62 protein-coding genes, 4 tRNA genes and 1 pseudogene (1 of these 67 only partly in view) are annotated in these 56,613 nt (G+C 34.7%); 18 read left to right on the top strand and 49 right to left on the bottom strand.

The window, feature by feature from the left end:
- The 9 genes in view from fliY to aroQ are tightly spaced (at most 12 nt apart) and all read right to left on the bottom strand, a layout consistent with a single transcriptional unit that may run on beyond the window.
- On the bottom strand, positions 1-421 hold the 5' portion of the coding sequence (fliY, locus tag EDC58_RS00335) for a flagellar motor switch protein FliY (RefSeq protein WP_123351505.1). The gene continues 395 nt to the left of window position 1, outside the view; 421 of the gene's 816 nt are visible here — the first part of the coding sequence; the start codon lies at positions 419-421; its stop codon lies beyond the left edge, outside the window.
- The gene (gene fliM / locus EDC58_RS00330; protein WP_123351504.1) at positions 414-1,484 is read right to left on the bottom strand and encodes a flagellar motor switch protein FliM; all 1,071 of its coding nucleotides are present in this window, start codon (positions 1,482-1,484) and stop codon (positions 414-416) included. Before fliM ends, fliY begins: the two co-directional genes overlap by 8 nt.
- Complete coding sequence (locus EDC58_RS00325) at positions 1,477-2,163, bottom strand: RNA polymerase sigma factor FliA (protein WP_123351503.1); 687 nt, start codon at positions 2,161-2,163, stop codon at positions 1,477-1,479. Before EDC58_RS00325 ends, fliM begins: the two co-directional genes overlap by 8 nt.
- Positions 2,160-2,498: a hypothetical protein gene (locus EDC58_RS00320; protein WP_123351502.1), complete on the bottom strand. Its 339-nt coding sequence runs from the start codon at positions 2,496-2,498 to the stop codon at positions 2,160-2,162. Before EDC58_RS00320 ends, EDC58_RS00325 begins: the two co-directional genes overlap by 4 nt.
- A 12-nt stretch (positions 2,499-2,510) precedes the next feature.
- Positions 2,511-3,374 (bottom strand): P-loop NTPase, encoded by an 864-nt coding sequence (locus EDC58_RS00315; protein ID WP_123351501.1) that lies wholly within the window; start codon positions 3,372-3,374, stop codon positions 2,511-2,513.
- On the bottom strand, positions 3,371-4,618 hold the full coding sequence (flhF, locus tag EDC58_RS00310; protein ID WP_123351500.1) for a flagellar biosynthesis GTPase FlhF: 1,248 nt from the start codon (positions 4,616-4,618) through the stop codon (positions 3,371-3,373). The genes EDC58_RS00315 and flhF overlap by 4 nt, the downstream gene beginning before the upstream one ends.
- 1 nt (position 4,619) lies before the next feature.
- Positions 4,620-5,075 (bottom strand): 2-amino-4-hydroxy-6-hydroxymethyldihydropteridine diphosphokinase, encoded by a 456-nt coding sequence (gene folK / locus EDC58_RS00305; RefSeq protein ID WP_123351499.1) that lies wholly within the window; start codon positions 5,073-5,075, stop codon positions 4,620-4,622.
- Positions 5,072-6,085: a M24 family metallopeptidase gene (locus EDC58_RS00300; RefSeq protein ID WP_180937073.1), complete on the bottom strand. Its 1,014-nt coding sequence runs from the start codon at positions 6,083-6,085 to the stop codon at positions 5,072-5,074. The genes folK and EDC58_RS00300 overlap by 4 nt, the downstream gene beginning before the upstream one ends.
- Positions 6,085-6,564, bottom strand: a complete 480-nt coding sequence (aroQ, locus tag EDC58_RS00295; protein ID WP_123351497.1) for a type II 3-dehydroquinate dehydratase — start codon at positions 6,562-6,564, stop codon at positions 6,085-6,087. Before aroQ ends, EDC58_RS00300 begins: the two co-directional genes overlap by 1 nt.
- Before the next feature lie 65 nt (positions 6,565-6,629).
- On the opposite strand from aroQ, the gene mqnF reads away from it, so the two are divergent.
- Complete coding sequence (mqnF, locus tag EDC58_RS00290; protein ID WP_123351496.1) at positions 6,630-7,850, top strand: aminofutalosine deaminase family hydrolase; 1,221 nt, start codon at positions 6,630-6,632, stop codon at positions 7,848-7,850.
- Here the strand turns inward: mqnF and EDC58_RS00285 are convergent.
- From EDC58_RS00285 to rpsF, 9 genes and pseudogenes are all read right to left on the bottom strand, one after another.
- Positions 7,843-8,472 carry an OmpA family protein gene (locus EDC58_RS00285; RefSeq protein ID WP_123351495.1) on the bottom strand — a complete coding sequence of 210 codons (630 nt, stop codon included), beginning with the start codon at positions 8,470-8,472 and terminating at the stop codon, positions 7,843-7,845. The genes mqnF and EDC58_RS00285 overlap by 8 nt on opposite strands.
- 9 nt (positions 8,473-8,481) lie before the next feature.
- Positions 8,482-10,695 (bottom strand): FtsK/SpoIIIE family DNA translocase, encoded by a 2,214-nt coding sequence (locus EDC58_RS00280; RefSeq protein ID WP_235823142.1) that lies wholly within the window; start codon positions 10,693-10,695, stop codon positions 8,482-8,484.
- Positions 10,696-10,718: 23 nt separating this feature from the next.
- The gene (flgL, locus tag EDC58_RS00275) at positions 10,719-13,364 is read right to left on the bottom strand and encodes a flagellar hook-associated protein FlgL (RefSeq protein ID WP_123351494.1); all 2,646 of its coding nucleotides are present in this window, start codon (positions 13,362-13,364) and stop codon (positions 10,719-10,721) included.
- Positions 13,365-13,400: 36 nt separating this feature from the next.
- Positions 13,401-13,814: pseudogene (locus tag EDC58_RS10395) on the bottom strand (methyl-accepting chemotaxis protein); the annotation flags it as partial.
- Between the two features lie 456 nt (positions 13,815-14,270).
- On the bottom strand, positions 14,271-15,665 hold the full coding sequence (xseA, locus tag EDC58_RS00265; protein ID WP_123351493.1) for an exodeoxyribonuclease VII large subunit: 1,395 nt from the start codon (positions 15,663-15,665) through the stop codon (positions 14,271-14,273).
- On the bottom strand, positions 15,662-16,633 hold the full coding sequence (locus tag EDC58_RS00260; RefSeq protein WP_123351492.1) for an alanine racemase: 972 nt from the start codon (positions 16,631-16,633) through the stop codon (positions 15,662-15,664). The genes xseA and EDC58_RS00260 overlap by 4 nt, the downstream gene beginning before the upstream one ends.
- Positions 16,634-16,639: 6 nt before the next feature.
- Positions 16,640-16,921: a 30S ribosomal protein S18 gene (gene rpsR, locus EDC58_RS00255; RefSeq protein WP_123351491.1), complete on the bottom strand. Its 282-nt coding sequence runs from the start codon at positions 16,919-16,921 to the stop codon at positions 16,640-16,642.
- An 11-nt stretch (positions 16,922-16,932) separates the two neighbouring features.
- A complete protein-coding gene (gene ssb, locus EDC58_RS00250) occupies positions 16,933-17,418 on the bottom strand; it encodes a single-stranded DNA-binding protein (RefSeq protein ID WP_123351490.1) in 486 nt (161 codons plus the stop codon).
- Positions 17,408-17,746 carry a 30S ribosomal protein S6 gene (gene rpsF / locus EDC58_RS00245; protein ID WP_123351489.1) on the bottom strand — a complete coding sequence of 113 codons (339 nt, stop codon included), beginning with the start codon at positions 17,744-17,746 and terminating at the stop codon, positions 17,408-17,410. The genes ssb and rpsF overlap by 11 nt, the downstream gene beginning before the upstream one ends.
- Positions 17,747-17,949: 203 nt before the next feature.
- Here rpsF and gap point away from each other — a divergent pair, with 203 nt between their 5' ends.
- Positions 17,950-18,963: a type I glyceraldehyde-3-phosphate dehydrogenase gene (gene gap, locus EDC58_RS00240; protein WP_123351488.1), complete on the top strand. Its 1,014-nt coding sequence runs from the start codon at positions 17,950-17,952 to the stop codon at positions 18,961-18,963.
- A gap of 15 nt (positions 18,964-18,978) precedes the next feature.
- Here gap and EDC58_RS00235 read toward each other — a convergent pair whose 3' ends face one another.
- The 3 genes from EDC58_RS00235 to EDC58_RS00225 all read right to left on the bottom strand — a co-directional run bounded on the left by EDC58_RS00235 (position 18,979) and on the right by EDC58_RS00225 (position 22,644).
- Positions 18,979-19,722 (bottom strand): transposase, encoded by a 744-nt coding sequence (locus EDC58_RS00235; protein ID WP_123351487.1) that lies wholly within the window; start codon positions 19,720-19,722, stop codon positions 18,979-18,981.
- A gap of 328 nt (positions 19,723-20,050) precedes the next feature.
- Positions 20,051-22,210 carry a PD-(D/E)XK nuclease family protein gene (locus tag EDC58_RS00230; RefSeq protein ID WP_123351486.1) on the bottom strand — a complete coding sequence of 720 codons (2,160 nt, stop codon included), beginning with the start codon at positions 22,208-22,210 and terminating at the stop codon, positions 20,051-20,053.
- Positions 22,207-22,644, bottom strand: a complete 438-nt coding sequence (locus EDC58_RS00225; RefSeq protein ID WP_123351485.1) for an outer membrane lipoprotein — start codon at positions 22,642-22,644, stop codon at positions 22,207-22,209. The genes EDC58_RS00230 and EDC58_RS00225 overlap by 4 nt, the downstream gene beginning before the upstream one ends.
- Before the next feature lie 60 nt (positions 22,645-22,704).
- Between EDC58_RS00225 and EDC58_RS00220 the strand changes: the two genes are divergently transcribed.
- Positions 22,705-23,019, top strand: a complete 315-nt coding sequence (locus tag EDC58_RS00220; protein ID WP_123351484.1) for a hypothetical protein — start codon at positions 22,705-22,707, stop codon at positions 23,017-23,019.
- Between the two features lie 108 nt (positions 23,020-23,127).
- Here EDC58_RS00220 and EDC58_RS00215 read toward each other — a convergent pair.
- The 4 genes from EDC58_RS00215 to EDC58_RS00200 all read right to left on the bottom strand — a co-directional run bounded on the left by EDC58_RS00215 (position 23,128) and on the right by EDC58_RS00200 (position 23,444).
- A tRNA-Asp gene (locus tag EDC58_RS00215) sits at positions 23,128-23,204 on the bottom strand.
- 3 nt (positions 23,205-23,207) lie between these two features.
- A tRNA-Val gene (locus tag EDC58_RS00210) sits at positions 23,208-23,283 on the bottom strand.
- Between the two features lie 6 nt (positions 23,284-23,289).
- A tRNA-Glu gene (locus EDC58_RS00205) sits at positions 23,290-23,365 on the bottom strand.
- Positions 23,366-23,368: 3 nt separating this feature from the next.
- Positions 23,369-23,444, bottom strand: a tRNA-Lys gene (locus tag EDC58_RS00200).
- 154 nt (positions 23,445-23,598) lie between these two features.
- Here EDC58_RS00200 and EDC58_RS00195 point away from each other — a divergent pair.
- From EDC58_RS00195 to EDC58_RS00165, 7 genes are read left to right on the top strand one after another with little or no spacing between them, the layout of a single operon-like run.
- Complete coding sequence (locus EDC58_RS00195; RefSeq protein ID WP_123351483.1) at positions 23,599-24,525, top strand: AAA family ATPase; 927 nt, start codon at positions 23,599-23,601, stop codon at positions 24,523-24,525.
- Positions 24,522-25,325, top strand: coding sequence for a DUF58 domain-containing protein (locus tag EDC58_RS00190; RefSeq protein ID WP_123351482.1), 804 nt, complete (start codon positions 24,522-24,524; stop codon positions 25,323-25,325). Before EDC58_RS00195 ends, EDC58_RS00190 begins: the two co-directional genes overlap by 4 nt.
- Positions 25,322-25,699 (top strand): hypothetical protein, encoded by a 378-nt coding sequence (locus EDC58_RS00185; protein WP_123351481.1) that lies wholly within the window; start codon positions 25,322-25,324, stop codon positions 25,697-25,699. The genes EDC58_RS00190 and EDC58_RS00185 overlap by 4 nt, the downstream gene beginning before the upstream one ends.
- A complete protein-coding gene (locus tag EDC58_RS00180; protein WP_123351480.1) occupies positions 25,689-26,558 on the top strand; it encodes a vWA domain-containing protein in 870 nt (289 codons plus the stop codon). Before EDC58_RS00185 ends, EDC58_RS00180 begins: the two co-directional genes overlap by 11 nt.
- Positions 26,546-27,349: a vWA domain-containing protein gene (locus EDC58_RS00175; RefSeq protein WP_123351479.1), complete on the top strand. Its 804-nt coding sequence runs from the start codon at positions 26,546-26,548 to the stop codon at positions 27,347-27,349. The genes EDC58_RS00180 and EDC58_RS00175 overlap by 13 nt, the downstream gene beginning before the upstream one ends.
- On the top strand, positions 27,346-28,185 hold the full coding sequence (locus EDC58_RS00170; RefSeq protein ID WP_123351478.1) for a tetratricopeptide repeat protein: 840 nt from the start codon (positions 27,346-27,348) through the stop codon (positions 28,183-28,185). The genes EDC58_RS00175 and EDC58_RS00170 overlap by 4 nt, the downstream gene beginning before the upstream one ends.
- Positions 28,182-29,597, top strand: coding sequence for a BatD family protein (locus EDC58_RS00165; RefSeq protein ID WP_123351477.1), 1,416 nt, complete (start codon positions 28,182-28,184; stop codon positions 29,595-29,597). Before EDC58_RS00170 ends, EDC58_RS00165 begins: the two co-directional genes overlap by 4 nt.
- Positions 29,598-29,625: 28 nt before the next feature.
- Here the strand turns inward: EDC58_RS00165 and EDC58_RS00160 are convergent, their stop codons facing one another.
- From EDC58_RS00160 to EDC58_RS00100, 13 genes are all read right to left on the bottom strand, one after another.
- Entirely contained in the window at positions 29,626-29,964 is a 339-nt protein-coding gene (locus EDC58_RS00160; protein WP_235823141.1) for a hypothetical protein, read from the bottom strand.
- A 2-nt stretch (positions 29,965-29,966) separates the two neighbouring features.
- Positions 29,967-30,896 (bottom strand): NAD(P)-dependent oxidoreductase, encoded by a 930-nt coding sequence (locus EDC58_RS00155; protein WP_123351476.1) that lies wholly within the window; start codon positions 30,894-30,896, stop codon positions 29,967-29,969.
- 56 nt (positions 30,897-30,952) lie between these two features.
- Positions 30,953-31,459 carry a 4Fe-4S binding protein gene (locus EDC58_RS00150; RefSeq protein ID WP_123351475.1) on the bottom strand — a complete coding sequence of 169 codons (507 nt, stop codon included), beginning with the start codon at positions 31,457-31,459 and terminating at the stop codon, positions 30,953-30,955.
- Between the two features lie 73 nt (positions 31,460-31,532).
- On the bottom strand, positions 31,533-32,615 hold the full coding sequence (locus EDC58_RS00145) for a hydrogenase large subunit (RefSeq protein ID WP_123351474.1): 1,083 nt from the start codon (positions 32,613-32,615) through the stop codon (positions 31,533-31,535).
- 2 nt (positions 32,616-32,617) lie between these two features.
- Positions 32,618-32,998: an NADH-quinone oxidoreductase subunit C gene (locus EDC58_RS00140; RefSeq protein ID WP_123351473.1), complete on the bottom strand. Its 381-nt coding sequence runs from the start codon at positions 32,996-32,998 to the stop codon at positions 32,618-32,620.
- Complete coding sequence (locus EDC58_RS00135; RefSeq protein WP_123351472.1) at positions 32,988-33,479, bottom strand: NADH-quinone oxidoreductase subunit B family protein; 492 nt, start codon at positions 33,477-33,479, stop codon at positions 32,988-32,990. Before EDC58_RS00135 ends, EDC58_RS00140 begins: the two co-directional genes overlap by 11 nt.
- Positions 33,480-33,488: 9 nt before the next feature.
- Positions 33,489-34,319 (bottom strand): complex I subunit 1 family protein, encoded by an 831-nt coding sequence (locus tag EDC58_RS00130; RefSeq protein WP_123351471.1) that lies wholly within the window; start codon positions 34,317-34,319, stop codon positions 33,489-33,491.
- Entirely contained in the window at positions 34,316-36,166 is a 1,851-nt protein-coding gene (locus EDC58_RS00125; protein WP_123351470.1) for a proton-conducting transporter transmembrane domain-containing protein, read from the bottom strand. Before EDC58_RS00125 ends, EDC58_RS00130 begins: the two co-directional genes overlap by 4 nt.
- A 112-nt stretch (positions 36,167-36,278) precedes the next feature.
- Positions 36,279-37,130: a 1-aminocyclopropane-1-carboxylate deaminase/D-cysteine desulfhydrase gene (locus EDC58_RS00120; protein ID WP_123351469.1), complete on the bottom strand. Its 852-nt coding sequence runs from the start codon at positions 37,128-37,130 to the stop codon at positions 36,279-36,281.
- Positions 37,130-38,197, bottom strand: a complete 1,068-nt coding sequence (fbaA, locus tag EDC58_RS00115; RefSeq protein WP_123351468.1) for a class II fructose-bisphosphate aldolase — start codon at positions 38,195-38,197, stop codon at positions 37,130-37,132. Before fbaA ends, EDC58_RS00120 begins: the two co-directional genes overlap by 1 nt.
- 11 nt (positions 38,198-38,208) lie before the next feature.
- Complete coding sequence (locus tag EDC58_RS10370) at positions 38,209-39,087, bottom strand: peptidylprolyl isomerase (RefSeq protein WP_123351467.1); 879 nt, start codon at positions 39,085-39,087, stop codon at positions 38,209-38,211.
- A gap of 53 nt (positions 39,088-39,140) precedes the next feature.
- The gene (locus EDC58_RS00105) at positions 39,141-39,857 is read right to left on the bottom strand and encodes a YebC/PmpR family DNA-binding transcriptional regulator (protein WP_123351466.1); all 717 of its coding nucleotides are present in this window, start codon (positions 39,855-39,857) and stop codon (positions 39,141-39,143) included.
- A 54-nt stretch (positions 39,858-39,911) separates the two neighbouring features.
- Entirely contained in the window at positions 39,912-41,096 is a 1,185-nt protein-coding gene (locus EDC58_RS00100; protein ID WP_123351465.1) for a hypothetical protein, read from the bottom strand.
- A 41-nt stretch (positions 41,097-41,137) separates the two neighbouring features.
- On the opposite strand from EDC58_RS00100, the gene nth reads away from it, so the two are divergent.
- Positions 41,138-41,782: an endonuclease III gene (nth, locus tag EDC58_RS00095; protein WP_123351464.1), complete on the top strand. Its 645-nt coding sequence runs from the start codon at positions 41,138-41,140 to the stop codon at positions 41,780-41,782.
- Here nth and EDC58_RS00090 read toward each other — a convergent pair whose 3' ends face one another.
- From EDC58_RS00090 to rpoD, 10 genes are read right to left on the bottom strand one after another with little or no spacing between them, the layout of a single operon-like run.
- Positions 41,783-42,460, bottom strand: a complete 678-nt coding sequence (locus EDC58_RS00090) for an SAM-dependent methyltransferase (RefSeq protein WP_123351463.1) — start codon at positions 42,458-42,460, stop codon at positions 41,783-41,785. It abuts the gene before it with no gap.
- Positions 42,450-43,061, bottom strand: coding sequence for an ATP phosphoribosyltransferase (gene hisG / locus EDC58_RS00085; RefSeq protein WP_123351462.1), 612 nt, complete (start codon positions 43,059-43,061; stop codon positions 42,450-42,452). The genes EDC58_RS00090 and hisG overlap by 11 nt, the downstream gene beginning before the upstream one ends.
- Complete coding sequence (locus EDC58_RS00080) at positions 43,058-43,666, bottom strand: type III pantothenate kinase (RefSeq protein WP_235823164.1); 609 nt, start codon at positions 43,664-43,666, stop codon at positions 43,058-43,060. The genes hisG and EDC58_RS00080 overlap by 4 nt, the downstream gene beginning before the upstream one ends.
- Positions 43,666-43,965, bottom strand: a complete 300-nt coding sequence (locus EDC58_RS00075; protein WP_123351460.1) for a hypothetical protein — start codon at positions 43,963-43,965, stop codon at positions 43,666-43,668. The genes EDC58_RS00080 and EDC58_RS00075 overlap by 1 nt, the downstream gene beginning before the upstream one ends.
- A complete protein-coding gene (locus EDC58_RS00070; RefSeq protein WP_123351459.1) occupies positions 43,962-44,792 on the bottom strand; it encodes a tyrosine-type recombinase/integrase in 831 nt (276 codons plus the stop codon). Before EDC58_RS00070 ends, EDC58_RS00075 begins: the two co-directional genes overlap by 4 nt.
- On the bottom strand, positions 44,785-45,786 hold the full coding sequence (locus EDC58_RS00065) for a hypothetical protein (RefSeq protein WP_123351458.1): 1,002 nt from the start codon (positions 45,784-45,786) through the stop codon (positions 44,785-44,787). The genes EDC58_RS00070 and EDC58_RS00065 overlap by 8 nt, the downstream gene beginning before the upstream one ends.
- Complete coding sequence (locus EDC58_RS00060; RefSeq protein WP_123351457.1) at positions 45,783-46,331, bottom strand: tetratricopeptide repeat protein; 549 nt, start codon at positions 46,329-46,331, stop codon at positions 45,783-45,785. The genes EDC58_RS00065 and EDC58_RS00060 overlap by 4 nt, the downstream gene beginning before the upstream one ends.
- Positions 46,328-47,227 carry a tetraacyldisaccharide 4'-kinase gene (locus tag EDC58_RS00055; protein ID WP_123352142.1) on the bottom strand — a complete coding sequence of 300 codons (900 nt, stop codon included), beginning with the start codon at positions 47,225-47,227 and terminating at the stop codon, positions 46,328-46,330. Before EDC58_RS00055 ends, EDC58_RS00060 begins: the two co-directional genes overlap by 4 nt.
- Positions 47,228-47,246: 19 nt before the next feature.
- Entirely contained in the window at positions 47,247-48,038 is a 792-nt protein-coding gene (locus tag EDC58_RS00050) for an NAD+ synthase (RefSeq protein WP_123351456.1), read from the bottom strand.
- Positions 48,039-48,040: 2 nt separating this feature from the next.
- Positions 48,041-49,855, bottom strand: coding sequence for an RNA polymerase sigma factor RpoD (gene rpoD / locus EDC58_RS00045; RefSeq protein WP_123351455.1), 1,815 nt, complete (start codon positions 49,853-49,855; stop codon positions 48,041-48,043).
- A gap of 131 nt (positions 49,856-49,986) precedes the next feature.
- On the opposite strand from rpoD, the gene EDC58_RS00040 reads away from it, so the two are divergent.
- Positions 49,987-50,775, top strand: a complete 789-nt coding sequence (locus tag EDC58_RS00040) for a flagellar hook-basal body protein (RefSeq protein WP_123351454.1) — start codon at positions 49,987-49,989, stop codon at positions 50,773-50,775.
- A 109-nt stretch (positions 50,776-50,884) separates the two neighbouring features.
- On the top strand, positions 50,885-51,673 hold the full coding sequence (gene flgG, locus EDC58_RS00035) for a flagellar basal-body rod protein FlgG (protein ID WP_123351453.1): 789 nt from the start codon (positions 50,885-50,887) through the stop codon (positions 51,671-51,673).
- Between the two features lie 261 nt (positions 51,674-51,934).
- On the opposite strand, the gene EDC58_RS00030 is transcribed toward flgG, so the two are convergent.
- Positions 51,935-52,879 carry an EI24 domain-containing protein gene (locus EDC58_RS00030; protein WP_123351452.1) on the bottom strand — a complete coding sequence of 315 codons (945 nt, stop codon included), beginning with the start codon at positions 52,877-52,879 and terminating at the stop codon, positions 51,935-51,937.
- Positions 52,880-52,960: 81 nt separating this feature from the next.
- On the opposite strand from EDC58_RS00030, the gene leuD reads away from it, so the two are divergent.
- Genes leuD through EDC58_RS00005 form a run of 5 tightly spaced genes read left to right on the top strand, consistent with a single transcriptional unit; the run spans position 52,961 to position 56,047 of the window.
- Positions 52,961-53,470: a 3-isopropylmalate dehydratase small subunit gene (gene leuD / locus EDC58_RS00025; protein ID WP_123351451.1), complete on the top strand. Its 510-nt coding sequence runs from the start codon at positions 52,961-52,963 to the stop codon at positions 53,468-53,470.
- Positions 53,457-54,521, top strand: coding sequence for a 3-isopropylmalate dehydrogenase (gene leuB / locus EDC58_RS00020; RefSeq protein ID WP_123351450.1), 1,065 nt, complete (start codon positions 53,457-53,459; stop codon positions 54,519-54,521). The genes leuD and leuB overlap by 14 nt, the downstream gene beginning before the upstream one ends.
- Positions 54,508-54,747, top strand: coding sequence for a tetratricopeptide repeat protein (locus tag EDC58_RS00015; RefSeq protein WP_123351449.1), 240 nt, complete (start codon positions 54,508-54,510; stop codon positions 54,745-54,747). The genes leuB and EDC58_RS00015 overlap by 14 nt, the downstream gene beginning before the upstream one ends.
- Complete coding sequence (locus EDC58_RS00010; protein WP_123351448.1) at positions 54,747-54,992, top strand: CiaD-like domain-containing protein; 246 nt, start codon at positions 54,747-54,749, stop codon at positions 54,990-54,992. Before EDC58_RS00015 ends, EDC58_RS00010 begins: the two co-directional genes overlap by 1 nt.
- Positions 54,993-55,000: 8 nt before the next feature.
- Positions 55,001-56,047, top strand: a complete 1,047-nt coding sequence (locus tag EDC58_RS00005; protein ID WP_123351447.1) for a tRNA nucleotidyltransferase/poly(A) polymerase-related protein — start codon at positions 55,001-55,003, stop codon at positions 56,045-56,047.
- Positions 56,048-56,613: the final 566 nt, after the last annotated feature.

Genomic DNA, 56,613 nt, shown 5'->3' with positions numbered 1-56,613 from the left:
ATTCTATATTTATCACATATCCGAAATCCTCAAAATCCTCTTCGACGCTTACGAAAGTAACTTCGCCCACTTCAAATTTCAAATCCGGCATATCGCTTTGGGCTTCAAGAGCTGTAGAAAGAGCTCCCAAAATATTAGAAACAATCTCTTTTACCGCATCAAGGTCGTCTTCGTTAACTTCGCTTTTGGCTTCTCCCTCGCCTCCCAACATCAAATCGGTAACAGCCGTCGCAAATTCGGGAGGAATAATAAAAACTATCTCACCTTTAGGTTTTACTTTTGCCGATACTTTTACGTATGAAGGAGAAGTCGTCCCGGTATTTTTGGAGTGATTAATAAGATTTATTTCCGGCGTTATCCCTATTAATCCCTCAATTGTGGATTTTATTTCGTTAAGAAGTATTTCAATAAACTCATTCACTCTCTTCTCCTGTTATTTGTTCAAGTCTTTGTTTTCTTTTTTGTTCAAGTTTTTCAAGGATTTGTTTAATTTCGTCGTGTTCAGTTTTTAGGATTTCTTTGATTTTTATCGACCTTCTATACCTTTTCACACCGAATTCGGCTATGAATTTTTCTCTTCCGTCAACCTTAACTACCACAGTATCATCCGCCGGGCGGTTTAGTTTTATGATATCGCCCTCTTGAAGTTCCAAAATCTCTTTCATAGTAAGTTCGGCATATCCGAGCACAGCTTCAAGCTCGATTTTTGCTCCTCTTAGAAGCGCTCTTAATTCTTTGTTTCTACTTTTTCTGCTACTCGTTTCGCTAAGCATCAAATCGCGACTCGCAAGTTTCGGTAACAAACTCTCAATCGTAATCACCGGATAGCATATATTCATCATACCGCTTGTTTGACCGATGATAATCTCCATTACTATCATTATGACAATCTCGTTTTGAGCAACGATTTGTACGACGTTCGGACTTGATTCTTTAGCTTCTATAACAGGATACAAATCCATAATCGGAGACCAAATATCTCTCATATTTTGAGTAATAACTCTTAATATCTGATCCAAAAGGTTTATTTCTATATCCGTAAATTCCCTATTGGCATCAAAAGGCATTCCCGGGCCACCGAGGAGTCTATCTATCATAGGAAAAACGATACTCGGATTTAGCTCTATTACACCTTTTCCGTCAAGAGGTTTTAAAGAAAAAACGTTAAAAGACGTAGGGCTTGGCAAAGACATAAGAAATTCGCCGTATGTCATTTGGTCTACGGAGTGAAGCTGAATCTCTACGATACTTCTCATCAAAGAAGAGATGTGACTTGCCAAATTTCTCGCCATTTTATCATGAATGGCACGAATTGAACGTAACTGTTCTTTGCTGACTCTGTTGGGTCTTTTGAAATCGTATAGCGTTACCTGTTTTTGTTCTAAAATATCGGGAACTTTCTCAAGTTCCTCAGGAGCTATATCTTCCTCTTCGACAACCTCAAGTAGCGCGTCGATTTCTTCTTGTGATAAAATATCAGCCATCTGCTAATCTTTCCCTTAGTTTTTTAATAACTTTTTTATGTATTTGCGAAACCCTACTCTCAGTTACACCTAAAATCTCGCTTATTTCTTTTAGACTAAGCTCTTCGAAATAGTAAAGTTGAATTATCATCTGTTCTTTTTCGCCGAACTCTTCCAAAACTTCCATTATTTTATCGATTAATTCCTCTTCTTCGACTTTTTTCGAAACGTCGTCGAAGTAGTTCATTTGGTCCTCAATAGGCATTACCGTATAAATATCGCTTGCGGTTCTGGCTTTTCTTACTTTTTCAACATCAACATCGAGAATTTCCGCTATCTCTTCATCGCTCGGTTCGGTATTGAATTTGGAAGTATATTTTTCTATTACTTTTTCAATCTCTTTAATAAGTTTTCTATCACCTCTACTGACAGTATCCAAACTTCTTAAAAAATCAAGCATTGCGCCGTAAATTCTCGTTTGCGCGTATCCCCAAAAATTATCGTTAATTGCCGGGTCGTATCTTTTTGCAAGCTTAACGAGCTCTTCGAATCCGATAGAAACCAAATCGTTAAAATCCACACTGCTTGGCAATCTCTCTTTTAGTCTTGCGGCCATAGATTTTACAGCCGGCATATAATCGACAGCCAAATGGTCTCTATAAGCTTTTATGTTGTCGTTATACGGATTGTGCGAACTCATGATTTATTCTTTCTGATGATTTCCAGCTCTTCTTCTTCGACTTTTTTAATAAATTCGTAGTTATTTAATATGCTGTCTTCTTTTTTCTCAAGCTCTTTAATCTGCACGTCAAGTACCGAATCTATCTCTTTTTTATTTAAATATTCTATCTGTTTAATATCTATATATTTTACATAAAAAGCCACGCTTGCAAGAGCCACTAAATAAAAAATCAAAGTGATTAGAAAAGTATATAATAAAAGCTCTTCAACCCCGAAATCCTTTAAAACCGAGAAAATCAGCCCTATAAAAAATCCGCTGACCGTCGCGAAATATATGAAATTCTCTCCTCTCATTGCCCACCCTTTTTAAAATCCTGAAAAAATCTTCTTAAAGAAGCTACTAAGTCCTTTTTCCTTTTCAAGCACTTTTCGTTCCGAAATTTTTGCTATTTTTCTCGCAATCGAAAAGACCTGCTCGCTAACCGACGAATTAGGATACTCTTTTGTAAATAAAAGCCTTTTGGTCGATGAAATATAGATGCTTTTATCGTTTTTTATGTACCCGAGCATCAATAATCTAAAATCGCTTCTTAAATTTACTTTTGCCACATTTATTATTTTACCAAAAATATTGTTCGCTTCTTTTGGAGAATGTACTTCATTTAATATCATATAAGCGATATCTCTCTTTTCGCTTATTACTTTCACCATTGCATAAGCGTCTGTTATTGCTGCTGGTTCCGGTACCGTTACAATTATAACATCATCGGCCGCATCAAGAAAAGTTTGTACTCTTTTATCGATTCCTGCACTCGTATCAATCAAAAAGAAATCGAAATCTTCAAAATAATCGAGTTGAGATAAAAAGTTACTCAAACTCATCTCATCCGCAAAATTGATTATCTCTTCTCCGCTCTCACCAGGAATTAAATAAAAGTTTTTATCGACTTCTATTACGATATCTTTTAAAGTACACTCGTTTTTTAGGACGTTTAAAATGTTTCTTTTAGGATTGACTCTTAACATTACGTCCAAATTCGCAAGTCCGATATCGGCATCAAAAAGTGCCACTTTAAATCCAAGAGCGCTTAGTGCGTATCCTAAATTGGCGGTAATCGTAGTTTTTCCAACCCCGCCTTTTCCGCTTGTAATAGCAATTACTCTTGTTTTTAAATCTTTTGGTTTTTCGTTTTGAACCAAATTTTTCAGTTTATCGGCTTGCGTTTTCAACTAAGCTCCTTATTCAAAATACCTTTTAATAAATAGTCAGCATCGGCTACCATTAAATCATCAGGTACTTCTTGACCTATAGAAAAATAACTGATAGGTTTTTTTGTATCAAGAAGCAAAGAAAAGATATTTCCGTAAGTTTTGGTTTCGTCAAGTTTAGTAAAAATAAACGTATCTATCGGAAGAATCGAAAAATTATTGTAAATATCGCACAAATCTTCATATTTAGTCGTAGCAGAGAGTACCAAAGAGACGTTTATTTCCGCAAAAGTATTTACTTTCAAAAACGAATTGAGTCTTTCTATTTTTTCTTTGTCGTGCTGAGAGCTACCTACGGTGTCGATTAAGATATAATCGTTATGTCTTAGAGTATTTAAGGCTTCTTCGAAATCGTTAGGGTCAACTACGGTTTCAATCGGAAGTCTCATCATTTTAGCATACGTCATCAACTGCTCGACGGCACCGATTCTATAGGTATCAAGAGTAATAATTCCTACTTTATGTCTTTGAGAGAGTTTATAAGCATATCTTGCGGCAAGTTTTGCTATTGTAGTCGTTTTTCCAACACCCGTAGGTCCGACAAACATCATTATTTTTTTGTGAGGCGGCTTTATTTCTCTTTCGATTCTTATAGGAATCATTTTTTTCAAAAGAGTATGAAAATAGCGTCTTATAGTATCTCTGTTTTTTCTCATTTTTACAGGCATATACTTGATAGTGAGTTTCATTATCTCGTCAAGATGTTTGGCACTCATTCCACTTGCACGTGAAAGTGCATATATTTCGCTAAATTCCGGCGGTAAATCAAGGTCGTCTTTGTGAGAAATATCCCAAACCGCGGCTTGTAGAAACTTTAGAGTATCCGAAAGTTTACTAAGCTCGTCTTTTAATGCTTTTATCTCTTCATCGTTATAAGGTTGTAAGTTTTTGGTATTTTGAGGCTCTTTTTGAGATTGAAAAATATTAGCGCTTTTTTCTATGTTTTGTTTTGTGGAGATGGTATTTATCTCTTTTGCGGCTTTTGAGAGCCTAAGCATTACGTCATCAACGTCGCTTTTTTTATTATTGACACTTTTTTCGTGTTTTTCCTCAATAGCGACCACTATCTCGTAAAGCCCGGGACTTGTGAGAGTCTTTTTTTTAATCTCTTTACTTGATACGATAACAACGTCATCTCCGAGTTCGGCTTTTATCTTATTCAAAGCCTCAGTATATGTCGGCGCCGTGTATGTTTTTAGTTTCAACTCAATCCTTTAATGCTAATGGTACGAGAACCGAATCTCTTTTTTTATAATGCGGATGCGGTATAATGAGTTTTTTTGTATTAATTTTAACATTATTATACAATATTATATCCAAATCCAAAGTTCTCGGGGCGTTTTTGAAGCTTCTCTTTCTTCCGTATTTCTTTTCTATCCATAAAAGATACCTCAAAAGCTCAAAAGGAGAAAATGAAGTCTTTACGACCAAAATCGAATTATAAAAATCGGGCTGGTCTAAATACCCAAAAGGCGGATTTTGATAAATGATTGAGGTTTGAATTATATCGATTTTAGGATGAGAATCGATAGTTTTATATACTTTTTTAAATCTCCTGATACAATTTCCGAGATTACAGCCTATACCTATCAAAGCGACGTTTTTTTTGGTGCTTTTTTTATAAGGAGCGGGGAAAAAGGTGGTTTTTATGATTCTTCTCATATCTCCTCGCTAAGAATGATTGGTTTTTCATCTTTTATCATTACCATATCTTCAATTCTCACTCCAAAAGCCCCCGGAATATAAATTCCCGGCTCTATTGTAAACACCATTCCGTTTTTTATTGTCGTTTCGTTTCTCGAATTGATATAAGGCCACTCGTGAATATCAAGCCCTACACCGTGACCTAAAGAATGAACGAAATATTTTCCGTATCCTTCTTTTTCTATAACTTCTCTTGCGATTTTATCGAGCTCTTTTGCTTTTATTCCGACTTTTACGGCTTTTAGGGCTTTTTCTTGCGCTTTTCTCACGATATCGTATACTTTTTGAATTTCCTTATTCGAAAATTTTTGATTTTTAGACATACTGATATTATCGCCCACAAAAATAGTACGAGTCCTATCCGAGCAGTATCTTTTATATTTTATTCCGGCGTCCAAAAGCAGCAAATCGCCTTTTTTAAGACGCTTTTCACTAACTTCGGCGTGAGGTTTTGCGGCGTTTTCGTTGATAGCCACAATAGGTTCGAAACTAAGAGCTCTTCTACCTCTTAAAGTCAGTTTTTCTTTAAATCTATAAGAAAGCTCATATTCGTCAAATCCTTCTTCAATTTCGTTTTTAAACTCTTCAAAAGCAAGAGCCCCAAGTCTAACCGCTTCTTTTATTATCTCAAGCTCGTCATCTCTTTTTATCATTCTTTTTTTATGAGACATATTAGGTTCGTTTTGTAAATTAACGACTTTTTGCAAAGAAGTGTAATCTTTATAATTCCATTTTGTCGGGTCGATTTTTAATTTTTTGATTTTATGCTTTAAAATAAGCTCTTTTGCTTTTTTTAACAAATCTTTAGCTTCTATTACTTCGGCGTTTGCTTTTTCTTTTGCGTCAAGCGTATATCTTCCGTCCGTAATTACATAGCGAGCGTGTGAGAGCGATAAAAATATAGCGTTATCGCTCGACCACCCGCATTCGTAATAAATTTCGTTTTCTCCGTTAAGGATATAATCCATTATTGTCCTTGTTTTTGCTCTTTTGCCATTTTAATTTCATTTAAAACTTGCATAATGGCAACAAGTCCCAAATGATAACTAAATGGCCCAAATCCCGTAATAGTTCCGATTACGACAGGCGAAATCATCGATTTATGTCTGAATTCTTCTCTTGCCGCAGTATTTGTCATATGCACTTCAACAACAGGCATTCCGTTACTTCTAAGTGCTGCAATAGCGTCTCTAACTGCGATAGAGTAGTGAGTTAAAGCCGCAGGATTAATAATAAGTCCGTCGGTTCCGTCTGTGAGACACTCTTGAATAGCGTCTACGATATCACCTTCGTGATTGGATTGATAAAATTCGATATCAAATCCGTTTTGTTTTGCAGCCATTTCCATATTTTTATTAATATCTTCAAGCTTCATCGGTCCGTAAAGTTGTACCTCTCTTACACCTAACATATTCAAATTCGGTCCGTGAATTACTTTGATTTTCATAAATTCTCCTTTTTTTGTGTTATTTTACTAAAATTTTGCTAAAATCATTTAAAAAAGGAAATGGTTTGGTTAAGTTAAAGGCCGATTATGTCGTTTGTATGGATAAAAATTACACTATTTTGGAAAATGCCGAAGTTATTTTTGATAAAGAGATAAAAAAAATAGGAAAAAATTTACCGAAAGTCGATAAAGAGATATATTTAGGCAAAAACTCCGTTGTAATGCCGGCACTTATCAATACTCATACTCATCTTGAATTCAGCTCCAACAAAACTTTACTTGAATACGGAGATTTTATAGGTTGGCTAAATTCCGTAATAGAGCACAGAGAAACGTTATTCGTCGAATGTAAGGGAGAGTGTTTTAAAAAAGCTATCGAAGAGATGAAAAAAAGCGGTGTTTGCGCTTTTGGAGAAATAAGCTCCACGGGAGATGACCTTAAATATATAAAACATTCACCCCTAAAAGTAGTCTATTTTAACGAGATAATCGGAACGACTCCGGGGGCTGTGGATATGCTCTATCAAGATTTTCAAGCAAGACTTCACGAATCTTTCGAAATAGAAAAAAGAAACGAAAAATTTAAAGTAGGAATCTCAATTCACTCTCCTTATTCCGTTCATCCTATTTTAATGGAAAAAGTAATATCTATCGCAAGAGAAAAAAATTTGCCTATTCAAGCGCATTTTATGGAAAGCAAAGCTGAAAGAAGCTGGCTTGATAAAGGTGAAGGAGAATTTAAGCTATTCTTTGAAAAACATTTCAAAAACGCAAAACCTTTAATCAAACCTCTCGAATTTTTAGAAAAATTCAAAAACACACACACGACCTTTATTCACTGCGTTTACGCAAACGACGAAGAGTTACAAAAAATCAGCGAATTAAACGCCTCAATAGCGCATTGTCCCGTATCAAACAGACTTCTTAACGTAGGTATTTTGAATCTTGAGAGAGTAAAAAATTTTTCAATAGACTACTCCGTAGCAACGGACGGGATGAGTTCGAATTATTCTTTAAATTTATTCAAAGAAATAAGAGCCGCACTTTTAATGCATACCGACTTACATCCGAAAATTCTTGCAAAAGATTTATTAAAATCGGTAACTATCAATGCCGCAAAATCTTTAAATTTAAACAACGGAAGTTTGGAAGAAGGAAAAGATGCCGATATCATTGCATTCAAGCTTCCTAACAAAGTTAAAAATTTAGAGCTTTTACCTCTACAAATAATCCTTCACACAAATGAAGTCGAAAAAATGTACATAAACGGAGAGGAGATTATTTAAGTCCGCTGATAGCTACAATCTCCACTCTTCTGTTTAACGCTCTGTTTGTTGCTGTAGTATTCGGTACAAGCGGATATTTTTCTCCATAACCTTTTACTACGATTCTATTTGCATCAATTCCATATTTTAATACCAATAAATTTCTAACGGCAAGTGCTCTTTTATATGAGAGTTTTTGATTGTATTCAGCACTTCCTATATTATCGGTATATCCGGCAACTTCGATTTTCAGTTTAGGATTAGCTTTTAAAATTTCAGCCACTTTTTTAATTTCAGGATAATAGATTTTTTTCACATACGCTTTATTAAAATCAAAATTTATATAAAGTCTCGCAAGTACAGGACATCCATTGTGATCTACAGTTAAGTTTTTAGGCGTATTAGGACATTTGTCTTTAATGTCTGGCACTCCGTCTCCGTCAGAATCTTTTGGTACTATATATTTAACTTCCGGTTTGCATTGTTCTTCTGTTACTTGTTTTTGAGTCGTATTATTATAATCTTTCCAACCTACAATCGTCTGATTACCAGCAAGTTCCACTACGTTATTCGCCATAGGTTTTTCAGCACATCCCACCAAAAAAAGTAATGCTCCGCTTGCTAAAAAAAGCATTTTTTTCATTTTTTTCTCCTAAATTAAGATTTCTCTTTGCCCTTTTGCATTAGGCGGCGATAAAATTCCCATTCTCTCCATCTGCTCAATAATATTGGCTGCTCTATTATACCCAATTTGAAGACGTCTTTGAAGGTAACTTATACTCGTTCTTCTCTCTTTTAGAATAATTTTTTTCGCTTCTTCAAATAATTCGTCCAAATCTTCGACTTCTTCAAGCTCTTGCGCTTCGCTTTCGATTGTATTGATTATGGTATTGTCATAATCTGCTTGACGTTGTGATTTCAAATACTCGACAACTTTTTCAATCTCTTCTTCGGTTGTAAACGGAGCGTGCAGTCTAAGAAGCCCGGCAATTCCAGGAGGCGTAAATAGCATATCACCTCGCCCCAAAAGACTCTCGGCTCCGTATTGGTCTAAAATTACCTTACTATCCACTTTTTGCCCCACCTTAAAAGAAATCCTGCTTGGCAAATTCGCTTTAATAAGCCCTGTTACAACATCAACACTCGGTCTTTGAGTAGCGACTATCAAGTGAATGCCGCTGGCTCTTGCCATTTGCGCAAGTCTGGCGATTGCATACTCGACGTCTTTTCCGCTTGTCATCATCAAATCGGCAAGCTCGTCGATTATAATCACGATATAAGGCAACTTTTCGTTTTTATCGACTTTTTTATTATAGCCTTCTATATTTTTAACTCTTTTTTTGGCCATAAGTTTATAACGTCTCTCCATCTCTTTTACCATAGCGTTAAGTGCTACGATAGCCTTTTTAGACTCTGTAATTACGGGAGTTAAGAGATGAGGAATATCTTCGTAAATCGAAAACTCAAGCATTTTAGGGTCTATCATTACGAATTTAAGCTCATCCGGAGAATTTTTATAAAGTAATGAAAGAATCATTGCATTAATTCCCACACTTTTACCGCTTCCCGTAGTCCCGGCAATCAAAAGATGAGGAAGTTTTGCCAAATCCGTAACAAAAGGAGCTCCGACTATATCTTTTCCAAGAGCCAAAGTCAAAGGAGATTTCGATTTTTTGAAAATATCGCTTTCAAGTATTTCTCTTAAATAAATAGTCTCCATTTTATCATTCGGAATTTCTATACCTACTACGTCTTTTCCGGGAATCGGGGCTTGTATTCTTATAGATTTAGCTTTCAAAGCCATTGCAAGGTCGTCTTGTAAAGATAAAATTTTGCTAACCTTAATATGCGGTAAAGGCTTAAATTCAAAAGTAGTAACGACCGGCCCTACGTAATATCTGACTACATCGCCTTCCACCTTAAACTGCTTTAATTTTTCAAGCAAAATTTTTATTTTTTTATCTATTTCGGCTTCGTTTATTTCTCTTTTTTTCTTAGGCGGTTTTTGCAATATATCAAGAGGAGGAAACTTCCAATCTCTCGGTTTTTCACGCTCTCCTATTTCTATTTCTGATAATAATTTTTTAGTATCTTCAAGCTCTTGGACTTGAGTTACTTTGTGTTCGTTTTTATCTTCTATTTTTTGTGCTATATCTTCAAAATTATCTTTTGTCTCTTTTTTCTTTTTTGTCTCAGCTTTTTTAGCGGCAGGTTTTAAATCTTCTTCATCCAATGACTCTTTTAAAGTTTCCAAAACATCTTCGTCATTGTCACTTTTCGTAACTTTTTCATCAATATTTTCTACAAAATCCTCTTTTTGCTCGAAAACTTGAATATTTTCTTCTTCAAAATCGTCTTCTTCAAATTCTAAACTCTCTTTTGATTCTATGTTTGCATTCTCATTTATAGAAACATCATTTTCTTCTTTTTTAGCTCTTTTTTTATGTATGTATTCGAAAATTTTCTCTTCAAAAATCAAAAATCCGCCCCATGCCAAAATTACGAAACCTAAAAGAGCGACTCCCAAAATTCCGATATATTTTTTAAGCGCTACGGCTATTACGTTTCCGATAACACCTTTTTGAAAAATAAGAGCCTGAAATATTAAAAAGCCCAAAAATAAGAAGATAATACCGAGTGCTCTAAGTGAGTTTTGAGTGTTGAATTTGTTAAAAAACCACAAATAAAGTATCCACGCAAAAAATAAAATATCAAGATATGCCAAAAATCCGAATAATAATAAATTACTATCACCCAGAAATTTTCCGAATTTACCGACTACGGAAGCCGAAGGTAAAAATGTAGAAATAGCAAAATAGATTAAAAGGGCACCCAAAAAGACAAAAAACGCTTTTCTTAAAATCACTTATCCTTTTTTTTATTGAAATTTTATCTTAAATAGTTAAGAAGCGTCAAATTATTTACCTTTGCAATACTCGCAAGTAGCCCTTGATACGACGTATTTAGAGAATTCAGTCTCATTGTAGCTTCACCGATATCGGTATCTATATTTTCGGATTGCAATGTTTGTACGTTTATTTTTAACATATCGACTCTTTGTATCGTCATATCGAATTCGTTGCTGACAGCTCCGATTTTTGCATGAGAGCGTCTAACTCTATCCATTACGTGATCAATCGCTTCAATAGCCCCTTGAATTCCGAAGTTTCTTGCGTCTTTTGAAGAAGCATCGGCAAAATTATTTCCGTTTTCGACCGCTTCTATCGCTTGATTCAATGTCGCAAAAAAGTCGGTTTGAGGTTCGTCTATTGTAATTGCATTGTTTGCTTGAAAATATAAATCGTTTGAATTTTTATCGTCTATTGCAAGTTCTATATTCGTATTTGCGTTTTGTTTGTCTTTTACGTAAAATCTACCTTTTTCATCCACACCGCTCTCAACGCTGTTTTTTGCGTTTGCAAGAGCACTCTCATATGCCTGAGGTGTATTATCGGCAGGGATATTACCGCTTACAAGCATAGAAACCACATCTCCCAACTGTCTGTAAGTCAAACCTTTTTGAACGTTTTCTTTTGTGCAAAGTTCGCATGTAGTAGGATCCATTTCGGTAGTTGTTTTAATAAACGTATTTGCCGGCGTTTTGTTTCCGTTTGCGTCATATATATCAAACACCTCATTGAGGTCTCTAACTCCGTCGTTGTTCTCATCTATCCAAAAAGTAGATAAATGTCCGTCAGCATCGGGAGTATTTCTTAAAGTAATGATTGCTTTTTGAAACTTTCCGTCTTGTTTTTTAAACGTCACTTCGAACTCTTTACCGTCTATATCATCAATTCCGATACTATCCGCAAGAGTGGTATCATTAGTTACGTAAGTTTGAGCATTAGGATTTTTTTCTACAATTTTTTGTCCGTCTTTAAAATACGTAATATAATCTTTTTGAATATTCGAAACGTTTCCTTTTATTTCGTTGCCGTTTTTATCCATATACAACTTATCAAAATTAGCTACGTCATCTCTTCTTAATGCCTTAACCATATCGTCATGAGTATGAAAAACTCCGTCATTATCGCTGTCACTATATGTTTGCATTGTAATTGATAGTTTCGAATCGTCACTCGGGGAAGAAAGAGAATTATCCGTAACTACTATTTTGCCGTTTTCAAGAGATACGTTAACATCCCCGAAACTATTTTTAATAGTATCCAACACATCTTGCATAGTGGTAGTATCGGTGATTTTGATATTTACATCCACTGCATTCCCACTTGTGTCGGTACCTGTAAATCTAACAAAATCGACACTCTCTTTTATCGTATCGCTACCCTCTTTTATAGCTTCGCTTCCAAAAACGTCTTTTGCCAAATCCTGAGGAATCGCATCTCTATTTCCGTTTATAAACTTCAATCCGAAATTAAATACTCTATTGTCAAAACCGCTATTATTCGCGGTAGCTTGAGATAAATCTCTTATTCCTTTGAAGTTACTTTTTTGAAATTCGACGATATAATCCCCGTTTTTTACCAAATCCGAAATATCGGCCTCATCGCTATCGCTTGCCACCATATAAAAATCACTCATCATTTTTCCGCTATTTACGTCTTTGATTTGAATTTCACCCATATCGTTAAGAGTTACGTCAACTACTTTGTTGGTTGCGGTATTTCCGTATGCTGCGCCGATTTTATCAAGCAAATCTTTTACGCTTTGAGAGTTCGATAAAGAAAATTTCGTATTGATACTCTCGCCGTTTGGTTTTCTACCTTTGATATAAAAATAACTGATTCCGTCTTCATATTTCCCATCACCAACATATTTATCCTCAACTCCCGTAAGCATTCTTATTTGAGAATCGATAGTTATCGTTTCGTTTATAGGAGGATTGTCACTATCAGGATGAGTGCCGTTTAATTGTTGATGTTTGTCGATATACAGATTCCCATCGGCACCTCTTACGACAAATTGAGGATTTGCTTTCATTTTGTCATATTGTATAACATTTAGAGTCATATGTTTTTTATAGTCGTTATCTCTACCTAAGAAAAGCTCGCTTCCGGGAATATTATATTCTCTTTCTACTCCTGCACCCAAAAACGCTTTTACGCTCTTATCGTTTCCTTGATAAGAATAATCGTCTTCTATCGGTTTTTTATCAAAAGCGCTTCCGCTAAAAAGATATTTTCCGTCAAGGGATGTATTTGCTAAGTTTTTTAGATGTTCGAGTTCGCTTTTTAGCTCACTTACGATAGCTTCTCTACTCGTCGTATTGTTGGTATCGTTTGCTGCGGTTAAAAGCTTGCTTTTAAAACTACTCAGGGTTGATACGATATCATTTAGAGTCGTATCACTCTCTTGTGCGAATGTTTTTGCGAATTTTGCGGATGAAGATATTTGAGTAAAGGAATTTATCTCTTCGTCAAGTTTCAAAAATTTAGTATATACGGTAGGGTCGTCATACATATTTTCTATTTTTTTGCCCGTTGCGATTTGAGTTTGGACTTTTGTAAGTTCGCTTAAAGTTCTTTGTTGGTCGGTTACGAAGTTGTTATAAAAAGTAAATTGTGTAACTCTCATATCAACCCTTTTTTAAAAAAGAAGCAAAAAGTATTCCTATCTTTTTACCTCTTTTGCTAAAAGTTGCAATTTTCTATTTAGATCTTCAACTTTTTTCAATACTTCTTTAAATTCTTCTACGGAATTGATATCTACTTCATAAAGTTCTTCGAAAATCGATTTGAATTCGCTCATAAGTTCATACATTTTACTTGTAATATTTACAAGAGTTTCACTCTCGCTCGTAATATTTCCGCTGCTTTGTTTTAGAGTATTGATAGTAATTTCAACTTCTTTCGTAGCATCTTGAGTTCTCTCGGCAAGTTTTCTAACTTCATCGGCAACTACCGCAAATCCTCTTCCGTGCTCTCCTGCTCTTGCGGCTTCGATTGCGGCGTTAAGAGCTAAGAGGTTAGTTTGTTCGGAGATATCTTTAATTAATTGAATAACATTGTTAATTTCTTCGATTGAAGAGCCCAATTGATTGAAACTCTCTTTTGTAGTATCGGTAAAACCGACTATTTTATCGATTTCAAGGTTTAGTAAATTAAACGTATCTCTTAAATCTTTGATTAAAGTCTGAACACTCTCTTTCATTTTTTCAAGAGCTTTTAATTCTTCAACTCTCTCTTCACTCTCTTCCGCCAGTTCTTTAACTTCATTTACTTCACACTGAATTGCGTTCGGTTGTGAGGTATTTACATTCGGTTTCATTCCGGCTTGTCTTTCAAGAGCGTCAAGTTGCATTTTCAAATTAAGATTTTCACTTGAGAGCCTTTCGTTTTCTCTTTCAAGCTCCCTTTTTTTATCCTCCAAATACTCTATTTTTGTTTGGAGTTTTTCAATTTCTTTGATGTACTTACCGCAAAACATACTCTGTCCTTTTTGTTTTTTGTTAAAACAAAATCGGCAGAAAAAAAAATTTTTTTATTTTTTGTCTAAAACTTTCGCGGTGATTATCGTCGAAGTATTTTGTAGATTAAATTCGTCGTTAATTTGTAGATTTTCAAGAGGAATTCTTTTATTGTTTTTTACTATTTCCGCAAAACCAATTTTTTCTTTATTTTTAGGATTTGCGAGTTTATAGGCTTCTTTTAGGGAGTTTAGGCTTTTTTGTTTTACAAAAATAATATTCAACGCTCTTGAATTAAAATCCTCTTTTAGAGGCAGGGAGTTTTCTTTAACTCTTATGATTTCAACCATTAAATTACCAAAACTTTTTTTCAATAGTTTTATCTCTTCTTCGGTTTTTAATAGTCTGTTTTTCGGAGAAGAGCTTATAAAAGAAGATTTTAAAGATTCCAAAGTTAAATTTTTATCATCAAGCACAGATTTAAACGAATACCTAAACCTCTCTTTTAAAACGTTAATTTCATTTAATTTCATATCAAGTTTTTTATTTAAAGAATTGGCTTCGAAAATCTCTATCAAATGGTGAAGCAGTTTCTCTTTTTTTTGGATAATATGAGAGGTTTTATAAGAAAACGAATTTATCATCTCATCTATCATCATCAATATTTCGTTTTTATCAGGCAAGGCAATTTCCATAGCGTTACTCGGAGTAGCGGCTCTTTTATCCGCAACAAAATCACTAATCAAATAATCAATCTCATGCCCAACAGCAGAAATTATCGGAGTTTTCGCCTGATACACGGCATCAGCCACCACTCTTTCGTTAAAAGCCCACAAATCCTCTTTGCTACCTCCCCCTCTTCCTATAATTATCAAATCAAAACCTCTGCCGTCCTCAAAAACATACTCATCAGCTCTTTTTATGTTTCTTGCTATATCCTCAGCAGCACCCTCGCCTTGAACGAGCGTATTAAAAAGATAAAATTCACTCAAAAGCCATCTCTTTTTGGCAATTCTTAGCATATCCTGAAGCGCTGCCGCCGTAGAAGAAGTAACTATCGCTATTCTTTTAGGAAACTTCGGCAGGGGCTTTTTTTTGCTTTCGTCAAAATATCCTAAGTTTTTGAGTTCTTCTTTTAACTGCTCGAATGCAAGCTGTAAAGCTCCGATTCCGCTGGGTTCGATACTTTGGGCTATGATTTTATATTCCCCTCTTGGTACATAAAGATTCACAGCTCCGTAAACCAATACTTTTTCACCCTCTTTTAGTCTGAATTTCATTTTAGCAAGATTGCTTCTCCACATTGCGCAATTTATGGAAGATTTGTCATCTTTTAGGGTAAAATAGAGATGACCCGAGGAGTGATATACCACCTTACTAACTTCACCCTCAACCAACACTATCTCAAAGTGAGATTCCAAAATCGATTTTATTTGATTGTTTAGCTGAGTTACGCTTATAGGTTTCATTTGACTACTCTTTTGATTCTCGGAGACATTTTTACAAGGATTTCGTATGTTATGGTATCGAAGTTTTTAACGAATTCTTTTATATCATCAAAAACAACAACCTCTTTATGCTCTCCGATAACACTCATATAATCCATAGAAATTTTACCGATAGCTTGAGTGTTTTTTAATTTACATCCGTTTTTAAACCAAGGTATCCCGTCCGCATATCCGACATCTACGGTAGTGATTTTTATCTTTTCATCACTTATAAAAGTTTTATTGTATCCCACACCCTCTTTGGCATCAAGCTCTCTAACGCTTACGGCTTTTGCTACCAAACTCATAACGGGCTCAAACCCCTCTATTCCTCCGTAAATTGCAATTCCGGGTCTAACATAATCCAAAGTATCGGGGAGTTTGAAAATAGCGGTGGAATTGGCGATATGAAAATAAGGCTCATTTAAAGAATTTTGTTTGCAAAATTTCAAAACCCTTTTTTTAATCTCCAAAAACTTGTCATACTGAATAAAAGTATCGCAACCTACCTCTTCACTACAACAAAAATGAGAAAAAACACCTATTAAATTAAACTCTTTTTCTTTAATTAATTCAAGAGCTTCATCAAGTTCGCTTATTAATATCCCGTTTCTATGCATTCCGGTATCTATTTTAAGATGAATATTAGGATGTCTGTTTTTTTTGAGCTGAGTAAGAGAATTAATAGCGTATGAGAAGTTTTTAAAACTTCTACCCGTCGTAGGATTGAAAATCAAAATCTCTTCAAACAAATCCTTAACGAGCTCGGCTTCTTGATTGTTTCTTACACATACTTTTTTTATTCCGTACTCTTTTAAAAGTTTTGAAATGGTAAAAATTCCGTGTCCGTATGCATTATCTTTGATAACGGCTAAAATATTGGGATTTTTTGAAGAAATTTTGTCGAGGTTTTTAAAGAGGTTTTGTTTGTTTATGTATAAAGTAGCCACAAGGGATTACCCTTTAAGTGGCTTGATAAGATCGAATGGATTTTCGATAACTCTTTTTCTATCCACTACGTAAGGAATAAGTGCGACTTGTCTTGCTCTTTTGATTGCTTTTTGTACCATATCTTGGTGTTTTTTACATGTACCTGTAAGTCTTCTTGGCATAATTTTATATCTCTCAGATAGTGAATATTTGATTAAATCTAAATCTTTATATCCGATGTAATCAACTTTCATTTCGCAGTATTTACATCTTTTTTTACCGTATTTTTTCTTTGGATCAGCTGCCATAATATCTCCTTTTAGAATGGAAATTCGTCTTCATCAATATCAATTGACGGAATTTCGTTATTGTTTTGTTGTGTTTGTTGTGGTTGCATCTGAGGCTGTTGCTGAGGCTGATTATTATATCCCTGATTTGAATATCCGCCGCTTTGATAACCGCTATTTTCAGCACTCGCTTTACTATCCATAAACTGCACTCTCTCAGCTACGATCGAATGTTTACTTCTTTTTTGTCCGTTACTATCAACCCACGTATCAAGTACAAGTCTTCCTTCGATTAATACCCTTCTGCCTTTTGCAAGGTACTGGTTGGCAATTTCGGCACTTCTACCGAATACTGTAATATCGATAAACATCACTTCTTGTTTGTTTTCACCAGTAACGCTGTCTTTATAAGTTCTATTTGTTGCAAGGCCGAATTTGGCAATAGCAGTCCCACTAGGGGTATATCTAAGCTCTACGTCCCTTGTGAGATTGCCGATGAGGATGACTTTATTGAACATTCTTAGCCATCTCTTCCCAGCGTTTGATATCTTTTTTAGTTTCGTATTTAACAGTCATGAATCTTAATAAATCTTCGTTATATCTCATTTGTCTTTCAAGTTCAAGAACCGCTTCCGCAGGCGCTTTATAATAAACTATATAATAATGTCCTCTTTCGAATTTTTGAATAGGATATGCAAGTTCTCTAACACCGATATTGTCAACTGCTACTACTTCTCCACCTCTTTCAGTGATAACTTTTTTAACGTTTTCTACGATTGCCGCTTTTTCTTCGTCAGTAAGTGTCGGCTTCGTAATAAACATCGTTTCGTAATGTCTTAAGCTCATTAAATCTCCTTTTGGCTTTATAGCCCCCGCTTCAGGAGCAAGGAGGCGTTTTTTTAATTTTTGAGGCGTAATTATACTATATTTTATAAAATTTTACAAATCTATTTTTTTAATACATTTTATATTCGTCTCAAAGCCTTATTTAAGGTTTTAAATACAAAAAGTATGATAAAATTCCATAAATAGAATAAAAAGGAGAGATAATGGCAAAAGTTGCAATTAACGGACTCGGTAGAATCGGAAAAATGGTTCTATGGCATTATGTTGAAACAAAACCTAAAAACGTAGAAATCGTTGTAGCAAACGGCGGAAGCGGAACTCCTGAAGATTTAGCTTATATGCTTAAATTCGATTCGGTTCACGGAAGATTTCCTGCGAGTGTGGAATATACTGACGACTCTTTGATAATCGACGGAAAAGAGATTAAAATCGTAAGCGAAAGAGACCCTGCAAAACTTCCTTGGAAAGAGATGGGAATAGATATCGTTATCGAAGCTACGGGTAAATTTACAAAAAGAGAAGACGCGGCAAAACATCTTGAAGCGGGAGCTAAAAAAGTAATTATCACCGCACCTGGTAAAAACGTAGATAAAACATTTGTTTTGGGAGTAAACGACAACGAATACGACCCTGAAAATCATCATGTAGTATCAAATGCAAGTTGTACTACAAACTCATTGGCACCGGTTATGAAAATTTTAGAAGACGAATTCGGTGTGGAAAGCGCTCTTGTAACTACAGTTCACGCTTACACTTCAAGCCAAGTGACTATCGATAAGAAAAAACCTGGAAAACACAGAAGAGGTAGAGCTGCTGCCGTAAATATCATTCCTACTACAACGGGAGCTGCAAAAGCCACAATTGAAGTAATCCCTAACCTAAAAGGAAAAATGCACGCAATGGCTCTTAGAGTGCCGGTACCTGATGTTGCCGTAACTGATATTTCGGTAACTCTTAAAAAAGAAACAACTGCTGAAGAATTAAACAAAACATTTGAAAAATACGCTAACGGAGCAATGAAAGGTATTTTAGGAATTACATATGAAGAAGTAGTATCTACGGATATGATAAGCAATCCGCATTCAAGTACTATCGACGCACTTTCTACATCTGTAGTTGACGGAAACAAAGCTAAAATCTTAACTTGGTACGACAACGAATTCGGTTATGCAAGAAGAGTACTTGAACTGACAGATATGATAGCTTCCAAACTATAAGCAAAAAGCTAAATTTTAGCTTTTTGCCAATTTACTTACATAAGCGTTGGAAACTCCTAAAAATCTTGCAATTTCGGAATATTTGTATCCGTTTGCTTTTGCAGCTTTGATAGCTTCTTTTTTATCCTTATATTCATTGAAGAAATCTTGTAGTTTTTTTCTAATAACTCTAATGTTTCCGTCTTCGTCTTTAATAATTTTTGGCTCTTTGTAAATTTCGTCAAGTTCGTGTTTTTCAAGAGGTTTTTTTAGCCACTCGATATACTCTTCAAGAGGTTTGCTTAAAATTTTGCTATCGTCGATAATCTCGAAAAACTTATTCTTTTTGAGTCTTAAAGCCAATGATTGATATTCATACTTAGTAATATCATCCACCAAATCAAGAGCCAATGCGTTTCTTTCGATGTATTTTACAACTTTCCAGAAGTGATCTTCATCAAAAAGCATATAGCTCTCGAATCTTCCTTTCCACAAATGTCCTATTCTTCCCGTTTTATAGTTATACCAAGCAGCATACGCACTATTTAGAAATCTCATAGCTTCCGAAATATTCGGCAGGTGAGTTTCTATTAAAATATGATAATGAGTAGGAAGTATAGTAAATGCATGGAAAGTTACTTTATAATCATATTTTGTTTTAAGCATAAGTTCCATAAATTTAAAATAATCTTCTTTCTCACTAAATACTACGCTTTCGTTAACCCCCCTGTTAACGATGTGATAAAACCCCGGATCGTTCACTCTCGGTTTTCTTGCCATATCTTCTCCTTTGACACTATATTGTATGTAAAATTTTACACAAATTTTACACAAATTTCAAAGAGTTTATCAAAATTCTTGAAATTTTTATTTATTGAAATAGCAACTCTTAATGTAATAGTTACAAATATAGATGAAAAATATATTAATTGATAATATTTTTCTATTGTAACTCGGTTTTTTTATAAAATTTCCAAAATTTTTAGAAAAAAATGTTAAGTTTTTTTATTATACACCGATTTAGTATATGAAATCAACCGAAAATGATTTCAACCGAAAACCGACATACCCAATCCCAAATCCCAATCCCCCTCCCTTTTCCCTATTTTTATAAATTACAGCTAAACTGAAATTCGCAATATTTGCAATTTTTTTCATCTTCCGTTTTAAACGATATATTTTTTATTTGAGACAATTTTTCATCCAAGTTTTTAAGCTCAGGATTAACCTCAACAAGTTTCACATTATAAATATCCCAAAAATAAATTTTATGATTCGGCAATATGTATTTATAAAATTCGGCTTGGGTGGACTCTTCATAATTTTGAGATTTAGTAGAGGTTTTATAATCAAAAGCCATATTATCGATAATCCTATCGTATCTGGCTTTTAATATAAAATCATTTTTAGGTCGCTGTTTAGTAACTTCCGTTGTAATATTTCCACTTAAAAATTCGAAATCTTTTTTTGCAAACTCCAAAATCCTATCATCCCAAACGCTTTTTATATAAAAATAATCTCTTTTATTGACGTCTTTTAAAAGATTCGAAATTATATAATCATAATATTCAAGATATGTCGAAAATTTAAGCTTATCTATATTTTCCATAATAGAGTGAAATCTGCTTCCGAAAAACTCTTCCTCTTCTATTTCGTTTGAAATACCGAGAATATTTGAGAGATAATATCTTTTAGGACAACTAAGCAAAATATCAAGTGTAGTCGGATATAATACTTTAGGTAATTCGAATTTTTCTTGATACTCCACTTTTTCGGGTTGTGAAAATTTATATAAAACTTCTGCGTAATAACTATCTCCGTTTTTTCCATCATCAATTCCAAGCTCATAGGCAAAACGGCTTATAGATTTTTCTTCGTTTTTTACAAATGAGAGTTTTACTTTTTTGGATGTAAAAAGAGTGTAATAGTAATTTTTTTGCAAAGCTTCTTTATCTTCACGAGTCGGAAGATTTACTTTTCTTCTTATGGAAGTATTTAAAAAGAAGTCTTTTTCATTGACGTTCGGGACGAATTCTTCATTAAAATCGACGATCACCACCGCATCAAAATCCGCGCCCCTGCTCTCCAAAACTCCCATAACCGTTACTTTTCCACCTTTTACATCATCAAAACTAAGAGCCGAAAGCCTTTCTAAGATAAATTTTAAAACTTCTTGCTTTGTGTGATTTTGAAGATAAGCGTTTAATTTTTTAAGCTTATAAAGCTCTTCGTCTAAAATTTTCTTCTCTTTTTCACTCGTATTATTATCTATAAACTTGAAAATATCGCTCGTTTGAAACTCTTCTAAGTAATCTTTGCATTTAAGATATGCAATTTCGTCGTTTTCACTTATATAATCATAAATTGCTTTTAGTTTTTTATAAATTTCTGAATTTACAAAACTATCTCCCATAGCAAAATTAAGATTCGTTTTGCCCTCATTTGCGTTATCAAATAGTTTCAAATATTCACTGAAATTTTCATCGGGTAAAATTACGGCTATTTTTTCGGGCTTTATTCCGTCATTTACGAATTCTTCGATCGAAGCGAAAACGAAATTCGCCTGGTCCGCTCTTTTTGAAAAATGAGTAACCTCAACATCCATTTTTCTATCGACTTCTTCATAAAAAAGCACGTTTTTAGTATGATAATCGATAATATATCTGCCCTCTTTAAAATCTCCGAACATTTTATTTATTAGATTTTTATTAAACTTAGTCACCTCAAAAGAGACTTCGATATTAATAGGTATTTTATTTAAAATCTCTCTTTCGAATTTACTAAGATACCCCAAAACTTCAAGTTCAATTTTTTCTATATTTTCAAAAAAACCTTCGTTTATTCTAAAATCTTCAATAGTAATTTTATCTACAAACCCCTCGCTATCAAGAAGTTTTTTATAATTAACATATATCTCTTTTAATAGTGCAATATGCTCGGAATATTCTTGATAAGTATCCGCCAAATCTATTTCATCAAGATTCACTCTCTCAAGATATACTTCGTTCAAAAATCCGAAAATCAAATCGCTGTTTTTAAAAAAATCCAAAAAATTTTTATTTAGCCCTAACTTTTCAATATCCAAATCTTTTACGGCTTTGTATAAATAGATTCTTTTTAAATCCTCATCAATAAACTTTTTTCCATCAACCACAATCGCTTTTTGTAAAAACTCCCCGATTGAAACGACTTTGGGGATAAATTGATTGTCAAAACTTTTAATATATTCCCTGATTTGTCGTTTTGTAGTTAAGACTTTTAATATCATATTTTTTCAACCCTAACTATTTTACTTCCTCTTTTTATGATTCTTATTCTATCGCCTTTGTGAATATTTACGCCTTTTACAATTACTACGACATTTTTGCCGTTATCAAGTCTGACAAAAAGCTCTTGCGCGTTAGCCTTATCGGCTTCGTACCCTACAAGAGCACCCGTTAATCCTCCAAGCAGAGTCGATAATATATTGCCCTTACCTCTTCCGAACATACTACCAAGCACCGTTCCCGTATAAGCTCCTACAAAAACACCGCTTCCGTTATCTTTTATCACTACGTTTTTGACACCCGTAACCACTCCGGTTTGATAAGTAAGCTCCGTATTTACGTCACTTAACGCAACTTCGTTTGAATTATACATTTGAGTACATCCGGTAAAGACAAACATCATCCCCGTCATTACTAAAAGAATCAATTTTTTCATACTCCGCCTTTTTTGAAAAATTATAGCATAATGTTATAATTTGAATAAAAAGGAGAAAAAATGAAAAAGATACTTTTAACCGCCCTAACAATCGGGACTCTATTTGCTCAAAACATATATTTAGTTGTAGATAATAGAATAAAAAACGACAAAGTTTTTGCAAGTTTTATAGATAAACAAAACAAAATCTTCACATACGCACAACCTCTACAAGGTATAAATATAGACAGAATCAAACCTACATTCGAAAATGCAAAAAAAGAGTTATGCCAAAAGCCGGTAGTCAAAAAACTTCTAAAAGAGGGATATCAAATAGAATTTATTTACATCGGAAAGCAAAAAAGCGTACTTATGAGGTTTACGGATTGTAATTAAGCCTCTTTTTCTTTTTTCGAATCGATTAAACCGGTCGATTGAATACAAAACTATGAAGAAGGACTTTATAAAAAGTGTCTGAGGATTTAAACGATGAATGAATTTTGATGGCGGAGCCGACGGGACTCGAACCCGCGACCTCCGGCGTGACAGGCCGGCATTCTAACCAGCTAAACTACGGCTCCGCATGGTGGTCGCTGCAGGGCTCGAACCTGCGACCCCCAGCTTGTAAGGCTGGTGCTCTCCCAGCTGAGCTAAGCGACCGAAAAGTGGCATCCCCAACGGGATTCGAACCCGTGTCGCCGCCGTGAAAGGGCGGTATCCTAGACCACTAGACGATGGGGACAGATGGTGACCCGTGCTGGATTCGAACCAGCGGCCCTCTGCTTAAAAGGCAGATGCTCTACCGACTGAGCTAACGGGTCATCTTTATTCTCACAACTTGTCGTTGTGTGGGTGAAATTATAAGGAAAAACTTTTCCTAAGTCAAGACTTTTTTGAAAAAATTTTCAAAAATTTCTTTTAATCATATATTAACAATAACCTCTTATAATTTCCCATACTTAAAAAAGGATTTGTATGGAAAAACTACTACTTGCCAAACAAGAAATTCAAAAAGCTATCATCGGTCACGAAAAGCTTATCAATTCTATGTTAATAGGTCTGATTACAAACGGACATATATTAATAGAAGGCGTACCCGGAATCGCAAAAACGACAGCCGTAAAAACTTTGGGAATAGTCTGCGATTTATCATTTAAAAGAATCCAATTCACACCCGACCTTCTACCAAGTGACATAACCGGAGTAGAAATATACAATCCTAAAACAAACGAATTTCAAATAAAAAAAGGTCCTATTTTCGCAAACTTAATCTTAGCCGACGAAATAAATAGAGCTCCCGCAAAAGTTCAATCGGCTTTGCTTGAAGCTATGCAAGAGCGTCAGGTGACTATTGCGGAAGAGAGCTTCAAACTTCCTTCTCCGTTTATGGTACTTGCGACCCAAAACCCTATAGAACAAGAAGGTACTTACCCACTGCCTGAAGCGCAACTTGATAGATTTATGTTAAAAGTAAAAGTCGGATATAACTCATTAGACGATGAAGTAAAAATCGTAAAAATGTTACAAAACCCTCCTGCAATAAATAAAATCCTCTCAAAAGAAGATATTTTCAAATTCCAAGAAATGCACAAAAACATCCACATCGACGACGAGCTTATTAAATATATAGCAAGAATAGTAGATTATACCCGCCATCCTTTAAACGAAATAAAAGAATATATCGAGCTTGGTGCAAGCCCGAGAGCCACTATCTCACTCGTAAACGCAAGCAAAGCAAACGCAATGCTAAAAGAAAAAGATTACGTAACGCCTATGGATATTATTGAAGTGGCGCCCGAAGTGTTAAGACACAGAATTATCTTAAATTATAAAGCCCAAGCCGACGAAGTGACAAGCGACGAAATTATCAAAAAAATACTCGAAATCATCCCTATACCATGATTAAAACCGTTACTTTAAAAGCAAAACAGAAAGTATTCGGTAATTTCGCCGGACGACACACCTCTCCTTTTAAAGGAATAGGTCTTGATTTTAAAGAACTAAGAGAGTACCAATACAACGAGGACGCCAAAAGAATAGATTGGAAAAGAAGTGCTAAATTTCAAAAACCTCTGATTAAAGAATTTGAAGAAGAGAGAGAACTAAACGTAATTATCACGATTTTAGTGGACGGAAGCTTATATTTCGGCACCAAAACGCTAAAAACAGAAACAATTGCCGAAATTGCCGCTATTTTAGGCTATAGCGCCGTACTTTTCGATGATAAAGTCAGTCTTTTGTTATATGAAAAAAAACCTCTAACTCACCTAAAACCGACAAAATCTCAAAAAAACATCCCTATTTTCGTTGAAAAAATTTTGGAATGCGAATATTTAAAAAAAGAGTACGATTTTAGCTTTATCGATTATCTTAATAAGTTTCAAAAATCACTTCTGTTTTTAATAGGAGATTTTTACAAACATCCGCCTTTACACAAACTAAAACACGAAACTTACGTCCTTTGGGTAAGAGACAAATTCGAAGAAAATCCGAGCACCCTTGGAGAAATAGAGCTTTTAGACCCTCATACCTTAAAAAACGTCACAACGAACCTAAACAAATCCCAAATAGAAAAATACAAAAAAGATATCTTACAAAACGATAAAAAGTTCGAAGAGTTTTTATTAAAAGAGAAAATAAAATACAAAAAAATATACACTCACGAAGATAGCTTTATGAAACTTATGGAGCTTATGAGATGAACGTGCCTATAAAAGATATAAAACCAAACGTCGAAATAATAGATTATAACTTTTATATCTTTCTTTTCGTTGTTTTTATAGTGGTTTTGGTATCGATTTTTTTGGGATACAAACTATACAAAAAATTCAAAACCCCAAATCCTAAAAAACTACTCATTAAAAAGCTAAAAGAGCTTGATTACTCAAATCCTAAAAAAGTGGCTTATAATTTCGCTCCTATCGCTAAAAATTTAATCAATGAGAACAACAAAGAACTTTTCGAGCTTATAGAAAACGAACTTCAAAAATACAAATACAAACCGAACGTCCCACCTATAGATGAAAAAATAAAAGAGATGATTAAAGAGTTTATAAGGTTATGCGATGAGTCTTGAGTATCCTTTTTTCCTTTTGATACCGATTTTATTTATAGTTTGCAAGATTTTATGTCCGGCAAAAACGGAAGCGCTTATTTTTCCGAATGCGAGCTATTTTGACAAAATAAAAAATAAAATATCTTTTTTTGAAATTTTGATTATCACTCTTTTATCTATTGCATTGGCTTCGCCCGTTAAAACGAAAATATTAAAAACAAACAATAATTTAGGATACGATATCGTAACGATTTTAGATACCAGCGGGTCTATGGGAGAGTACGGAAAAATAGAAAATGCAAAAGCGATTATTTCGGATTTCGCCACAAAAAGAAAAAACGACAGAATCGGACTCGTAGTATTCGGAAATATCGCTTATATCGCTTCTCCTTTGACATTCGATAAAAAAAGTTTTAATGAAATACTAAAAAGAATTTATGTCGGAATAGCCGGTGGTAGAACTGCTATTTATGACGCTCTATTTTTATCCACAACACTTTTTAAAAACTCCCACGCCAAAAATAAAATAGCAATACTCATCACCGACGGAAAAGACAACTCAAGTATCACGCCTCTTGATATAGCACTAAAAAAATTAAAAAAAGCTCACATAAAGGTCTATACTATAGGCTTAGGTCCGGATGTCGATGCGGCGGTACTCGAAAAAATAGCCAAATCAACGGGAGGTAAATTTTTTTATCTCACAAACGCAAACGAACTAAAAGAAGTATATAGACAAATAAACAAACTCGAAAAATCAAAAGTAGCAAGCAATATCATAATCCAAAAAGAGTATTACTTTTTCTATCCGTTAATTGCCGGGATTATACTTTTTATCTTCTTTTTATTCGATTATAGGAGAAAAATATGGAATTTCTAAACTTTTGGGCTTTTTTGCTTTTGATTTTTATTCCTCTTTTTTTTGCGATAAGGTCAAAAACATTACAAATAAACAAAAAAGTAATTATAAAAAACAAATTTACCAAAAAAAGAAGATTTTCTGTTTTTATTTTAGCTTATATTTTTTTGATTATAGCGCTTGCAAGACCGGTAATCTTAAACTCTTCTCAAAAAGTGAAAGTTTCAAATCTTAATTTGGTAATTTTATTGGATATCTCAAAAGGTATGGTATGCAAAGACATATATCCAAACAGATACGAAGCCGCCGTAAATAAACTGAAAGTTTTATTCAAACACCTAAAATACCAAAACGTAGCTTTAATATTGGTAGGTGAAAATCCTTATTTGCTATCGCCTTTGACGACGGATTATTCTTCTATTCTTTATTTGCTCTCACATGTCAGCAAAAAAGACCTCTTTAGAGGTGATAGCAACTTTTTAGAAGCGTTCAAAACCGCAAAAAACATTGCTCAAAAGCCAAGAGTATTTCTTACAATCTCTTATAAAGCTCCGAAATTTCAAAATACGATTAATTATATCGTCGGCAGCAAAACATGCGTAATCGACGGAGAATTATTCAAAACTTCACAAGAGGGCGTTCATTTTAGCTACTCCGACCAAGACGTTATACAAATAGCAAACGAAATAAATAAAATCAGCAAATCAAAAGAAATTACCATTAAAAAACAAAAAGAGCTCTTTTATTATCCGCTTTTTATAGCTATTCTTTTGATTTTTATAGCAAGTTTTTCAATAAGGATTAAAAAATGAGATATTTTTTAATTTTTCTTTTCGTGCCGCTTTTTGCGTTTGACTATTTTACGATAAAAAAAGCGGATGAGTTTTTTCAAAAAAAAGATTACTTAAAAGCGGCAAAAGAATATTTAAAAATAGACTCTCAAAAAGCACTTCTTGATGCGGCAAACAGCTATTATAAAGCCGGAGATTATAAAAAAGCTATTGAGATTTACTCTAAAATTAATGATAAAAAGTTACAATTCGACAAGCTCTATAATATGGCAAATGCATATGCAAAACTCGGTATGTTTCAAAAAGCTATAGAGCTTTATAAAAAAGCGCTAAAAATCAAAAAAGACAAAGACGCACAATATAATCTAAAACTTTTAGAAAAATTATTAAAGAAAAAACCGCCTAAACAAAAACAAAAGCAAAAAAACAACAAACAAAAAAATAATAAAAATAAAAACAACAAAGAAAACAAAAAACAAAATAATAATCAAAACAAAAAAAATCAAAATAAAAACGAACAAAACCAAAAAAACAATAAAAAACAAAATCAAAACAAAAATTCAGACGCAAATAAAAATAAAAACAATAAACAAAAAGAAAATCAGCAAAAAAATAACCAAAACCAAAATAAAAATCAAAAAAAACAAAACAAAAACAACGAAAAAAAAGAACAAAATAAAAAGTTCGCCGTGAATCAAAAAATTTCAAAATTCAAAAACGAAAATAAAAAGCCGAATCAAAAAACATTAAGCGTAAAAGAATCCAATACGACGGATTTAAGAATGAAATTTTACGAAAAAGCGCTGAAAAATTTACAATTTAACAGCCTACTCATTCCATTAAGGAGCCAAGAATGAAAAAACTGATACTTTTTCTTCTCCCTTTATTGCTACTTGCAAACGTCAGTGTCAAAGTAAATAAAAAAGAGCTGACAAAAGGAGAAGAACTTATAATAACCATAACCGCCACCGGAAAAGATATCAAATTTCCTCAAATAAACAACATAGACGGATATAACATTATCGGAACTTCGCTTGTAAGCAATATAGAAGTAATAAACGGAGCTATGAGCGAGAGTCTCTCAAAAAGCTACATTATCGTACCCGATAAAAACTTAACGATTCCTTCTTTTAGCGTTATAATCGACGGAAAAGTTTATACAACAAAACCGATTCATATTATAGTAAAAACTCCGAAACAGACAAAAGGAGACTATACTCTTGATATCAACCTATCCAAAAAAAATCTCTATTTAGGCCAAAGTGCGATTCTTGACGTCAAATTACATTATAAACCGCCCGTAGAATCCATTCAGCTTCAAAAACCTCAAATAAAAGGTTTTTTAGTCCAAGAAATCTTAAAAACGGCAACCGATACCGAAGCAGAATATAAATTTTTAATAACACCTCTAAAGTCCGGAGAATTCACAATAGGGCCGTTAATGGCGAATATCGGTATTTTAGTAAAAGAAAATCCGTTTAACGACCCGTTTTTTAACCTCAGCGTCTCAAGTTTAAAATATAAAACAATATACTCAAATCAAATAAAAGTAAAAGTAAATCCGATACCTAACGACAGCGTTTACGGGGATTTTAAAATCTCTTTAAAAGCAAAAAATATAATAAATGCCGGCGAACCCAATACGGCTATCTTAAAAGTAGAAGGTTGCGGAGATTTTAACGACTTACCCGATTTTAAACTCGATATTCCGAATACCACTATTTACGCATCAAAAGCGGATACGAACATCTCTATCGTAGATAACGAACTTTGCGGTACGTATACCAAAAAATTCACAATCATTGCCGATAACGACTACACCATTCCTCCAATCAAATTAAAAGAGTATAACGGCACCCTAAACGTAATCTCGACTAATCCTATAAAAGTCAAAGTCATAGGTGCAAAACCTATAACAACACCAAAACCGCCCGTTACGAAAACATCAACAAAACCTACAAAACAACACACCGAAAACAAAAAAAACTATTACGAATACGCTATTTATTTAATTTTAATCGTTTTGGGAATCGGACTTGGGTATTTTATTTCTAAAATAACCTCAAAAGAGAAAAAAGACGATATCTTCTCAAAAATAAAAAAAGCCGACCAAAAAGAACTATTTAACTTGCTGATACCTTATAGCGACATTCCGGAAATAAAAGAGATTCTTCAAAAACTCGAAGAAAACATCTATAAAGGTACAAACCATAAAATAAATAAAAAAGAAATTATTAAAATAATAAAAAAATTTACCGATATAAAATAAAAAAGGAGGAAAAAATGGGAATGTAAAATCATTGTAATTTCAACCAACTTCCTCCCGGTTTTAGTTCTTCATAAAGTTTCTCACTCGTATGACATTTAGTACAGGTTTTTAGTTTTTGGTGATCTGGAATAGGAGTGTTTATAAGCTTTTCTCTGCTGTGGCAATCAAAACAATCCGCTCCGCATTTATCCTCACCCTTTGTGGGATGAGATTTATGACATTTGGTACAATCTCTTAAAAAAGCATGTTGTTTGTAATATCTGTTTTTGGGATTATAAAGCTCTTTTAGTTTCGGATGACACGTAATACAATCGCTCTCACACCCGAATGCAACCGCCATAAATAAAAACAAAATTGATTTCTTCACTTTTATCCTTTGCAATTATGATAATTTTTAACGCATTCTTCTTTTAAGCAGTGTCTCGGTTTTCTTCCGCTTAGAAAATCCAATAAATTATTTAGTGATATTTGCATTATTCTTCTAAGAGCTTCTTTGGTGTAATAAGCCATATGAGGCGTTGCTATTATATTCTCTTTTTTTGCCAAATCCCTCTCAGGAAGTACGTCCGCCGCTATTATTCCATCAAAATTTTCATAAACTTCTTTTTGAATTATCTCTGCTCTTGCCGGATTAATGATTACTTTACCTCTAAAATGCGAAATATTTTCTTTGTTTATTAAATTTTTAGTTTCAGGAGTTAAAGGCAAAGCGATAAATAAAAAGTCGCTGTTTTCAAGTACTTCTTCTAAAACGGGAGTCTGTTTTACATCCATATCTTTTTTGTGTCTTACATACGCGATTGTATTCGCTCCGAATCCCTTAGCGATTTTAACGATTTGAGACCCTATCGTACCAAGTCCCAAAACACCGATTGTTTTACCCTCTATTTCAATGCCTTTTAGGTCTTTATAGTATAAATTGCCCTCTTTTACCCTATTTATTGCAATATATATTTTTCTAATAGCTTCAAGAAGCAGTCCGTAAGCAAATTCCCCCACAGCCGGTCCAGCATAACCTCTGACATTACTAACAATTATCCTTCTTTTATAACACTCTACAATATCGATATGATCATATCCTGTGGAGCGTGTTTGAATGTATTTAAGACTCGGTAGTTTATCAAGAATCTCGGAAGTGATTTTCGAATTTATAAAAATTGAGATTACGTCATAATCGGCGGGTAATTGATGTTCGTTTATCGTTTCTTTGAAAAAGAACACTTCGGCATCGACGTTTTTTAGGTTTTTTTCGAAAAATTCTTTCTCTTCTTCTTTTACTTCGAAAAACGCTATTTTCATTTTTCCCCTCCTGAATTATTATTCATTATTATAACTCTAAAGGGAGGGGATGTCAATTACTCTTCGCTTTTGGCTTTTGCGGCGGCTTTTTGAGCTCTTTTCGCTTTTTTGTAGGCTTTATACTCTTCTTTCGTTTTAATATTAAGTTCTTCAATTTCTCTCCACTTGCTCTCGACTTCTTTAGGGTCTTCGATTCTATTTATAAAATACCCGAGCTCTTTTCCTTTCGGAACGCTTCTTCCAAGAGGAGGAGTTCTTGTCTCAACCTGCACCAAACATCCCTCTTCCGCTTTAGGGCACTCTCTAACACAAGCACCGCAATAGATACAAAGATACGGATTATAGTTATACTCTTTTTTGCCTGTTTCGTAATCGACTACTACAAATTTAATAGCTCCCGGAGGACATATATTTTCGCATTTGTCACAAAAAATACAAAGTTCTTCATTATAATGTATCGTTCCTCTATATCCTTTAGGCTCCGGTGAAGGAGCAAAAGGATATTTTATCGTCTCCGGCTCGCTTACTAAGTTTTTTAGACTCTCTATAAACATTTTAAGCATTATCGCTCCTTTTTTTCCGTTTTCAAAAACTCACAATTTCACAAACTCACTATTTCACTAATTCACTTTCTCCCTATCTCGCCGTACAGCTCATGCACGGGTCAAAACTAAGCACAATCGCCTGAGCGTCCGAATATTTTGCTCCTAAGAAAAGTTCTTTTAAAATAGGAATATTTGCGTATGTCGGTACTCTGATTCTTACCCTATCCATTACCTTTTTACCGCTGGCTTTAAGATAATAAAAACACTCTCCCCTTGGGGCTTCGACTCTTACTACCGTTTCGCCTTTTGGTCTTCCTTTTACTTTTACTTGATGTTCTCCCTCAGGCAAATTATCCAAAATATTCTCACACATTTCGATTGAATTTAACACTTCATCGAATCTCACCATATTTCTCGCCCAAACATCACCCTCATGTCTTAATTGCATTTTGTATCCGACTTCTTCAAACGGCAGATAGTCGAATTCCGCTCTCACATCCGTTTCAAGTCCGCTGGCTCTGGCGATAGGTCCGGCCGTATTGTATTTCGCCGCCATTTCTTTACTTATTACGCCTACACCTTTTGTTTTAAGCCCGAAAGTATAATCGCTATCGTGAAATTCCATTACTTTTAAAACGTTATCTTTTAGTTTTTTTAGCTTTTTCTTTGCAAATTCCGCCGTCTCAAGGTCGATATCTCTTGCCACTCCGCCTATAGTTTGATAATCGTATTGAACTCTATTTCCCGTAATTCTCTCAAGTACGTCCATTACGTCTTCTCTGGCTCTAAACGTTTGCATAAACAGGTTTTCATAACCCACTACTTCGGCTACGTGTCCGTTTGCAAGCATATGAGAGTGAATTCTATCAAGCTCGACTACAAGCATTCTTAAATAATCGATTCTTTTATTTACTTCTATATCCATAAGTTTTTCGATTCCGTGTACCACGGCACCGGCGTGAGTAATGGAACAAAGCCCGCAAACTCTCGCAGTTAAATACGGAAGCTGAGTATACTCAAATCTCGTAATTGCGGCTTTTTCTATACCTCTGTGAACATATCCGATATGAGCTTCGACTTTTGTAATTATTTCGTTTTCGGTATCAAATAAAAAACTTATAGGCTCAGGCAGCGCTACGTGTTGCGACCCGAAAGGTACTACTATTTTTCCCATCATTAACTCCTTGATTTACCAAACTCAGTAGATGCTCTAAGTGGAGCTTTAGGTCCGTCCGGCGCAATAAAAACTCCGGTAGCCGCATTTTCGACATCAAGTCCGAAAAGGTCCGCAAGCTCCCATTCGCTAAGCCACGCACTCGGAATCACCTCGACAATAGAAGGTATTTTTGCGTCGTAATCACAAAAAACTCTAAAAATATGAATTACGTTTTTTTCTTTATATTTTGAAAACAGCCAATCTATTTGAAGCTTATCTCCAAGGTCCGTAGCGTTTACGGTGATATAATTCCACACGTTTTCATCATAAAAATCTCTTATTTTATCGACAATCTCTTCAAGGGTAACTTCTTCAATCGTCATTTGCGGATTAATCATCATCTTCGACTCCTAATTTATTAATTACGTTTTCGTGGTCTTTTAGATACTCTTTTTCTTTAGATTTTTTCTGCCAAATCTCTATCGCTTCCACCATTTCGTCTATTAACGCTTCAACCCTCGGAGCACAACCCGGAATCCAAACATCTACCGGAATAATGCTATTTACTCCGTTTTCGACATGATAAAAATCCCTAAAAATTCCGCCGCCGTGAGCGCAAGCGCCCATTGCCACAACGACTTTAGGCTCAGCCATTTCAAGATAGAGTCTTCTTAAAACGTCTTTACAATTTTTCGTCACGGGTCCCGTTACAAGCAAAATATCGGCTTGTTTAGGATTTCCTCTGTTTAACATCCCGAATCTCTCAATATCGTATCTTGGCGCAAGAGCTGATAAAATCTCGATATCGCATCCGTTACATCCGCCCGTGTTGTAGTGTAAAATCCAAGGCGATTTTTTTCTGAATTTGCTAAAAATTCCCATAACTTCTCCTTATTGCCATAAAGCTAACAAAATAACGTTTAATGCAGCCATAGGAATTAAAATTCCCCATGCGAATTTCACCATTTTTCTAAAATCAAGTCTTGCCGTGGAGTTGTCGATTAGGTTTATTAAAATAAACACTCCGACCACCAAAAGAGCACCAAGCCAATAATGATTCCCGCCGAATAAAAAGACAAAAGTAAATACATAAATGTACTCTATCCATTTTCCGGTATATAAAGCTTCATAAAAAGGTCCGCTGTATTCTATTTCGGGACCGCCGATAATTTCTTGGTGCGCTTCTGCTATATCAAAAGGAGATTTTTGAAGCATCATAGGTATAGTTAATAAAAACGCCACAAATACAAGAGGAATTTCTAAAATAGGATACCCTTGATAACTCAAAATATCTCTGATATCAAAACTTCCCACAACCAAATAAAAAGAAACGACCATCAATACCATCAAAGGCTCGTAACTTATCATATGCATAAGCTCTCTTAAAGCACCGAGTACCGAATAAGGGCTTCTTACACTGCTCGCACCGATTACTAAAGCAAGTACCGCTATAACGTGGAAAAATACCGCAATTAAAAGATCGTTTCCAAGTAAAAGTACCGCCAAAGCAAACCACTCGGCAACAAAATACATAATTCCCATTAATGCATGAAGAGAATGTATCATAAGCGGTCTTTTATCCATTAATTTAAAAAAGTCATAAAAAGGCTGAAGAAGAGGCGGTCCGACTCTTCTTTGCATTCTCGCTTTTACTATTCTCTCAATCCCATACACAATACCTCCGAAAACCGGAGCCAAAATAGTTAATATCGCACTTATCATAACAGACCTCCTCCAAGAACTACAACCATAATAAACAGCGCCACACTGAACGCTATAAAATAACCTTCATATCTTGATAAACATTCGAAATTCCAAGTTTCCATATGTCTTGGAAACGCTTCACCACAGTTATAAGGATGTACCGTATCGGCTTTAAATCTTACGAAATACGGCAATGCGTGAATTAACAATAAAAGCACCAAAGCACCTAAAATTTGCCAGAAATAAAGTGTTGAGTGATACATATGAAGAGTCAGCCCGCTTGCACTGATATCAGGTGTTTTCCCGGCTATAGTTGTTGCTATAGGAACTATAAAATCCGCAATAAAAGGCGCAATAAATACCGTAATTGCAAGCAACCAAGCATAATACCAAACGGATACGAAATTGAACGTTTTAGGAAGTTTCACCCATTTAACTTCTCTAATTCCATGTGCTTTTCTAACGCTTATACCAAGTACTTTCATATACAAAATACTCAAAAACGCACTTCCGGCACCGACATAAAGAATCAAAATAATATAGCTTCCGTGTTGTAAGAAGTTGCTAACTTCCTCAATCATCATCCATTTACCGATAAAAGTACCGAAAGGCACAAACGTCATATTTAAAAATCCGAAGAATATAAACATTAATGTTAAAGGCGCTTTTTCGATAAGTCTTCTCATTTGATTAATATATTTAACATGAAAAGCTTTTTCCAAAACTCCTGCTTCGACAAATAAAAATCCTTTTGCGAACGCATGGAAGATAATAAGCACCAAACTTGCGGTAATCGCAATAGGAGTACCGACTGCTGCGGCCAACATCATAAGACCTAAAAGAGAAATAGTCGAATATGCAAGGATTTTTTTGAAATTGTCTTGTGTTAATGCGATAACTGCGGCAACTACAAATACATAACCGGTGGTAATAATTAAAAGTTTGGCAAGAAGAGTCCCTTTAATCACGGGAGCGATTCTCAATATCAAATACGGAGCGATTTTTACCATTGTAGCCGAATGCAAAATCGCACTAACAGGAGTCGGAGCGACCATTGCACCCAAAAGCCATTTATGAAACGGCATTTGAGCTCCCTTTACAAGTGCGGATAGAGATAAAAATCCTAAAGCCGCCATTGATATGATATTAGGATGTTTTAAAAGGTCGGTAAAGTGATAAACTCCGTTTACTTTAATAAAAATCATCAAAGCCACCAAAATCGCAATACCGCCGATTTGGTTCATCCAAAGAGCGAGGTTTGAGTTGTTTATCGCTTCTTTGTCTCCTCTAAATCCGATCATAATATAACTTGCAAGAGTGGTAGTTTCAAAAAGTGCAAAAAACCATTCGATATTGTTTACACTAACGGCAAAATTCATAACTCCCAAAAACCAAATCACAATCGCTACAAAAGAGTGTTTTCCTTTTTCCGAATAATCCATATATTTAGTAGCGAAAATCGCAATCGGTACACCGACAATCGCTACGATTAAATAAAACATTAGCGTAATGTTGTCTACATAGATATTCGGTGTAGATGAATGAGGCATCATTAATATAACAATCACTAAAAAAACGATTTGAATGGTAGCCAAAATAGTAATTAAGTGATTTTTTCTTACAACCCCTTGATAAAAGAAGTATGCAAGCAATCCGAAATCATAAAGCGTAATTAACATATCCACCCAGCTTGGCGTCTCTATAAATGCCGGATGTGGCTGAATATAGGCAAAATACGCAGTTACGATTAAGATTGGCAACGTTAAAAAAGTAAGAGTGTTCGTTACGACGTCTTTTTTTGCCAAATAGATAATTAACGCAATTATCCATGGCAAGACGATATTAAGAGTGACTAATCCTCCCATTTTATTCTCCTTTTGCTTAATATTAAAATGATATCAAAATGAATATTCATTTACAATTAATATAAGAAAAATTTATGAATCATGCTTCAAAATTACACATATTAATATTTACTTAATCATATTTTCTTTGATAACGCTTAAGCATTGAAAAGTTACCTTGAAGTCCGCCTTGATGGATATAGAGTATGTTTTTTAAGTCGTGAAAAAGTATTGTATCCCAACCTATCGGGTCATATAACAAATCAAATTCAATACCCGCAAATTTTAGTTCTTTCCATATATCATATAAGTTTTTATAAAGTTTACCGAAATGATATTTTCTCCTCGGTGGTAAAATTGTTAAATTTTTTATTTCTTGATTATCGCTTAAATAGCTCCATTGCCTTTTCAAATACTCCTCATTCCCTACACACGCAACCGTTAAAACTTCAACTTCCAGATGTTTTGCCAAAAAATATGCGGTAGTTCCCGTCCCGCTTGGTAAAAAAACCTTTAAATCATTTTTTTTACAATAATCGTTAATTTCTTGAGCTAATAATTTTATTCCGTATTCGGACTCTTTGATTCTGCCGCCCTCTTCTATTATCAGGCAATTTTTATCTTTTAAACTTAATACGTAATGTCTCAGCTCATCACCTTTTAAATCGATTTCTATTATTTTCGCGCCGTTTTTTAAAGCGCCTAAATAATTTCCGTGAGGATTGTTTTTTAGTAATGAAGGAATATGATTCGTAAAATATATAAATTCCCAACCTTTTAATTTACAAAGCTTACTCAAAGAATACATGGCATTCGATTGATTCGAACCAAATGATATAACTCTTTTTATGTTAGGAAATTCGTTTTTATAAAAATAATAAAACTTTCTTGCTTTATTTCCTTCAAAAGGTTTTAATAAATCGTCTCTTTTAATATGATAGAAGTTATTTTTGAAGATAAAAGGGGTAATGGGAGAGGAGAGCATTAAATAGCTCTTAGGTCTTTGTAAGCCTGAATTACCCTTTCTTTCATTGATTTTTCGCCTTCTCTTAGCCATTTTCTCGGGTCGTAATATTTTTTGTTAGGTTTATCTTCGCCCTCAGGGTTACCGATTTGGCTTTGTAGATAATCGTGATATTTTTCGATATATGATTTTACGCCGCTCCAAAACGCCCACTGAGTATCCGTATCGATATTCATTTTTACAACACCGTAATCGATAGCTTCGTGGATTTTGCTAAGTTCGCTACCGCTTCCTCCGTGGAATACGAATCTGATAGGTTTTTCATCTTTTAGTCCGAATTTTTCTCTTACGTATTCTTGTGAGTTTTTAAGAATAATCGGCTCAAGTTTTACTTTCCCCGGTTTATAAACGCCGTGCACGTTACCGAATGATGCCGCAATCATAAATAAGTCACTTACTTCACTAAGCTCTTTATATGCATACGCAACGTCTTCAGGTTGAGTGTAGAGTTTTGAGTTGTCAATTCCCGTATTGTCAACTCCGTCTTCCTCACCACCTGTTACACCAAGCTCGATTTCAAGCATAATATCAAGTGCGCTTAGTTTTTTCAGATACTCTTTACAAGTTTGTACGTTTTGCTCCAAAGGCTCTTCGCTTAAATCGAGCATATGAGAGCTAAATAGAGGTCTTCCGTATTTTTCTTTATGTTTTGCGTTTGCTTCAATTAGTCCGTCAATCCACGGCAAAAGTTTTCTTGCTGCGTGGTCTGTATGAAGAATTACAGGAATTCCATACGCTTCAGCCAATGTATGAATATGTTTAGCCCCCGCAATAGCACCTAAAATAGCTGCTTTTTGTCCTTCGTTATCAAGACCTTTTCCGGCCCAAAAGTGAGCTCCTCCGTTACTAAATTGAATAATAACCGGAAGATTCAAAGAACTCGCAGCTTCCATAACTGCATTTGCAGAATTCGTACCTACGATATTGATTGCAGGAAGAGCGAACCCGTGCTCTTTTGCGTAATCAAGTACTTTTGCCGCTTCACTTCCGGTTAAAACTCCAGGTTTTACTAAATCCATAATCCCCATTTTCACCCTCCTTATGATTTTGGAATCGTATATTTAACTTTGCTTGAATCTTTGATTTTTTGAAGCTCGTCTTTAAGTTTAACTCTTTTTAGGTATTCTATAATTTGCATTTTAACTTGTTCGTACGGTAAGTAATTGTTGTCTTTTTTATCTTCAACCAAAATTACATGGTATCCGAATCTCGTTTTTACAGGTTTTAGTGTCATTTGTCCAGGTTTTAGCTCTTCACAAGCTTTTGCGAATGCAGGTACCATTTGCTTAGGATCGAAATATCCAAGCTCTCCGCCTTGAACTTTACTCGGTCCGATAGAATATTTTTTAGCAAGTTCAGCAAATTTATCTTCTAAAGCTTTCCCGTGAAGACCTTTTAATTCGTTAATAATTTTTTCAGCCGTTTTTTCATCTTTTACTACGATATGTCTCGCTTTGATTTTTGGTGTAGTTTTGAAATAGATGTCTTTATTTTTTTCATAAAACGCTCTTGCTTCTTTATCGCTGATTTTAATTGTTTGAAGTTGATTTTTCAGCCACATATCAACCGCAAGTTTTTTAGCTGCTGCTTGATATTGAGGTGTTTTTGTGATGTCTTTTGCTTTTGAGTTGTAAATTTCAAGCATTTCAACATATTGTTGAACGAATTGTTTAACGTGTTGAGCAGGTAAGTCTTGAAGTCTGATTCTGTTATCTCCCGTAATACCTTGAAGATAAGCGTTTACGTCTTTTACGGTAATTTTTTTACCGTTTAGTTCGGCTAAAACAGTACTGTCTTTAAGTCCAGGCAGAGGTTTTCCTGTCAGTGCGGCGTTGCCTTTCATAGCTCCGCCCATCATACCTGGAAACGCAAAAAGCGCTCCGGCAGCTATCATACTTCCTAAAATTATTTTTTTCATTTTATCTCCTTGTTTTTTTTAATTGTATATACTCAGTATAAATCGTATGTTAATTATGCCATATTATGGATAACATTTTGCACGTCGTCGATATCTTCCAAAACTTCTATAAGTCTTTCTACTTTTTCAGCGGTTTCGTCATCAACTTCGCTTAAGTTTGTTGCGGTTAATTGAACGTTACTCTCAAGAATTTCGATTCCCTCAATCGAGTTTACGGCTTCAAGTACTGCATTGAAATCCTCAGGTGCCGTCTCTATTACCAAAACTTCATCCATTTCTTTAATATCATCGGCACCCGCTTCAATAGCTTTTTCCATAATCTCTTCGTCTTTATAACTTCTATTTACAACGATAATACCTTTTTTCTCGAACATCCAAGCAACGCTTCCGCTGGTACCCAAACTTCCGCCGGCTTTTTTAAACGCGTGTCTGATTTCGGCTACGGTTCTGTTTTTGTTATCCGTCAAACACTCAACCATAATAGCAACACCGCCCGGACCGTATCCTTCGTATGTTACTTCGCTAAGTACCACGCCTTCAAGATTTCCGGTAGCTTTATCGATAGCTCTTTGGATATTACTCATAGGCATAGAATCGGCTTTTGCTCTTTCTATCGCAAGTCTTAAAGCCGGGTTGTTATCAGGGTTTCCTCCGCCTTGTCTTGCTGCGGTCATAATAGCACGAACGTGTTTAGTGAAAATTTTTGATTTTTTAGCGTCCTCTTTTGCTTTTATATGTTTTACTTTAGACCACTTATTATGTCCAGCCATAAGTCTCCTTTTGTGAAAATATTCGTTATTATATCATTTTGAGCCTCAAAAACGCTACTTACAATATTTTCTTTTAAATTCCTCCGGAGAGTTAAAAACCTGATTTTTATAAATATAAAATACTTTTTTTATTTTTTTATCGTTTTCAATTTTAACCTCTTTGGCTTTTTTCAAAAAATATCTTGTATTTTTGCATATAACTACAACAGGTAAAGAGGCTGTTTTATTCTGAGATTTATAAATATACGTACCAAAAAAAATGATAGGCAATACTAAAAGCGGATAAAATATTTTTTTATTAAAAGAAAATCCGAAGCTTTCTATCTTTTCTTCGAATTTCTTAAATTTGATTCCGAAAAGCACCAACATCAATCCGAAAAACGATACGATATAGACAAAAGAAAAACTATCTTTAAATTTATAACTCAAATGTCCTAAATACAAAATAACACCCAAAGTTCCGAAAACCAAAAATACTTTTCTTTTTAATTTAATTCCCACAACCAATAAAATCAAATTGATTAAAAAATAGATAAATTTCGAAAACTCACTACTATCATAACTCAAACTAAGCCCCGTCCAAAACATCACGACACCGAAAATATACAACCAAAAAGAGTAATCTTTATATTTTTTTTCTATAAAGTACGCTGCAATAATCGTATAAAATCCGAAAACTATCGAAACCGCTCTTCTCTCATCCCATGTTATTTTCCCAAAAAATAAATCTACAATATCCATAGACATAAACCAAAGACTAAAAGCTATAGGTAAAACTAAAATGGAAAGTTTTAATTTTTTTAGCATCAAAAATGAAGCGATAATAGTGGATATCTCCAAAATCAAATATCTCATATCGATATATTTGTAATAATGAGGGTAATTTTTAACTTCCCAAAATCCAAAGTACGCCATAAGAGCATATACGAATACCGGTACCAACCCTACGATATAAAGCCCCAAAACTCCTTTTGCGATATTATCATCCACCTTTTCGAGTACATAATAAAAAACACTGCTGAAAATCAAAACAGAAATCAAAACGTTCAAATACCCGTGAGACAAAAACCCGAGCGTTATGAAAAAAGTAACGCTACCAAGAGCGATTAAACCTCCGAAATATATCAATAAATTCGATATTTTAAAAGGAGAGTTTTGAGTTATCAATTCATTCAATTTTAGAGCCTGAGACTCATTTATAATACCTTTTTGAACCGCTTGTTTTAAATATTTTTTCACTTAAAACCTTTTTGTTAAAATTATACAAAAAAAGGCGGTTTATGGTATTAAGAAAACCTGAAGAGTTGGAAGAGATAAAAAAACGTTTTTTAGAACACTACAAAGGCAGTAAAACGGAGCTTAATTACAAAAACGACTATGAACTTTTAGTAGCCATAATCCTTAGCGCACAATGTACGGACAAACGCGTAAATATGGTAACTCCGGCGTTATTTAAAAAATATCCCGATATCGAAAGCCTCTCATGTGCCGATGTAGAAGATGTAAAAGAACTTATTAAATCGTGCAACTTTTTTAATAACAAAGCAAAAAATTTAGTCGCAATGGCAAAAATGGTAAAAGAAAAACACGGCGGAAAAATTCCAAGAGAGCACAAAGATTTAATAAAACTTCCCGGAGTCGGAAACAAAACCGCAAACGTATTTTTAATAGAGCTTGAAGGCGCAAACAGAATGGCGGTGGATACCCATGTTTTTAGAGTGGTACATCGTTTAGGAATTACCGATGCAAAAACAGTCGAAGAGACCGAAAAAGACCTTATAGAAGCTTTCAAAACGGACCTCAACGAACTTCATCAAGGATTCGTACTTTTCGGACGCTATATCTGTACGGCAAAAAATCCGAAATGCGAAAAATGTTTCGTACCTGAATTTTGCATAAGCAAAGACAATTTCAAACCGAGATAATCATTTTTTAAAAATTAAAATAAGCTTTTCCGCTTCTTCGCTTCCGTATAAAGAAATAGGAATAATCTCTTCAAGTTTTAAAGACGTAAGTTTTTCAATCTCTTCGATAGAGTGATAATATTGAATAATGCTTTTTTGTTTTTTTTCATAACAGTTTTCATCTTTTTTAGTAAAAAGAGTAATCTCGGTAACTAACTTATCATCTTCAAATTCACTATAAAGCACCGAAAATCTATCTTTATCTTCGGCTTTTAAGGTACCTATCGCCAAATCTTCCATTGCATATTTGGTGTTGATATCGAAAATATAATATTTATCTATTACCTTTTCCACGCAAGAAAAAAACTTCTTAAGCTCGTTTTTATCCATATAATTCACCACATCGAAAATCGATACGGCCGCTTCGTATTTTTTCGTAACTTCACAAACGTCAAGAGCTTTGCAATCACACCCTTTTTCATTCGCTTTTTTTACCTGCTCTTTGCTTAAATCGACACCTTCTATTAAAAACCCCTCGTTTTTGGCCCAAATACAAAAATCTCCGCTTCCGCATCCTACATCAAGAACGCTTTTCACATCAAGTCTTTTCAAAATTTCTATAAATTCGCCCCAAAGCATATGGGCCGCTTCTTTATCTAAAAAAAGCTCCTCGATTTGAGCGTATAAATCAAGCGCCATTAACTTCCTTTATTTTTTCGATTAAACTTAAAATCTCTTTTTTCCTGGTTAAAAATGAATTTTTATTTGCAATTATTCTTGCTGATGAGTGCATAATAACCTCTTTTTCCTCAAGTCCGTTTTCTCTAAGAGTAGACCCCGTCTCCACTATATCTACGATAACGTCGCTAAGCCCTACAAGCGGTGCGAGCTCTATCGAGCCGTTTAGCTTTATAACTTCAGCGGGAATTCCTTGCTTACTAAAATAATCTTTTGCGATATTCGCAAGTTTACTCGCCACTACTATTTCGCTTTTGTTTTTATAACTATCATCGCCTTTTATCCCACCGACACTCACTCTACATTTTCCAAGCCCCAAATCCATAAGCTCGAGCACGTCGCTTCTAAGCTCCGTAATTACGTCGTATCCCACCACACCGATATCGGCGGCTTGTTTTTCGACATACGTAGCCACATCCCAATTTCTAACGTTTAAAAAAGTAAATCCCGCTTTTTTCAAAATAAGTTTTCTACTCTCAAACTCAAAATCTTCATTAAATATTTTCTTAAAAATAGCCAAAACATCCTCGGCAATTCTTCCTTTTGGTAATGCAATCGTCATTTTTTTCCTTCTCTTAGGTCTTCTTTTATCGTTTTTAGCATTCCTCTAAACACCAAATCTTTTACATATACTCCGTCAATATACCTACTTAAAAATTTTCCGTCTCCGCCTGTCAAATAGACTTTTTTATCTTTTTTTAGGCTGTTAATCATCAGCACAACTGCGCCGATACCGCCGAAAGTTACGGCTTCTTGTGTGTTTTGAGGAAGTTTTTTTAAATTCAACTCCCCAAATTCGATATCAAGTTTTGGTGAAATTGTAGCATAAGCTTTTTTGATAGAAGAAATTCCGGGCATTATCACTCCGCCCAAATGCACTTTGTTTTGCATTATATCTATCGTAACGGCACTGCCTGCATCCACCACAAGCCCGTCATCCACCGCTTTACAAGCCATAATCCTATCTATTCCGAGCCCTATGTAAGAAGTGTCGAAATTAACGACATTTTTGAGGTTTAAAGCACTCGGGTTTAGCTTTAAAAACTCTTTTTCTTTGTTTTCGTTAACACTTATATAAAAAACGTCTTCTCCAAAAGCGATAGGATTTTTAATATCGTATATTTTTCCTTCTTCCCAAATATGAATATTCGTATTCCCTATATCCACTAAAACCAAAGAATCCTCCAATCTTTCAGTTTCTCTTTCGCTTTAGAGCAAATCGGAGAATTGAGTATCAAAATTTTCTTTTTATATCTGAAATTTATTTGAGGCATTATCTCTTCAAGCGTATGAATATCTTTTGTTAAAAATCTGCTCTTTTTTTCAAAAACCACGATAAAACAATATTCGTTTTTTATATTCACACCCAAAAAGGCTTTTATTTTTTTTCTTGTGTTTAGTTTTATCTCTTCTAATTTTTTACAGATTATCCCCTCTTTTCTTAAGAGCTCGACCAACTCTTTCATTCCAAATCTTCTAACGGATGATATTTTAAAACGGTATCTTTTAGGTTTTCTTTTTGAATATGAGTATATATTTGAGTAGTGTTTAAAGAGGCGTGTCCCAAAAGCTCTTGAACGACTCTCAAATCCGCTCCTCCCAAAACAAGTGCCGTTGCAAACGAATGTCTTAATACGTGAGGGGAGACGTTTAGGTATTTTTTTGTTATTTTAAAAGCACTGATTCTGCTGAGTTTGTCGCAGTTTTTATTTACAAATAGCCACTCGCTCATACACGGTCTTTTGTGCAGATACTCTTCAATCGCTTTTAATGCAACATCGGCAATCGGCACGACTCTTTGTTTTTCACCTTTTGCCATAGTCACTTTTACCCATCCGTCTTCAATATCGCTGATTTTTACATTAAGTGCTTCGCTGATTCTCAGACCCGTTGCATACAAAAAGAGTATCAAAGCCTTATCTCTTAATTCAAACCAACTATTTTCCTGATAATTAATCCAATCGACAGCTTTTAAAATTTCATCTTTTGTTAAAAATTTAGGAAGAGATTTTGGAATTTTCGCTTGTTTGATTTTTAGTTTTTCATCGACCATATTTCTTTTATAAGCAAAGTCGAAAAAGGAGTTTATGGAGCTTAATTTTCTATTTAGGGAGCGTTTGTTTTCTATTTGAGACAAAAACCTAATAACATCGCTCGTATCGGCTTGAATGATTGGTTTTCCGATAAATTCCTCAAACTGAATCAAATCTCTCTTATAAGCTTCATACGTATTTTTGCTAACACCTTTATTTACCAAAAGGTATTCCAAAAACGCTTCAAGATATCTACTCAATAAAATACACCTTATCGTCGTTGTAGATTTTACATCCTTTGAGTCTCAAAGGCGAATTCGTATCGAAATTATTACCCGTATAAACCGTTACGTTCAAATCAGGAGTAATTTTTAAAAGATACCCTCTTTTCGTTACGGTATAAATATCTCCTTTGCAAATCGTAGGAGCGAAATAATCGGCGAATTTCAAATTAATTTCTTTTTCTTTTTTTAGGTTGCTATTTAGTTTGACTATCTTTCCGTTTACCAAGAATAGATACAAATACTTGCCGTCAGTTACGATGTGTTTGATATCGGCTTTATAGTCTATTAAAAAGTTCGGATTAAAGAGCACCAATTTGCTCGGTGTCGCCATAAACAGCTGATTGTTTACGATTTTTAGAAAAATGATATTATTATTTACGGCACCTTCGCTAATTGCCAAAGTATTTAAGTATTTGTGAGCTCTTAGGTCATAAATTCCCACATTTCCGTTTAGAAGCGGGAAAAGTACCAAATCTTGATAAAAAAGCGGAGATTCACCAAGATACTTCACACTCAAAACCTCGTCGCTCGGTTGATAAAAAATAAGACCTTTATTTAAATTATAAACACCCATTGCGTTATTTTCAAATACTATTGCGATGTTATCTCCGTTTTTCGTAGCATTTAAAATCAAATATGGAAGAATAATGACTTTTTTCTCTTTTATAAGTAAAAGTTTATAACCGTTTGCCGCCAAATCATCGTTTATAAGCTTGAATTTTCCAAGCTTCAGTCCGTCTTTGGTATAGTATTCGTATTCTCCCCAAGCGCCGTCGTCAATAAAGGATTTTGGTTTTTTATACACCAAATCAAGCTCTCTGAAAGTTAATGTTTTTTTAGTGTAGTCATACAGCTCTTTTGCTTGGGTTTGTTGTTGTAATTTTTTGGTTTGAGTGTTTTTAGGGATAAAAACGTCTTTGGTGCTACACCCCAAAAAAAGAAGTGCCGGGATTATTAAAAATTTTCTCATTTTGCAATCCCGTAGTGGATTAAATAAGTTGCGATTTCTTTATATTTTGAAGTAACATCGATTTGATTTGCAAGTTCAAGAGCTTTTTTTCTGTTTCCTTTTTGCAAATAAAGTCTTATAAGCGCCACTCTTACGGGATTTTTTAAGATTTTGTATTTCGGATTGTTAAGATATGATTCAAGAGCTTCGATAGTACCTTTATGCATTGCGATTTCATACGCTTTTATCTCTTCAAGAGATTTTGTTTTTATTTTTTCATAATCACCTTTTTGAAGCAGATATAAATCGTAAAGTTTTCTGTCGCTTTTTAAAACTTCCAAAGCTTTTTTATCGTTAGGATTTTGCATAAGTGCGCTTAGTGCGTTATTAGCTTCGATTGCGGTTTTTGTTTGAATGTAATTATAAATACTAAGTCCCAACAAAATTGCCGCTGTTAATACGAGTGTTGCGATTATCGGTTTTTTATATTTTTTTATGAACTTTTCAAGCTGAAAAACTTTTACCAATAATTCTTCATCTTGTTTTAACTCTTCTTTAATACTCATATATCGCCTTTTTGTTGTAATTTTATCAAATAATTTTCGATTTTTTCCAAAACTTCTTTTTTAAGCTCTATTTGCAAGTCGATTACTTGTAGGTTTAGAGGAAATTTTTTAAGTTTTACGTAATCTTTGAAGGTTGTGACTATCTTTTTATCTTTGAATTCTTTTATATCTTCAAATTCATATTCGTAATGATCCGGAAAAAATTTATAAGGCATTTTGCAATATTTTAGCAGTCTTTTCGGTTTTGAAATGGCTGATATTAAAATATCCCCTTTAGGACAATCGATTTTTCTCTTAAAATCCCTACCCTCTTCCAAAACCATATCGGCAAACCTAAGAGCAAGTCGTGGATATCTATACCCTCCGGCTGGCAAAGTAAAAGGATTTTTTATTTTCGTATCTATTACGATATTGAGCTTTTCAAAAGGTTTATCAAATCCGTCATCCAAAATAACAAACCCGCAACCAAGCTCTTTTGCCTTTAAAACTCCCTCTTTTCTATTTTCACTGACAATCACCGATGCTTTTGTCTTTAATGCTATCTCCATAGCCTCATCGCCGCTAACCTCGACATCCTCCAATATCTCGCCCTCACGACTTATCACATAAAGTCCTCTGCTTTTTCTGCCGTATCCTCTTAACACTACCGCCGGTTTATATTTTTCGAAATGCTTAGCTATTGCGATACTTAAAGGAGTCTTACCGCTACCGCCGATTATTATATTCCCTATAGAAACTATAGGAATGCCTAAATTTTCGAATTTTTTAGGAAATTTAAAATGAGCTATCGTCATATAAATAAAAGAAAAAGGTAAAAGAGCGATAATCAGCGGCCAATGATACCATTTAGGATAAAAAAGCATCTCCTCAAAAAAATTATAAATTCTGTTTTTCATTTGCATTTTTCATTTCAATTTAAAGCCTAATATCTCTTTCGTACAAAAAGTCGTGACCTACCGTTCTGCTTTTTAATTTTGCGATTATAGGCGGTTTTCTTTTGAATTGGTTTTGATAAACTTTTTTAATAACGAATTCGACCAAATCTTTATCGTACTTTTTCAAAAGCTCTTCTTTTGTAGCTCTATTGTCTACGAAATCCTCAAGCACCGGGTCTATTTGGCTGTATGCGTACCCGAGCTCTTTTTCATCGCTTTGTCCCTGCCACAAATCGGCACTCGGAGGTTTGTTGATTATACTATCCGGCACTCCGAGATACTCGGCAAATTCGAAAATTTCGGTTTTATACAAATCGCCTATCGGATTTAAAGCACTTGCCAAATCCCCAAAAAGCGTTCCGTATCCGAGCATAAGTTCGCTTTTGTTGCTCGTACCGATTACAAGAGCTCCAAGCTCGGCACTCTTATCATAAAGAATAGCCATTCTCATACGAGCCGAAAAATTTCCGAATCTAACTTTATCATCAATTGGGTAAGCTTCCAAAAGAGGAGCTATGGAGATTATTTCGTAATCGATATCGAATTTTTCACAAAGCTCTTTTGCATCCTCAATGCTTGATTTGCTCGAATATTGACTCGGAAGCATAAAAGCCTTGAAATTTTCACCAAGAGCTTTTTTAGCCAAAACGGCCACAACGGCCGAATCGATACCCCCACTTAAGCCGCAAATCCCTTTTTTCAGTCCCGTTTTAGTAATCTCTTCTTTAATGAAGCGAATCAAAAACGCTTCGATAAGCTCCCACTTTTTCAAAATCACCCCTCAAGATAGTTTTTAAGAAGTTTTCCGATATTCGGATGTCTGAGTTTTTTAATAGCGCTGCTTTCGATTTGTCTCACTCTCTCACGCGTTACATTTAGAGCTTTTCCAATCTCTTCAAGCGTTCTTTCGCTCTTATCAGGCATAAGACCGAATCTCATTTTGATTACCGCTTTTTCTCTTTCGTTTAGATTTTCGAGTATCTCTTCGATATGTTTTCTCAAATCTTCTTGAACCACTTCTTCATAAGGGTTACTAAAGCTTTTATCTTCGATAAAATCTCCGAATTTTCCATCTTCTTCTTCACCAACAGGCGCTTCAAGAGAAATCGGCTCTTTTGAGATTTTTAGAATCTGTTTTACTTTTTCTATAGGCATTTTCATCTCTTTTGCGATAACTTCCAGAGTCGGCTCTTTTCCTTCTTCTTGGACGTGTTTTCTGATAATTTTATTGATTTGATTGATGTTTTCAATCATATGAATAGGAATTCTAACCGTTCTTGCTTGGTCTGCAATTGCTCTACTTATCGCTTGTCTAATCCACCAAGTCGCGTAAGTTGAAAATTTGTATCCTTTTTCGAATTCGAACTTGTCAATCGCTTTCATAAGCCCGATATTTCCTTCTTGAATCAAATCAAGAAACGGAAGTCCTCTATTGGTATATTTTTTCGCGATACTAACGACAAGTCTTAAGTTTGCGCGCGCCATTTTCTCTTTTGCTTCGGTTACGATTTTTTTACCGCGTTTTAGTTGTTCTAAAATCACTTCAAGCTTTTTAGGGTCCATTCCGAACATATTTTCGCTGGCTTTTTTAGCTTCGACAAGTTTTTTGATATCCATATAAATATTCACCATAGTATGCTCAGGTACCATTGCCGCGATATCTTCTTTGCTAAGCTCAGTGATTTTGCTTAAAATCTCTTTATGAAGTTTTCTTAACTGCTCGTTAAATAGCGGCAGTCTGTATTCTTTTTTCTTAAGTTCTTTTTCGAAATCCTTATCACCTTTTAGAGCCGTTTCTACGGTTTTTACGATTTCGTTGATAAGTTTTGAAGTATATCCGAGCTCATTTAGTGCGTCTTTTACTTTTTTCTTTTTAAATGTCAGTTGTAAAATTTTATGAAGTCTCTCATCTTCGGGCATTGAAGTGTCTTTTAGTACTCTATCGTACTCGTCGATAACTTTTTCCCACTCTTTTTTGGCTTTTTCAAGATTTTTGAAAAGCTCGTTAATTCTTTTTTCTCTAAGAGAGATTTTTTTCGCTCTTTTGCCTTCTTTGCTTGATTCGTCTTCGACTTCCTCTTCATCTACGAAGTTTTTAAACAACTCTTTTACTCTTCTTTCTCTGTTTAACAAAGGTTCTTTGTAATTTAGTACAAGGTCTATCAAAAACGGAATTGAAGTGATAGCATCAAGAATAATCTCTTCTCCAAGCTGAATTCTTCTGAAAATCTCAATCTCTTCGTCTTTATCAAGAAGCGGAATATGACCCATTTCTCTTAAATACATCCTAACGGGACTATCCGAGCGGCTCCACTCGAGAAGTTCTTTGTCTTTTAAAATATCCTCGGCAAGCTCTTCTCTTTTTCTTTCTCTCTCTTCTTCGTTTTTTACTACGTCTTCTAAGTTTTTAAGTTTCGCCACCTCAGCGGCGGTCATAAGTCTTACGTTGTTCTCTTTTGCAAGTTCTAAAATCTCTTTTACATCTTTTTTAGTAGGGGCTTTTTCGAAAAAATTAACAATAGTTTCATAAGTAACGATACCGTTTTTGTTATCTTTGAATAGTTTAACAAGCTCTTTTGGAAGTGCCATTAAATCTCCTTGTGTAGTTTGGGTGAAGAAGTTAAAAATTTAAAAATTTCTAAATTCTTAACCCGAAACGTAATTATACAATATTTTTTGGGAACGCAATTTGCTTTATTCTACAAAAAAAAGGTTAATTAATGATTAACGGATACTATGACGTAACCGGTGCAATGGTAACCCAATTCAACAGATTAAACGTAATTTCAAACAACTTAGCCAACGTAAATACGCCCGGCTTCAAACAAGACGATATTATTATCGGCGATTTCGAAAGGCTCTTTAGCGAAAAAAGAAGCGAACTTCCTCTTGAAAACAATACAAAAGAAGCCGCAAAATGGATAAACCACAACCTCAATAAAGTACCTCAAATCGTGGAGGAATATACGAACTTTTCACTCGGCGATATGCAAAGAACCTCAAATCCTCTTGATATCGCACTAAAAAGAAAAAATCTCTTTTTCATAATTTCGGCCCAAGACGGCGAAAGAATCACAAGAGCCGGGAATTTCGAACTTGACGACAAAGGATATTTGGTAACAAAAGAAGGGTTTAAAGTCCTAAACACCAAAAACGAACCGATAAAAATCCCTCTTAATGCAAAAAATCTAGTAATCGACAGCGACGCAAACGTTTACGTAAACAATCAAAAAATAGCAACGTTAAAAATCGTAAGCATAGACAACCCTAAAACTTTAAAAAAAGTCGGTGATAAAATGTGGGAATTCGTACCCGGTAGCGAAAGCATAAATACGAAAAACTCAACTCTTCAAGGTTTTTTAGAAAAATCAAACGTAAACCCTATTCGTGAAATGACGGATTTGATAGAAACAAACAGGCTTGTAGAAAGATATCAAAAAGCCATGACAACATTTATGGACGACTTGCAAAAAGACGCTATTGAGAAACTCGGGAGCGTTAGGGCGTAATGGGAGAAAAGTGGTGAAATAGTGAAATTGTGAGTTTGTGAAACTTATATGTTAGTTAAAAAACGGAACGAAATTTGCTACGAATTAAAAATCCTATAAAGGAATGAAAATGGTCAGAAGTCTTTATACGGCAGCCACAGGTATGATGGCTCAACAAATGCAAATAGATGTCGTCTCGAATAACATCTCAAACGTAAATACGATAGGTTATAAAAAACAAAGAGCGGAATTTGCTGATTTGTTTTATCAGACTATGGAATACGCCGGTACGGCGACATCTACAACAACTATTTCACCTACGGGTATTAATGTCGGGCTTGGAGTTAGACCTACCGCCGTTACTAAAATTTTTACTCAAGGAAACCTAAAACAAACGAATAACAATCTCGATTTGGCAATACAAGGCGACGGATTTTTTCAAGTACAATTACCCGACGGCCGTATAGCTTATACGAGAGACGGAGCTTTTAAGCTTGATGCCGACGGCAACGTAGTAACAAGCGACGGATATAAATTAATCCCAGAAATCACTCTACCTCCGACAACCGTACAAGTTTCTATAGGAACCGACGGAACGGTAAGTATTCTTGAAGCCGGACAAACACAAATGCAACAAATCGGTCAAATCCAACTTGCAAAATTCATTAACCCCGCAGGTTTGCACTCTCTTGGTAGCAATCTCTATATCAATACTTCAGCTTCAGGTGACCCGATAGTTGCGACACCGGGTACCGACGGAATAGGAGAAGTAAGACAAGGCTTTCTTGAAATGAGCAACGTACAGCTTGTAGAAGAGATGACGGACTTGATTACCGGTCAAAGAGCATATGACGCGGCAAGTAAAGCTATTATGACAAGTGATGAAATGCTTCAAACTGTTAATAATTTGAAGAGGTAGTTAGGGAATAGTGAAATAGTGAGTTTGTGAAATTGAAGATTTGATTAAATGTAAAATTAAGTAGCCCGAGACGATTGCGAATTTCAATGAAAAAAAAGCGTTAAAAAAAGCACGTAAGCTTGAAAAGGTCCGGGCTTTTTAGCTTTTTTGTAATGGTCGAAATTTGCTCTCTTGTTGAGGGTGGTTAATCTTTGGATGAATATGTTGAGATAGTGAATTTGTAAGTTTGTGAAATTAGTAATAACGAAAAAAAGAAGAAAGTTAGTTTTCTTCTTTTACGCTTATATTTTTATTCGCAAGTTTTAGCTCCATAACACAATGGAAAAACATAATCACGGCAAAAAACGGAGCGAAAAAGTTAATAATAGGCAACAGATTAAAAAGCGCCGCCAAAAACGCTACAAAAGAAGTTTTAAAACTTTGAGAGCTTAATTTTTCAAACTCATCTTTTGAGCAGTATTCGTTGCAAACGAAATACAAAAACGAATCCCTATAAAGTTTAGTCCACAAAAACAACTGAACGCCTACATTTATCACCGGAATGAAAAATAGAGGAAATAGCACCGCAAAAAGAGCGATAAATATCAAAATATCTTTTAAAATCGCTCTTTTATACTTAAATTTATCCTCGACATTTATCTCAAGCTCCGGATATTCAAGCTCTCTTATCGCTTCCAAAAACGGCTTTGAAAAAATAAAAATCACAAAAAACAGACTTAAAATAAAAAAGTTATAAAAAATATAAACCGCAACAATAGCACTAACACCTTTTGAAACCGTATCGAAAGGCAGAATAGTAAGAAGTCTTTTTACTTCCTCAAAAACATAATCCCAATTTTTAATCAAAAGTACCGCATAAAGAAGCGAAAAAAAGCCTATCGTAATTATCGAATAGAGATAATAACCTCTCTCTTTTAACTTATTAAGAAAAATAGGCGAAAAAATCGCCGTCACAACCGCAAAAGAGACAAGAACCAAAATAAACCAAACGAAAAACAGAATAAAAAACGCTCCGTTTAATTTCAAAACGCTAAAAGGCACCCATGAGATTAAAAAAGAACTAACCGAAATAATCTGGTCCCAAAACGCATACAAAAAACCGAAAATCAACAAAAAAAGCGGCAACGCGCTAATAAGCACCACTTTCAAAACGTCAACATTAAACAAATCCCTAAAAGATTTCACAAAACAGCTACTGATTTTCATATCCTCTCCTTTTGTGCTATTATATAACAAGTTTATTTTTAAAACCAAATTTGATAAAATTCAAACCAAAAAAGGAAATTTATGAACGTTATTACAGGAAGAGTGTGGAAATTCGGCGATAATATCGATACGGATTTGATCATCCCCGCAAGATATCTTAATACATCCGACCCTCACGAACTCGCAAAACACGTTATGGAAGACGCTGACCCTGAGTTTCCTAAAAAAGTAAGACCGGGAGATATTATAGTCGCAGGTAAAAACTTCGGTAGCGGAAGTAGTAGAGAACACGCTCCTATCGCTCTAAAAGCGGCCGGAGTTGCTGCGGTAATCGCAAAGAGTTTTGCAAGAATTTTTTATAGAAACAGCTTCAATATGGGACTTCCTATTTTCGAACTTCTTGAAGCGGACGAAATTAACGAAGGAGATTTGGTAAAAATCGACCTTGATAAAGGTATCGTTCATAATATCGATACCGGAAAAGAGTACAAATTCGCTCCTATTCCTCCGTTTATGCAAGAGCTGATTGCAGCCGGCGGACTTATTAACTACGCAAAAGAGATTTTAAAGGAAAACAATGAAAAATTATAAAATCGCGGTACTAAAAGGGGACGGAATCGGTCCCGAAATCGTAGATGAAGCTATAAAAGTTCTTGACGCGGTTGCAAGCAAAGAAGGGTTTAATTTAGAGTATAACGAATATCTTATCGGCGGAAGCGCAATCGACGTATTCGACAACCCGTGTCCGGACGAAACTATAAAAGGTTGTCTAAATTCCGACGCCGTACTTTTCGGAGCAATCGGAGGTCCTAAATGGGACAACGTAGAAAAACAAAAAAGACCTGAAAGCGGTCTTTTGAAACTTAGAAAATCATTAGGACTTTTTGCAAATATAAGACCTGCGATAATTTTTGACGAACTCGTAAACGCTTCAACACTAAAACCGGAAGTAATAAAAGGCGTTGATTTAACGGTAGTAAGAGAACTCACAGGCGGTATTTATTTCGGAGAGCCGAGATACAAAGACGACAACAAAGCTTACAATACTATGATTTATACAAGAGACGAAATTGAGAGAATCGCAAAAGTCGCTTTTGAAGAAGCTATGAGAAGAAACAAAAAAGTAACTTCTGTAGATAAAGCAAACGTACTTGAAGTAAGCGAGCTTTGGAGAGAAGTTGTAGAAGAAGTTGCAAAAAACTATCCTGAAGTAGAACTTGAACATATGTACGTAGATAACGCCGCAATGCAGCTTGTAAGAAACCCGAAACAATTCGACGTTATCCTAACGGGTAATATTTTCGGTGATATTTTAAGCGATGAAGCGAGTATGATTGTAGGAAGTATCGGTCTTCTTCCGAGTGCGAGTATCGGAGGAAAAGTCGGACTTTTCGAACCTATTCACGGAAGTGCTCCGGATATAGCGGGACAAGGTATAGCAAACCCTATCGCTACTATTTTAAGTGCTGCTATGATGCTTGATTATTTAGGTGAAAAAGCCGCGGGTGATAAAATCAGAGACGCAATAAAACAAGTACTTGCAAAAGGCTACAGAACAAAAGACCTTGCAAGTTTCGACGCAAAAGAAGTGGTAACGACAACAGAAATGGGAAGCTTGATAGCAGAACATGCCGCTAACTAAAACATACGCAAAAATACTCGAATCCCAGGGCTTTAAAAGTGAAGCCCTGGATATTTACCGCAAGCTGTTAAAAAAATACCCTGAAGATAAAGAGTTAATCGAGGCAATCAAAAGACTCGAAAAAAGAAGAAAATTTAAAGGGGTGAACGTTTTGAAACTCAAAGAATTCGAAAATATCAATCAAAAAAACCGCTATGATTTTGAAAAATGGCTAAGTGAGTTATAATGGATATCAAAGAAACAATACTCGAAACACTCCAAGAAATAGAAGAAGAGGAAATCTTCGAACATATCGAAGAAGAAAAACAAGAGTGCGACAAAGAATTTTTAAAACACCTAAGAGAAAGACTTCTCGTACTTTTTGACGGACTCCAATCTCCGAACACTCAAAATTTAGATGTCAAACTTGACGTAACTTTAAACTTTCTTGAATACCTGCTTGCAAGGCTTGAAGAAAAAATTAACGAATAAGGCAAAAATTGCAAAAAGATATCGAATTTCTAAAAAAATTTTTTGCACCTTATTCTAAAAGAGTCTATTTCGTCGGGGGTTGCGTAAGAGACGAAATTTTAGGCATTACACCAAAAGAGTACGATATAGAAGTATATGACATAGACCCTGAAAAATTCGATTCGTTAATGGCAAAACTTGGCGCTAAAGGGGTTGGCAAAAGCTTTTTTGTGTATAAATGGAAAAATTTCGACATCGCCTTGCCCCGAGTTGAAACGAAAGTGGCAAAAGGCCACAGGGGCTTTGAGGTATCACTCACACAGGACGAAAAAACGGCTTCAAAAAGACGCGATTTTACAATGAACGCTTTAATGAAAAATATCTTCACGGGTGAAATACTCGATTTTTGGGGAGGTATTAAAGATATTCAAAGCAAAATCATCCGACATATCGACGATAATACTTTTGTTGAAGACTCTCTTAGAGTACTTAGAGCTATGCAGTTTGCAAGCAGACTAAAATTCAAAGTAGCCCCCGAAACTATAAAACTTTGCCAAAGCATAGACTTAAGCGATTTGAGCCGTGAGAGAATTTATATGGAATTTGAAAAAATGTTTAAAAGCAAGTATCTTTATTACGGGTTTTATTATTTTATAGTTCTTGGAATAGCAAAAAAACTTCTGAATTTAGAATTTAGCAAAAAAGAGTTTTTTCACCTCGCAAAACTTTATAAAAACAATCCTCTTGAGAGCTTTTTTTTATATCACCTCATCTACTACAAACACCTAAACCACGAAAAAGTAATCTCGGCCTTAAACCTTCCCAACAGATTAAAAAAAGAAATCAAAATAAAAAAATGCCCTAAAACAGTTACCAATAGATTCCTTTTCGCACTTGCGCTAAAATACCCTCTAAAAACATTCAGCATACTTAATCTAAACTGCTGCGAGGAGTGGATAAAAGCCCACAACCTTTGGGATAAAAAATACCGCCCAAAAAACATAGACCCCAAAAATCCAAGACAATCTATCCTTAATGAAATAAAATCTATTCCTCTAAAAAAAGTTTCTCCTTAACTCACAAAAATAAATTAAATCTTTCATCAACTAAGCCAATCATTTCCAATGACGGGAGAAATTCTTGAAAATACAAAACTGTTTTTTTAGTTTCAATGTAATTACTAATCAAAATAGAAAACAAAAAAACATCAATGGTAAATCACAAATCTCAATTTAGCTCCTACCAAAGAAAGTAGAAAATATAAACAAATATAGAAAAATCCTGGCAGAAGAACTTGGTTTCCCGTCTCCAATTAACCTTCTACCCAAGAAGGTAGAAAATCTGCGGGGATTGTTACAGCTGTTTATATGGCAGTAGTCCTGGTAGCGTCTCCAATTAACCCTCTACCCAAGAAAGTAGAAAATCTTATTTTACTATGGCAATGATGCTATCTATAACTTTTAGTGTCTCCAATTAACCTTCTACCCAAGAAGGTAGAAAATGAGGAAAGTTATATCTTCAAGGTGCTTCTTTGGTAAAGGAAGGTCTCCAATTAACCTTCTACCCAAGAAGGTAGAAAATTCTTGATAATTCTATAACGATAAACCTGTCTATATTTTATTTAGTCTCCAATTAACCTTCT

It is taken from the genome of Caminibacter pacificus (assembly GCF_003752135.1).
Lineage (GTDB): Bacteria > Campylobacterota > Campylobacteria > Campylobacterales > Nautiliaceae > Caminibacter > Caminibacter pacificus.
This window is presented reverse-complemented; position numbering and strand designations above follow the sequence as displayed.

Bases quoted from the DNA above. Each gene is read 5' to 3' on its own strand.
- nth (WP_123351464.1), top strand. From the start codon at position 41,138: ATGGTATTAAGAAAACCTGAAGAGTTGGAAGAGATAAAAAAACGTTTT.
- flgG (WP_123351453.1), top strand. From the start codon at position 50,885: ATGGTCAGAAGTCTTTATACGGCAGCCACAGGTATGATGGCTCAACAA.
- EDC58_RS00300 (WP_180937073.1), bottom strand. From the start codon at position 6,085: ATGGATTATATCCTTAACGGAGAAAACGAAATTTATTACGAATGCGGG.
- EDC58_RS00135 (WP_123351472.1), bottom strand. From the start codon at position 33,479: ATGGGAATTTTTAGCAAATTCAGAAAAAAATCGCCTTGGATTTTACAC.
- fliM (WP_123351504.1), bottom strand. From the start codon at position 1,484: ATGGCTGATATTTTATCACAAGAAGAAATCGACGCGCTACTTGAGGTT.
- EDC58_RS00190 (WP_123351482.1), top strand. From the start codon at position 24,522: ATGATTAAAACCGTTACTTTAAAAGCAAAACAGAAAGTATTCGGTAAT.
- EDC58_RS00195 (WP_123351483.1), top strand. From the start codon at position 23,599: ATGGAAAAACTACTACTTGCCAAACAAGAAATTCAAAAAGCTATCATC.
- EDC58_RS00105 (WP_123351466.1), bottom strand. From the start codon at position 39,857: ATGGCTGGACATAATAAGTGGTCTAAAGTAAAACATATAAAAGCAAAA.
- EDC58_RS00155 (WP_123351476.1), bottom strand. From the start codon at position 30,896: ATGAAAATAGCGTTTTTCGAAGTAAAAGAAGAAGAGAAAGAATTTTTC.
- EDC58_RS00285 (WP_123351495.1), bottom strand. From the start codon at position 8,472: ATGAAAAAAATGCTTTTTTTAGCAAGCGGAGCATTACTTTTTTTGGTG.
- rpoD (WP_123351455.1), bottom strand. From the start codon at position 49,855: ATGGCACTTCCAAAAGAGCTTGTTAAACTATTCAAAGATAACAAAAAC.
- EDC58_RS00175 (WP_123351479.1), top strand. From the start codon at position 26,546: ATGGAATTTCTAAACTTTTGGGCTTTTTTGCTTTTGATTTTTATTCCT.
- EDC58_RS00170 (WP_123351478.1), top strand. From the start codon at position 27,346: ATGAGATATTTTTTAATTTTTCTTTTCGTGCCGCTTTTTGCGTTTGAC.
- EDC58_RS00060 (WP_123351457.1), bottom strand. From the start codon at position 46,331: ATGAGTATTAAAGAAGAGTTAAAACAAGATGAAGAATTATTGGTAAAA.
- leuD (WP_123351451.1), top strand. From the start codon at position 52,961: ATGAACGTTATTACAGGAAGAGTGTGGAAATTCGGCGATAATATCGAT.
- flgL (WP_123351494.1), bottom strand. From the start codon at position 13,364: ATGAGAGTTACACAATTTACTTTTTATAACAACTTCGTAACCGACCAA.
- EDC58_RS00055 (WP_123352142.1), bottom strand. From the start codon at position 47,227: ATGAAAAACAGAATTTATAATTTTTTTGAGGAGATGCTTTTTTATCCT.
- EDC58_RS00325 (WP_123351503.1), bottom strand. From the start codon at position 2,163: ATGAGTTCGCACAATCCGTATAACGACAACATAAAAGCTTATAGAGAC.
- hisG (WP_123351462.1), bottom strand. From the start codon at position 43,061: ATGACGATTGCATTACCAAAAGGAAGAATTGCCGAGGATGTTTTGGCT.
- aroQ (WP_123351497.1), bottom strand. From the start codon at position 6,564: ATGAAAATCAAAGTAATTCACGGACCGAATTTGAATATGTTAGGTGTA.
- EDC58_RS00140 (WP_123351473.1), bottom strand. From the start codon at position 32,998: ATGATGATTAATCCGCAAATGACGATTGAAGAAGTTACCCTTGAAGAG.
- EDC58_RS00165 (WP_123351477.1), top strand. From the start codon at position 28,182: ATGAAAAAACTGATACTTTTTCTTCTCCCTTTATTGCTACTTGCAAAC.
- EDC58_RS00320 (WP_123351502.1), bottom strand. From the start codon at position 2,498: ATGAGAGGAGAGAATTTCATATATTTCGCGACGGTCAGCGGATTTTTT.
- rpsF (WP_123351489.1), bottom strand. From the start codon at position 17,746: ATGAGCTTAAGACATTACGAAACGATGTTTATTACGAAGCCGACACTT.
- EDC58_RS00130 (WP_123351471.1), bottom strand. From the start codon at position 34,319: ATGATAAGTGCGATATTAACTATTTTGGCTCCGGTTTTCGGAGGTATT.
- EDC58_RS00235 (WP_123351487.1), bottom strand. From the start codon at position 19,722: ATGGCAAGAAAACCGAGAGTGAACGATCCGGGGTTTTATCACATCGTT.
- rpsR (WP_123351491.1), bottom strand. From the start codon at position 16,921: ATGGCAGCTGATCCAAAGAAAAAATACGGTAAAAAAAGATGTAAATAC.
- gap (WP_123351488.1), top strand. From the start codon at position 17,950: ATGGCAAAAGTTGCAATTAACGGACTCGGTAGAATCGGAAAAATGGTT.
- folK (WP_123351499.1), bottom strand. From the start codon at position 5,075: ATGAGAAGAATCATAAAAACCACCTTTTTCCCCGCTCCTTATAAAAAA.
- EDC58_RS00030 (WP_123351452.1), bottom strand. From the start codon at position 52,879: ATGAAAATCAGTAGCTGTTTTGTGAAATCTTTTAGGGATTTGTTTAAT.
- fbaA (WP_123351468.1), bottom strand. From the start codon at position 38,197: ATGGGGATTATGGATTTAGTAAAACCTGGAGTTTTAACCGGAAGTGAA.
- EDC58_RS00015 (WP_123351449.1), top strand. From the start codon at position 54,508: ATGCCGCTAACTAAAACATACGCAAAAATACTCGAATCCCAGGGCTTT.
- EDC58_RS00090 (WP_123351463.1), bottom strand. From the start codon at position 42,460: ATGGCGCTTGATTTATACGCTCAAATCGAGGAGCTTTTTTTAGATAAA.
- EDC58_RS00125 (WP_123351470.1), bottom strand. From the start codon at position 36,166: ATGGGAGGATTAGTCACTCTTAATATCGTCTTGCCATGGATAATTGCG.
- EDC58_RS00180 (WP_123351480.1), top strand. From the start codon at position 25,689: ATGAGTCTTGAGTATCCTTTTTTCCTTTTGATACCGATTTTATTTATA.
- leuB (WP_123351450.1), top strand. From the start codon at position 53,457: ATGAAAAATTATAAAATCGCGGTACTAAAAGGGGACGGAATCGGTCCC.
- EDC58_RS00220 (WP_123351484.1), top strand. From the start codon at position 22,705: ATGAAAAAGATACTTTTAACCGCCCTAACAATCGGGACTCTATTTGCT.
- EDC58_RS00145 (WP_123351474.1), bottom strand. From the start codon at position 32,615: ATGGGAAAAATAGTAGTACCTTTCGGGTCGCAACACGTAGCGCTGCCT.
- EDC58_RS00040 (WP_123351454.1), top strand. From the start codon at position 49,987: ATGATTAACGGATACTATGACGTAACCGGTGCAATGGTAACCCAATTC.
- xseA (WP_123351493.1), bottom strand. From the start codon at position 15,665: ATGAAACCTATAAGCGTAACTCAGCTAAACAATCAAATAAAATCGATT.
- EDC58_RS00010 (WP_123351448.1), top strand. From the start codon at position 54,747: ATGGATATCAAAGAAACAATACTCGAAACACTCCAAGAAATAGAAGAA.
- EDC58_RS00230 (WP_123351486.1), bottom strand. From the start codon at position 22,210: ATGATATTAAAAGTCTTAACTACAAAACGACAAATCAGGGAATATATT.
- EDC58_RS00120 (WP_123351469.1), bottom strand. From the start codon at position 37,130: ATGCTCTCCTCTCCCATTACCCCTTTTATCTTCAAAAATAACTTCTAT.
- ssb (WP_123351490.1), bottom strand. From the start codon at position 17,418: ATGTTCAATAAAGTCATCCTCATCGGCAATCTCACAAGGGACGTAGAG.
- EDC58_RS00185 (WP_123351481.1), top strand. From the start codon at position 25,322: ATGAACGTGCCTATAAAAGATATAAAACCAAACGTCGAAATAATAGAT.
- EDC58_RS00065 (WP_123351458.1), bottom strand. From the start codon at position 45,786: ATGAGAAAATTTTTAATAATCCCGGCACTTCTTTTTTTGGGGTGTAGC.
- EDC58_RS00150 (WP_123351475.1), bottom strand. From the start codon at position 31,459: ATGCTTAAAATGTTTATAGAGAGTCTAAAAAACTTAGTAAGCGAGCCG.
- EDC58_RS10370 (WP_123351467.1), bottom strand. From the start codon at position 39,087: ATGAAAAAAATAATTTTAGGAAGTATGATAGCTGCCGGAGCGCTTTTT.
- EDC58_RS00075 (WP_123351460.1), bottom strand. From the start codon at position 43,965: ATGAAAGAGTTGGTCGAGCTCTTAAGAAAAGAGGGGATAATCTGTAAA.
- EDC58_RS00225 (WP_123351485.1), bottom strand. From the start codon at position 22,644: ATGAAAAAATTGATTCTTTTAGTAATGACGGGGATGATGTTTGTCTTT.